The sequence below is a fragment of the Pedobacter sp. GQ55 genome (assembly GCF_059758925.1).
Genome location: NZ_JCAXEI010000010.1, coordinates 57672 through 113000, shown reverse-complemented (window position 1 = coordinate 113000; position 55329 = coordinate 57672). Strand labels below are relative to the sequence as shown.

The 55329-nt window shown below is 37.5% G+C and carries 68 protein-coding genes (2 of these 68 running past the window's edge); 15 read left to right on the top strand and 53 right to left on the bottom strand.

Annotation, left to right across the window (positions count from 1 at the left end):
* A protein-coding gene (locus tag AC6CH7_RS21630) for a glycoside hydrolase family 97 protein (protein WP_498264678.1) crosses the window boundary here: on the bottom strand, positions 1-1799 show its 5' portion. It extends 166 nt beyond the left edge of the window; the window shows 1799 of its 1965 coding nt (coding positions 1-1799); the start codon lies at positions 1797-1799; its stop codon lies beyond the left edge, outside the window.
* A 195-nt stretch (positions 1800-1994) separates the two neighbouring features.
* Here AC6CH7_RS21630 and AC6CH7_RS21625 point away from each other — a divergent pair, with 195 nt between their 5' ends.
* Positions 1995-2432: a DoxX family protein gene (locus tag AC6CH7_RS21625; RefSeq protein ID WP_498264677.1), complete on the top strand. Its 438-nt coding sequence runs from the start codon at positions 1995-1997 to the stop codon at positions 2430-2432.
* 10 nt (positions 2433-2442) lie between these two features.
* Here the strand turns inward: AC6CH7_RS21625 and AC6CH7_RS21620 are convergent, their stop codons facing one another.
* The 3 genes from AC6CH7_RS21620 to AC6CH7_RS21610 form a co-directional block, all read right to left on the bottom strand.
* The gene (locus AC6CH7_RS21620) at positions 2443-2850 is read right to left on the bottom strand and encodes a putative signal transducing protein (RefSeq protein ID WP_498264676.1); all 408 of its coding nucleotides are present in this window, start codon (positions 2848-2850) and stop codon (positions 2443-2445) included.
* 176 nt (positions 2851-3026) lie between these two features.
* A complete protein-coding gene (locus tag AC6CH7_RS21615; protein WP_498264675.1) occupies positions 3027-4370 on the bottom strand; it encodes a GH1 family beta-glucosidase in 1344 nt (447 codons plus the stop codon).
* 36 nt (positions 4371-4406) lie between these two features.
* Entirely contained in the window at positions 4407-6248 is a 1842-nt protein-coding gene (locus tag AC6CH7_RS21610) for a MutS-related protein (RefSeq protein ID WP_498264674.1), read from the bottom strand.
* A gap of 64 nt (positions 6249-6312) precedes the next feature.
* Here AC6CH7_RS21610 and rlmH point away from each other — a divergent pair, with 64 nt between their 5' ends.
* Entirely contained in the window at positions 6313-6786 is a 474-nt protein-coding gene (rlmH, locus tag AC6CH7_RS21605) for a 23S rRNA (pseudouridine(1915)-N(3))-methyltransferase RlmH (RefSeq protein ID WP_048907404.1), read from the top strand.
* Positions 6787-6847: 61 nt separating this feature from the next.
* The gene (locus AC6CH7_RS21600) at positions 6848-6976 is read left to right on the top strand and encodes a hypothetical protein (protein ID WP_262889301.1); all 129 of its coding nucleotides are present in this window, start codon (positions 6848-6850) and stop codon (positions 6974-6976) included.
* A gap of 229 nt (positions 6977-7205) precedes the next feature.
* On the opposite strand, the gene AC6CH7_RS21595 is transcribed toward AC6CH7_RS21600, so the two are convergent.
* Positions 7206-7745: a DUF5606 family protein gene (locus AC6CH7_RS21595; RefSeq protein ID WP_498264673.1), complete on the bottom strand. Its 540-nt coding sequence runs from the start codon at positions 7743-7745 to the stop codon at positions 7206-7208.
* Between the two features lies 1 nt (position 7746).
* Positions 7747-8184 carry a peptidylprolyl isomerase gene (locus tag AC6CH7_RS21590; RefSeq protein WP_498264672.1) on the bottom strand — a complete coding sequence of 146 codons (438 nt, stop codon included), beginning with the start codon at positions 8182-8184 and terminating at the stop codon, positions 7747-7749.
* A gap of 219 nt (positions 8185-8403) precedes the next feature.
* On the opposite strand from AC6CH7_RS21590, the gene AC6CH7_RS21585 reads away from it, so the two are divergent.
* A complete protein-coding gene (locus AC6CH7_RS21585) occupies positions 8404-9585 on the top strand; it encodes an asparagine synthetase B (protein WP_498264743.1) in 1182 nt (393 codons plus the stop codon).
* A gap of 140 nt (positions 9586-9725) precedes the next feature.
* Here the strand turns inward: AC6CH7_RS21585 and AC6CH7_RS21580 are convergent, their stop codons facing one another.
* From AC6CH7_RS21580 to lpxK, 3 genes are read right to left on the bottom strand one after another with little or no spacing between them, the layout of a single operon-like run.
* Complete coding sequence (locus AC6CH7_RS21580) at positions 9726-11741, bottom strand: putative porin (protein WP_498264671.1); 2016 nt, start codon at positions 11739-11741, stop codon at positions 9726-9728.
* Positions 11741-12556, bottom strand: a complete 816-nt coding sequence (locus AC6CH7_RS21575) for a purine-nucleoside phosphorylase (RefSeq protein ID WP_498264670.1) — start codon at positions 12554-12556, stop codon at positions 11741-11743. Before AC6CH7_RS21575 ends, AC6CH7_RS21580 begins: the two co-directional genes overlap by 1 nt.
* Positions 12528-13589, bottom strand: a complete 1062-nt coding sequence (lpxK, locus tag AC6CH7_RS21570; RefSeq protein ID WP_498264669.1) for a tetraacyldisaccharide 4'-kinase — start codon at positions 13587-13589, stop codon at positions 12528-12530. Before lpxK ends, AC6CH7_RS21575 begins: the two co-directional genes overlap by 29 nt.
* A 113-nt stretch (positions 13590-13702) precedes the next feature.
* On the opposite strand from lpxK, the gene pruA reads away from it, so the two are divergent.
* The gene (gene pruA, locus AC6CH7_RS21565; protein ID WP_498264668.1) at positions 13703-15331 is read left to right on the top strand and encodes an L-glutamate gamma-semialdehyde dehydrogenase; all 1629 of its coding nucleotides are present in this window, start codon (positions 13703-13705) and stop codon (positions 15329-15331) included.
* 80 nt (positions 15332-15411) lie between these two features.
* Here pruA and AC6CH7_RS21560 read toward each other — a convergent pair whose 3' ends face one another.
* The 3 genes from AC6CH7_RS21560 to AC6CH7_RS21550 form a co-directional block, all read right to left on the bottom strand.
* Positions 15412-16083 carry a carbonic anhydrase gene (locus tag AC6CH7_RS21560; RefSeq protein WP_498264667.1) on the bottom strand — a complete coding sequence of 224 codons (672 nt, stop codon included), beginning with the start codon at positions 16081-16083 and terminating at the stop codon, positions 15412-15414.
* Positions 16084-16089: 6 nt separating this feature from the next.
* A complete protein-coding gene (locus tag AC6CH7_RS21555; protein ID WP_498264666.1) occupies positions 16090-17694 on the bottom strand; it encodes a SulP family inorganic anion transporter in 1605 nt (534 codons plus the stop codon).
* A 77-nt stretch (positions 17695-17771) separates the two neighbouring features.
* Positions 17772-18110 carry a hypothetical protein gene (locus AC6CH7_RS21550; protein WP_498264665.1) on the bottom strand — a complete coding sequence of 113 codons (339 nt, stop codon included), beginning with the start codon at positions 18108-18110 and terminating at the stop codon, positions 17772-17774.
* A 198-nt stretch (positions 18111-18308) separates the two neighbouring features.
* Here AC6CH7_RS21550 and AC6CH7_RS21545 point away from each other — a divergent pair, with 198 nt between their 5' ends.
* The 7 genes from AC6CH7_RS21545 (at position 18309) to AC6CH7_RS21515 (ending at position 26530) form a co-directional block, all read left to right on the top strand.
* On the top strand, positions 18309-19544 hold the full coding sequence (locus AC6CH7_RS21545; RefSeq protein WP_498264664.1) for a porin: 1236 nt from the start codon (positions 18309-18311) through the stop codon (positions 19542-19544).
* A 24-nt stretch (positions 19545-19568) separates the two neighbouring features.
* The gene (locus AC6CH7_RS21540) at positions 19569-21110 is read left to right on the top strand and encodes an acyl-CoA carboxylase subunit beta (protein ID WP_498264663.1); all 1542 of its coding nucleotides are present in this window, start codon (positions 19569-19571) and stop codon (positions 21108-21110) included.
* Positions 21111-22298 carry an MFS transporter gene (locus AC6CH7_RS21535; RefSeq protein WP_498264662.1) on the top strand — a complete coding sequence of 396 codons (1188 nt, stop codon included), beginning with the start codon at positions 21111-21113 and terminating at the stop codon, positions 22296-22298.
* On the top strand, positions 22279-22698 hold the full coding sequence (locus tag AC6CH7_RS21530; protein WP_498264661.1) for a GNAT family N-acetyltransferase: 420 nt from the start codon (positions 22279-22281) through the stop codon (positions 22696-22698). Before AC6CH7_RS21535 ends, AC6CH7_RS21530 begins: the two co-directional genes overlap by 20 nt.
* A 51-nt stretch (positions 22699-22749) precedes the next feature.
* On the top strand, positions 22750-23865 hold the full coding sequence (locus AC6CH7_RS21525; RefSeq protein WP_498264660.1) for a M42 family metallopeptidase: 1116 nt from the start codon (positions 22750-22752) through the stop codon (positions 23863-23865).
* Positions 23866-23979: 114 nt separating this feature from the next.
* Complete coding sequence (locus AC6CH7_RS21520) at positions 23980-25524, top strand: helicase HerA-like domain-containing protein (protein WP_498264659.1); 1545 nt, start codon at positions 23980-23982, stop codon at positions 25522-25524.
* 103 nt (positions 25525-25627) lie between these two features.
* The gene (locus tag AC6CH7_RS21515; protein ID WP_294874883.1) at positions 25628-26530 is read left to right on the top strand and encodes a nucleotidyltransferase family protein; all 903 of its coding nucleotides are present in this window, start codon (positions 25628-25630) and stop codon (positions 26528-26530) included.
* Between the two features lie 58 nt (positions 26531-26588).
* On the opposite strand, the gene dnaK is transcribed toward AC6CH7_RS21515, so the two are convergent.
* From dnaK to AC6CH7_RS21350, 33 genes are all read right to left on the bottom strand, one after another.
* On the bottom strand, positions 26589-28505 hold the full coding sequence (dnaK, locus tag AC6CH7_RS21510; protein ID WP_498264658.1) for a molecular chaperone DnaK: 1917 nt from the start codon (positions 28503-28505) through the stop codon (positions 26589-26591).
* Positions 28506-28669: 164 nt separating this feature from the next.
* Positions 28670-29860, bottom strand: coding sequence for a class I SAM-dependent methyltransferase (locus tag AC6CH7_RS21505; RefSeq protein WP_498264657.1), 1191 nt, complete (start codon positions 29858-29860; stop codon positions 28670-28672).
* Positions 29861-29951: 91 nt separating this feature from the next.
* On the bottom strand, positions 29952-30494 hold the full coding sequence (rplQ, locus tag AC6CH7_RS21500; protein WP_498264656.1) for a 50S ribosomal protein L17: 543 nt from the start codon (positions 30492-30494) through the stop codon (positions 29952-29954).
* 92 nt (positions 30495-30586) lie between these two features.
* Positions 30587-31579 (bottom strand): DNA-directed RNA polymerase subunit alpha, encoded by a 993-nt coding sequence (locus tag AC6CH7_RS21495; protein ID WP_048907425.1) that lies wholly within the window; start codon positions 31577-31579, stop codon positions 30587-30589.
* A 76-nt stretch (positions 31580-31655) separates the two neighbouring features.
* Positions 31656-32264 (bottom strand): 30S ribosomal protein S4, encoded by a 609-nt coding sequence (gene rpsD / locus AC6CH7_RS21490; protein ID WP_048907704.1) that lies wholly within the window; start codon positions 32262-32264, stop codon positions 31656-31658.
* Positions 32265-32329: 65 nt separating this feature from the next.
* A complete protein-coding gene (gene rpsK / locus AC6CH7_RS21485; protein WP_048907426.1) occupies positions 32330-32719 on the bottom strand; it encodes a 30S ribosomal protein S11 in 390 nt (129 codons plus the stop codon).
* A gap of 22 nt (positions 32720-32741) precedes the next feature.
* Positions 32742-33119, bottom strand: a complete 378-nt coding sequence (gene rpsM, locus AC6CH7_RS21480; protein WP_048907427.1) for a 30S ribosomal protein S13 — start codon at positions 33117-33119, stop codon at positions 32742-32744.
* Positions 33120-33202: 83 nt separating this feature from the next.
* A complete protein-coding gene (gene ykgO / locus AC6CH7_RS21475; protein ID WP_008244551.1) occupies positions 33203-33319 on the bottom strand; it encodes a type B 50S ribosomal protein L36 in 117 nt (38 codons plus the stop codon).
* A gap of 1 nt (position 33320) precedes the next feature.
* Positions 33321-33539, bottom strand: a complete 219-nt coding sequence (gene infA, locus AC6CH7_RS21470; protein ID WP_048907428.1) for a translation initiation factor IF-1 — start codon at positions 33537-33539, stop codon at positions 33321-33323.
* 71 nt (positions 33540-33610) lie between these two features.
* A complete protein-coding gene (map, locus tag AC6CH7_RS21465; RefSeq protein ID WP_172661513.1) occupies positions 33611-34396 on the bottom strand; it encodes a type I methionyl aminopeptidase in 786 nt (261 codons plus the stop codon).
* Between the two features lie 11 nt (positions 34397-34407).
* Positions 34408-35742, bottom strand: coding sequence for a preprotein translocase subunit SecY (secY, locus tag AC6CH7_RS21460; RefSeq protein ID WP_498264655.1), 1335 nt, complete (start codon positions 35740-35742; stop codon positions 34408-34410).
* A 3-nt stretch (positions 35743-35745) separates the two neighbouring features.
* Complete coding sequence (rplO, locus tag AC6CH7_RS21455; RefSeq protein ID WP_048907431.1) at positions 35746-36192, bottom strand: 50S ribosomal protein L15; 447 nt, start codon at positions 36190-36192, stop codon at positions 35746-35748.
* Between the two features lie 111 nt (positions 36193-36303).
* On the bottom strand, positions 36304-36483 hold the full coding sequence (gene rpmD / locus AC6CH7_RS21450; protein WP_048907432.1) for a 50S ribosomal protein L30: 180 nt from the start codon (positions 36481-36483) through the stop codon (positions 36304-36306).
* 4 nt (positions 36484-36487) lie between these two features.
* On the bottom strand, positions 36488-37006 hold the full coding sequence (gene rpsE / locus AC6CH7_RS21445) for a 30S ribosomal protein S5 (RefSeq protein WP_008244566.1): 519 nt from the start codon (positions 37004-37006) through the stop codon (positions 36488-36490).
* A gap of 18 nt (positions 37007-37024) precedes the next feature.
* On the bottom strand, positions 37025-37378 hold the full coding sequence (rplR, locus tag AC6CH7_RS21440; RefSeq protein WP_048907433.1) for a 50S ribosomal protein L18: 354 nt from the start codon (positions 37376-37378) through the stop codon (positions 37025-37027).
* 5 nt (positions 37379-37383) lie between these two features.
* Positions 37384-37941: a 50S ribosomal protein L6 gene (rplF, locus tag AC6CH7_RS21435; protein WP_172661514.1), complete on the bottom strand. Its 558-nt coding sequence runs from the start codon at positions 37939-37941 to the stop codon at positions 37384-37386.
* An 18-nt stretch (positions 37942-37959) separates the two neighbouring features.
* A complete protein-coding gene (gene rpsH / locus AC6CH7_RS21430) occupies positions 37960-38358 on the bottom strand; it encodes a 30S ribosomal protein S8 (RefSeq protein WP_048907435.1) in 399 nt (132 codons plus the stop codon).
* Between the two features lie 111 nt (positions 38359-38469).
* Positions 38470-38739 carry a 30S ribosomal protein S14 gene (gene rpsN / locus AC6CH7_RS21425; RefSeq protein WP_048907436.1) on the bottom strand — a complete coding sequence of 90 codons (270 nt, stop codon included), beginning with the start codon at positions 38737-38739 and terminating at the stop codon, positions 38470-38472.
* Positions 38739-39305 carry a 50S ribosomal protein L5 gene (rplE, locus tag AC6CH7_RS21420; RefSeq protein WP_048907437.1) on the bottom strand — a complete coding sequence of 189 codons (567 nt, stop codon included), beginning with the start codon at positions 39303-39305 and terminating at the stop codon, positions 38739-38741. Before rplE ends, rpsN begins: the two co-directional genes overlap by 1 nt.
* A complete protein-coding gene (gene rplX / locus AC6CH7_RS21415) occupies positions 39305-39643 on the bottom strand; it encodes a 50S ribosomal protein L24 (RefSeq protein ID WP_048907438.1) in 339 nt (112 codons plus the stop codon). The genes rplE and rplX overlap by 1 nt, the downstream gene beginning before the upstream one ends.
* Before the next feature lies 1 nt (position 39644).
* The gene (gene rplN / locus AC6CH7_RS21410; RefSeq protein ID WP_008244575.1) at positions 39645-40013 is read right to left on the bottom strand and encodes a 50S ribosomal protein L14; all 369 of its coding nucleotides are present in this window, start codon (positions 40011-40013) and stop codon (positions 39645-39647) included.
* A gap of 1 nt (position 40014) precedes the next feature.
* Positions 40015-40269, bottom strand: coding sequence for a 30S ribosomal protein S17 (gene rpsQ / locus AC6CH7_RS21405; protein WP_048907439.1), 255 nt, complete (start codon positions 40267-40269; stop codon positions 40015-40017).
* Between the two features lie 13 nt (positions 40270-40282).
* Positions 40283-40492, bottom strand: a complete 210-nt coding sequence (gene rpmC / locus AC6CH7_RS21400) for a 50S ribosomal protein L29 (RefSeq protein WP_048907440.1) — start codon at positions 40490-40492, stop codon at positions 40283-40285.
* A 74-nt stretch (positions 40493-40566) separates the two neighbouring features.
* Positions 40567-40989, bottom strand: a complete 423-nt coding sequence (gene rplP, locus AC6CH7_RS21395) for a 50S ribosomal protein L16 (protein ID WP_008244578.1) — start codon at positions 40987-40989, stop codon at positions 40567-40569.
* Between the two features lie 38 nt (positions 40990-41027).
* Positions 41028-41876, bottom strand: a complete 849-nt coding sequence (rpsC, locus tag AC6CH7_RS21390) for a 30S ribosomal protein S3 (RefSeq protein ID WP_048907442.1) — start codon at positions 41874-41876, stop codon at positions 41028-41030.
* Positions 41877-41881: 5 nt separating this feature from the next.
* Positions 41882-42244, bottom strand: coding sequence for a 50S ribosomal protein L22 (gene rplV / locus AC6CH7_RS21385; protein ID WP_037442604.1), 363 nt, complete (start codon positions 42242-42244; stop codon positions 41882-41884).
* A gap of 7 nt (positions 42245-42251) precedes the next feature.
* Complete coding sequence (gene rpsS / locus AC6CH7_RS21380) at positions 42252-42518, bottom strand: 30S ribosomal protein S19 (RefSeq protein WP_008244581.1); 267 nt, start codon at positions 42516-42518, stop codon at positions 42252-42254.
* Complete coding sequence (gene rplB / locus AC6CH7_RS21375; RefSeq protein WP_048907443.1) at positions 42518-43342, bottom strand: 50S ribosomal protein L2; 825 nt, start codon at positions 43340-43342, stop codon at positions 42518-42520. The genes rpsS and rplB overlap by 1 nt, the downstream gene beginning before the upstream one ends.
* A gap of 23 nt (positions 43343-43365) precedes the next feature.
* Entirely contained in the window at positions 43366-43656 is a 291-nt protein-coding gene (gene rplW, locus AC6CH7_RS21370) for a 50S ribosomal protein L23 (RefSeq protein WP_048907444.1), read from the bottom strand.
* A 1-nt stretch (position 43657) separates the two neighbouring features.
* Positions 43658-44287 carry a 50S ribosomal protein L4 gene (gene rplD / locus AC6CH7_RS21365; RefSeq protein ID WP_048907445.1) on the bottom strand — a complete coding sequence of 210 codons (630 nt, stop codon included), beginning with the start codon at positions 44285-44287 and terminating at the stop codon, positions 43658-43660.
* A 4-nt stretch (positions 44288-44291) separates the two neighbouring features.
* Positions 44292-44909 (bottom strand): 50S ribosomal protein L3, encoded by a 618-nt coding sequence (gene rplC, locus AC6CH7_RS21360; protein ID WP_048907446.1) that lies wholly within the window; start codon positions 44907-44909, stop codon positions 44292-44294.
* A gap of 180 nt (positions 44910-45089) precedes the next feature.
* A complete protein-coding gene (locus tag AC6CH7_RS21355; protein ID WP_172661517.1) occupies positions 45090-45482 on the bottom strand; it encodes a DUF1634 domain-containing protein in 393 nt (130 codons plus the stop codon).
* Entirely contained in the window at positions 45479-46315 is an 837-nt protein-coding gene (locus AC6CH7_RS21350; protein ID WP_498264654.1) for a sulfite exporter TauE/SafE family protein, read from the bottom strand. Before AC6CH7_RS21350 ends, AC6CH7_RS21355 begins: the two co-directional genes overlap by 4 nt.
* A 131-nt stretch (positions 46316-46446) precedes the next feature.
* On the opposite strand from AC6CH7_RS21350, the gene AC6CH7_RS21345 reads away from it, so the two are divergent.
* Positions 46447-47055, top strand: coding sequence for a hypothetical protein (locus AC6CH7_RS21345; protein WP_498264653.1), 609 nt, complete (start codon positions 46447-46449; stop codon positions 47053-47055).
* Between the two features lie 78 nt (positions 47056-47133).
* On the opposite strand, the gene rpsJ is transcribed toward AC6CH7_RS21345, so the two are convergent.
* From rpsJ to AC6CH7_RS21320, 5 genes are all read right to left on the bottom strand, one after another.
* Positions 47134-47439: a 30S ribosomal protein S10 gene (rpsJ, locus tag AC6CH7_RS21340; protein ID WP_008244591.1), complete on the bottom strand. Its 306-nt coding sequence runs from the start codon at positions 47437-47439 to the stop codon at positions 47134-47136.
* 59 nt (positions 47440-47498) lie between these two features.
* Positions 47499-49613, bottom strand: coding sequence for an elongation factor G (fusA, locus tag AC6CH7_RS21335; RefSeq protein WP_498264652.1), 2115 nt, complete (start codon positions 49611-49613; stop codon positions 47499-47501).
* 16 nt (positions 49614-49629) lie between these two features.
* Positions 49630-50097 (bottom strand): 30S ribosomal protein S7, encoded by a 468-nt coding sequence (gene rpsG / locus AC6CH7_RS21330; protein WP_068892457.1) that lies wholly within the window; start codon positions 50095-50097, stop codon positions 49630-49632.
* 16 nt (positions 50098-50113) lie between these two features.
* Positions 50114-50527 (bottom strand): 30S ribosomal protein S12, encoded by a 414-nt coding sequence (gene rpsL, locus AC6CH7_RS21325; protein ID WP_008244597.1) that lies wholly within the window; start codon positions 50525-50527, stop codon positions 50114-50116.
* A gap of 283 nt (positions 50528-50810) precedes the next feature.
* A complete protein-coding gene (locus AC6CH7_RS21320) occupies positions 50811-51032 on the bottom strand; it encodes a VF530 family protein (protein ID WP_048907705.1) in 222 nt (73 codons plus the stop codon).
* Positions 51033-51080: 48 nt separating this feature from the next.
* Here AC6CH7_RS21320 and AC6CH7_RS21315 point away from each other — a divergent pair, with 48 nt between their 5' ends.
* A complete protein-coding gene (locus tag AC6CH7_RS21315) occupies positions 51081-51722 on the top strand; it encodes a DUF8465 domain-containing protein (protein WP_498264651.1) in 642 nt (213 codons plus the stop codon).
* Between the two features lie 97 nt (positions 51723-51819).
* Here the strand turns inward: AC6CH7_RS21315 and AC6CH7_RS21310 are convergent, their stop codons facing one another.
* The 3 genes from AC6CH7_RS21310 to AC6CH7_RS21300 form a co-directional block, all read right to left on the bottom strand.
* Positions 51820-53784: a M1 family metallopeptidase gene (locus AC6CH7_RS21310; protein ID WP_498264650.1), complete on the bottom strand. Its 1965-nt coding sequence runs from the start codon at positions 53782-53784 to the stop codon at positions 51820-51822.
* 75 nt (positions 53785-53859) lie between these two features.
* Positions 53860-54597, bottom strand: coding sequence for a hypothetical protein (locus AC6CH7_RS21305; protein WP_498264649.1), 738 nt, complete (start codon positions 54595-54597; stop codon positions 53860-53862).
* 93 nt (positions 54598-54690) lie between these two features.
* On the bottom strand, positions 54691-55038 hold the full coding sequence (locus tag AC6CH7_RS21300) for a Spx/MgsR family RNA polymerase-binding regulatory protein (protein WP_498264648.1): 348 nt from the start codon (positions 55036-55038) through the stop codon (positions 54691-54693).
* Between the two features lie 148 nt (positions 55039-55186).
* On the opposite strand from AC6CH7_RS21300, the gene AC6CH7_RS21295 reads away from it, so the two are divergent.
* On the top strand, positions 55187-55329 hold the 5' end (the start) of the coding sequence (locus AC6CH7_RS21295) for a sensor histidine kinase (protein WP_498264647.1). 1360 nt of this gene lie beyond the right edge of the window; 143 of the gene's 1503 nt are visible here — the first part of the coding sequence; it begins with the start codon at positions 55187-55189; its stop codon lies off the right edge, out of view.

The window sequence follows — 55329 nt, the reverse complement described above, 5'->3', positions numbered from 1 at the left end:
TCAAAATTTAAAGAAACGGTTCTTTCTTTTTCCTTACCATTGGCTATTGCTCCTACAAACCACTTGTCTTTTTTTCGCTTAGCTACTACAGCAACTTCACCCATTTTAGCCTCTAGAGCTTTCGTTTCATCCCAGGTGGTTGGTACACTTGTGATAAATTCAGTGCAATCCAAGTTCCTGTAATAAAGCGTAGGGTTATCAGCCAGCATCTGTATTCCGCTTTCGAAAACAACAAATAAAGCCAATTGATAAGCGCGCGTACCAATGCTTGCTGCATTTGGCCTATTGGCTCCGTAAACGTCAGGCTGCATGCTTATCATTGCACCAGGAGTATAATCCATAGGCCCAACGGCATTACGCATAAAGGGGAGATATAAACTATTATCCGGATAACATCCACCCATCTGCTCCATTCCCCTAACCCCTTCGTAAGAAATCACGTTTGGATATTTATACTCCAAACCGGCAGGTTTAAATGCACCATGGAAATCGACAAACAATTTATGCTTGGCCGCTTCTTTTGCAACATCCTCATAGTAATTAACAATCCATTGATCACTACGGTCCATAAAATCTATTTTAACCCCTTTTACACCCCATTCCTGGAAGGTCTTAAACAATTCCATATTCTTATGAACAGTTAGCCAGGTTAACCATAATACTACCCCTACGTTCTTCTCTTTACCATAGCGAATCAGCTCATGTACATCAACATCCGGATTTGGAGTGTAAGGATCAGTAGTACTCTTTGCCCAACCCTCATCCATAATAATATATGGTATACCAAATTTAGCGGCAAAGTCTATATAATATTTATAGGTTGCTAGGTTATAACCCGAAACAAAATTCACATCCGGACCGTAAGGCGCAGCATCATTCCACCACTCCCAGCTTGCCTGCCCTGGTTTAACCCAGCTAGGATCTTTTATTACACTTGGCGAAGCTAGTTTTAAAGTCATCGTATTTTCAAGCAGTTGCTTATCGTCAGATGTGACCACAAAGTATCTCCACGGGAAATTACGGGTACCAGAAGTTTTTGCAATATAATCAGCCTCCTTAAGTATCTTTAGACTACGATCGCCATCCTCACCAAATTCAAGCGGGACTTTAGGAAAAGCTGCCGACACACCATTATTCCCGGTTCCCTTAAGAAACAGACAAGGATAGTCTGTCAGATCTGATTCGCTGATCAATATCTTATATTTTTTCTTTGTATCTATAAGTACAGGAAGGGTCGACATTTTATTTTCAGGCTTCCAGTCCTTTGACTGCACCTGCGAGTACAGCTCTTCATAAGCAGTTTTAAATCCGCCAGGCTGTTGCAAATGAAGGGCATATTCGCCCGGAAAGTTGACAGAAAATTCCTCATTCATCACCTCAACACTGTCTTTCTTACTGGTAATAAAGCGATAAGCAATCCCATCATCAAAAGCACGAAACTCTACGGCATAATTACCTTTAAAATTAAATATCAGCGAGTTATAGTTACTTTTTACAGTAGAAAATTTCAAAGAAACATAGGGTTTAATGATTTCAGTACCCTGCCCTTTTTTGCTGCTGGTAAGTTTTGGATTTTGCCCTAAAATCTCATTTCTGAGGCTCATTTGTAGATGGTTATTTTCTAACAACAGATCCGCTCCGGAGGAAATGGAATAATATATTTTGTCGGATATATTAATGGAAACTTTCAATCCCCCATTAGGAGACTTAAGCTCAACACCTTTAGTTTGAGCGTTTAAAACCGCCGATAATCCAAACACGGCTACAATGGTTAGTACGAGTTTATTAATAAAATTCATGAAAATAGTGGTTTATCTATATGGTTGAGTTTTTGCGATTACAATATATTTGGTTCAGTTTTGTAAAATTAAAGGTAATAATTTATATGCTAAAACCATTTACTTAACATATCTTTTCAATTTCACAGCCAATTTTCTTAAAGCGAGGAATACATAATTTTTTTATGTAAATTCATATAACCAAAATTCAAGATTATGAACGTGCTCACAAAAATTCAAAATTGGGGTAATCGTCATCACCCAAAATGGCTCGACTATTTTAGAATACTTTTAGGCTTAGTACTCATTTGGAAAGGTATCGCATTTGCATCAAATCTTCCCGCCTTTACCAATATGATGAAAGATGCTATGTTGGGTGTAGCAGTATCAATTAGCTTACTGGCGCACATAATTATAGTGCTTCACATCATCGGTGGACTCCTCATTGCTGTCGGCTCGCACACACGCTTATTTTGCCTACTCAATTTACCAATACTTATTGTAGCAGTGTTCTTTGTTAATTTGAGAGCAAACATATTTAGCCCATATGCAGAATTCTGGGTTTCTGTGATTGTACTGATCGGCCTGATTTGTTTCTTGATTGAAGGTAATGGAGTGCTATCTGTTGAACGAGATAAAAAGGCAGTGGTTTAATTAATTGAAGCTAAAATTCGTGCTCACAATCAAAGCAATGATGGGTTTTCTTTGCATAAAAAGGATAGATCATTAGCGCGAAGGAAACGATCATAGTTAATAGGTTAAACCTCTTTTTTGTAGCCTGTACATACCCTACGTGATTAGAACCACAGTTAGGACAAATCTCAACGCCCGGCTCGGTCTCTTCCTGAGGTAACTGAATATTTTCATCCTGAAGAATGTCCTTTACCAGAGGGATGTCCTTTTCAAAAATATGAAGCTTAACCCCACCAAGTGCCTGAGTATACAAGGGATTTATGGTAATTGTATTTTCATCTGATAAAAAACATTGAACACCACTATCCATTAATCTTGCTTTCACAATATTGGCCTCAATTGGGTTATAAAAAGTTTCAAATACTATAATCTTATCCATTTAATAGCTTTGGTTATAAATATACTAAAAAGCCTTGAATTGTAACCGTTACAATATCAGGTGAGATTTGTCTGGTGCCAGGGCCTTGACGGGGCCTTGCTAGGGCTAGTTGCCCTGCCAAAGCCCTGTCAAGGCCCTGATAAAGCTCAACCAAATGGAGCGCGGCTCCTGCTAATTTATAAATCGGATGCCAAAAATTGCTGGAACCAGAAACCGGAATCCTTAATGGTTCTGTGCTGAGTTTTAAAGTCTGTATGTACCAAACCAAAACGGGCATTAAAACCCTCGGCCCATTCAAAATTATCCATTAATGTCCAGGCCATGTAGCCTGTAATATTTAACCCTTCATTTTTGGCTTTTAGCAGGGCTGCCAAATAAAGCTGAAAATAAGCTATGCGTTCCGGATCATGAACATGATTGCCCGATACCTTATCATGATAGGCTGCACCATTTTCAGTAATCATTAATTTCTTAATACCCTGATAGGAAGCGAATTGCTTGATGATATTGTAAAAGCTATTGGCATTTATTTCCCATCCCATTGCAGTATGTGGTTTTTTCCTGCTTTTAGCTTTAACTTCCCATGCCTGCAGAACAGGGATAAATGCATTATATTTTATGGTTAAGGGGAAATAATTTTGCAGACCAATAAAATCGAAATCAAAAGTTAGCCGCTTAGTGTGCCGCCATGTAGAATGTTGGATAGAAAATTTCTCCATCAAATCCCAATCTGCTCCCGGATAACCTAAGCCCAACGTAGGTTCAATAAATAACCTGTTCATCAAACAATCAATTCTTTTAGCTGCAGTTATATCGGCGTCGCTTTGCGTATACGGAACAACTTCAGAGCAAGAGAAGCTTGTTCCAATGTTGGCGTTGGGTACTTCGGCTCTTAGTATCCGGCCGCCATCGGCTTGGGCTATGGCAGTATGATGAACGGCAGAAAAGAAATTGGTTAAGCCCGTTTTCCCAGGTGCATGTACGCCTAACATGTATCCCAGCGAAGTAAAGCCGAAAGGTTCATTTAAAACGATCCAGTTCTTAACCTTATGGCCATACTCTTTTGCACATATAGATACAAAGTTATTAAAGGAATCGTTGATGCTATAAGCAGTCCAGCCGCCCTCATCTTCAAGCGCATCGGGTAAATCCCAGTGGTAAAGTGTTACATAAGGAATTAGTCCATTTAGAAGACACTCATCTATCACCTTGTGGTAAAAAAGAATTCCTTCTTTATTTATAGTCCCCTTGCCATAAGGAAGGATTCTGGACCAGGCTATTGAAAATCGAAAAACGGAGAAGCCAAGTGTTTTAACAAGGGCTATATCTTCTTTGTATCTATGGTAAAAATCGCAAGCATGCCTGGGTTCATGCCCCTTTTTTATTTTACCTGATCTTTTAGAAAATGTATCCCAAATAGATGGACCTTTGCCATAGCTATCAGAAGCGCCTTCGATTTGTGTTGCAGCTACAGCCACACCCCATAAAAAATCCTCACCAAAATCAGATGCTTTAATCATACCTGCAGTTATTAAAGGCAATATGGCATTATGGTATTAACTTAATGTTAAGCCTATCTGTTTGAGTAACAGGGCCGCATTAAAAGTTTTGCAAGGACCATGTTTCAACTTGTAATCAAACTCCATTTCATCCTCTGCTATTTGAATATCAAAATGATAGTTCCTTACATTATCGCCATGATCTGCTTCCATTTCTGAGAGTTGTAAATCGTGGGTTGCAAAAAGTGCAGGTGTGCTTTGTGTAATTAATTTTTCTATAAATACCTTAGATCCAAGGTATTTATCCTTACTGTTTGTTCCCCTAAGCATTTCATCAATCAGCACAAATGAATTTACAGAAACATTGATGGCATCAAGTATCATTTTTAGCCTGTTAAGCTCTGCTTTAAAGGTTGAGGTATGATCGTTCAAAGAGTCTTTGATACGCATATAGGAAAGTACTTTAAATATAGAAAGCGACATTTCTTTAGCGCAAACGGGTGCACCTGCAAATGCGAGCACCATGTTAATACCCAAGGTACGCAGAAATGTGCTTTTCCCTGCCATATTTGAACCCGTAACAATATCAACTGTAGGATGGGCATCAAGACTAAAATCGTTTACAACACGTTCTCTTTCGTGAATTAACGGATGCCCTAGTTCAATGCCCTTTAAGTTAAAGTTATCAGCAATTGCTGGGAAGTTCCAGTCAGGCTGGTTGTGGTTAAGAGTGGCAAACGAAATCAACTCTTCGAACTGACTGATTCTATACAGGCCACCTACCAGGTTAGTTGACGACTTTACATACCATTTATTTAAATCGAAGGAGCATTTTAAATCGAGGAGCAAAAACAGGTTTAAAAAAAAGCCTACAAATGGATTGAGCCTGTTGTCAAACGCTTTAATGATGGAGGATAGCTGTTTGATTTGTTTACTTACAGGATCGTTTGTTAGGCTGTCGCTATCATTTCCCTTAAAAAAGTCCTTAATATAGGGGCTCGTCCAGGTAATATCTTCTGTCCACTTTATTGTACCCGAAAAGGCATCTAATAAATTTGATCCTCCTGTAAATCCATAATACACCAGGTTGATGTATTTCAGATTGAAGAAAATGAGTGCCATATTAAATAAGGCTACAAGGCCAAATATTTTCCATACATAGCCACCGAATATTGCGCCAAGTATAAGCACGCCGAAAGTAATAAAAGGCCCTATTTTCACATATAACTGAAGGGCTTTATTTTGAGTGAACTTTAGCTGATTGGGTAGCTGATGCTCCAACTTATCCTTAATAACATCGAGCTGACCGGGTTTGTGGTTTTGTAATTCGGCTCGGAAGTGAAAGGTTTTGTCTATATGTTCAGTCATTTCAGCAATAGCTTCTTGACGCTGCAAAATGACATCCTTTCCATTTGGCCGACGAAGATTTTCTGCAAGGATATTTAAGCCATTATTTGTATTGCAGCGATTGATGTAAGAGAACAAAGTGCCTTGCCCGTAAATGTCCAAATCTGATGAATATGGATGGTATTCGTCGCTATAATTCTCTCCATCACTATATCCATTGGTATTCGAAGTAATATGATTCACTTCATTTTGGTAAACCCACAAAAGTTGTTCGGCATAGGTTAACTCTTGTTGTACTGCAACTTGCCTTTTAACCAAAACCATGAAAAAGATTACCGGAATAACACTTAACACTATTAATACCCACGAAAAACCAATATTTATGATGAGCGCTACTATTATTATTTCGGCAATAAACAAGCCCAAACGGGAGAATGATATTTTATTAAGCTTGCTCTTGAGGCCATCGATCTGACTTTGTTGGCTTGCTACATTATTTCTGTAATCGTTTAAAATGCTATCTTTTGTTCTTATCATTGTATTTTTCTCCATTGAACTATTTTGCTTCGGCCTAGTTTGATAAATATAGGGAATTGATTATTACGCCGCTAATTAGATGAAGATTACACTACTTGTTACAGGAAAAACAGAAGAAAAATATCTTATTGAAGGTATTGAGAAGTATTTAAATCGGCTAAAACACTATATCGGGTTTAATATGATTGTTATTCCTGATGTAAAAAACACTAAGAATTTAAGTGAAGCGCAACAAAAGGCAAAGGAAGCTGAAATGATGTTAAAACACATCAGTAATCCGGATACGGTAATTTTGCTTGACGAGAAAGGAAAAAAATATACTTCGGTATTATTTTCAAATTATTTGAACAAACAGATGATTGGAAGTGTTCAGCATTTGGTATTTGTAATAGGTGGACCTTACGGGTTTGATGAATCTGTTTATAAAAGAGCTAACGGGAGTATGTCGCTTTCTGATATGACTTTCTCTCATCAAATGGTCCGCTTATTTTTTGTAGAGCAGTTATACAGGGCTTTTAGTATATTAAAAGGAGAACCATATCACCATGAATAATCTGTATTAATTTTATGGAAATTTAATCCCGCTCTCATCATTATTTAAAAGGAGATTTATTATGCGCTTACCATCAGAATATAAAAGAAATTATAAGTTTAAAAGCGACAGAGGAAAGGATCGTTTAAGCTATATTATTGCCATAGTTATATCGGCAATAGCGTTTTTACTGATCTGGTATTTGGCTTAAAACAATAAAGGACTTGTTTAATATTGTCATCATCCTGAGACTTAAGTATTAAAAATACAAAGATGTGGCAATGACATCATGCTATAGCTCATTTCGTCTCACGATAGGAGAGTTGACGAAAGCTTTAAACATGACGGCAAATTTTTAAGCAGACTATGTACCATGCAATAAAGAGCCCGATCTACATTAATGTAGATCGGGCTCTTTATATAATATTGTAATTTGCTAACTACACGCCTTTTTTACTGGTCATGCTTGCTTTTTTAGCTGGCTGTGATGTTTTAGCCGGTGCTTTTGCATTTGCTGGTTTTGGCGTAGCTTTTGGCTTTTTATCGATCTTCTCATCAGCCTTTAATGCTTCCTGCTCTGCACTTACTGATGGGGCTTCCTCTGAAAACAAAGGCAACTCTTTTAATAAATGAAACCAGGTGACAATCTTTTTCATATCTGAGGTGTATACTTTTTCCTCATCATGGTCTGGAGCAACTTCTTTAAAGAATACCTTTAAAGCATTTGCGTCTGTTTTTGCATCAGGAACGTTTCCTTTAGCCGCAGCAATGTTAGCCAAAACATCCACAAGCTTCAGATCCTCATCTTCGCCATAAATGGTAATGTCTTCTAATGATGCAAGTTTGGTTGTAGTAATATTGGCTACAATTTTAACTTTTTGAGCATCAAGGCTTTCAAGAACGTATCCGCCTTTATTTTGCCCTACTAGTTTAAATAGCCCCGGTCTCCCAGATACTGCTACTATTCCTCTTAAATTCATATTAATCCTCTATTACTTCTATTCCTAAAATCTTGTCACCCTGTTTAATATCATCAACAATATCGACATTTTCTACTACTTTACCGAATACTGTATGATTTCTATCCAGGTGAGCAGTGTTGTCTCTGCTATGGCAGATAAAAAACTGGGATCCTCCTGTGTTTCTGCCAGCATGTGCCATTGACAAAACACCACGGTCATGATATTGGTTCTCGCCAGAAAGCTCACAATCAATTTTATAACCCGGGCCACCTGCACCAGTTCCGGTAGGATCTCCACCCTGAACCACAAAGTTTGGTATTACTCTGTGAAATATAACCCCATCATAAAATCCCTCGTTAGCTAATTTTTTAAAGTTAGCAACTGTATTTGGTGCATCCTGATCATAAAACTGAACAGTCATGTTCCCTTTCTCTGTTTTAATTATTGCTTTACTCATGTTGTTTTTTGTAAATGCCAAACTTAGATAAAATAGTTTTTATATGCAATTTATACTAAAAGCGTTATATGTACATTATAATTTTATATTGGTATGCAAAAAATATACATTCGTACCCACTGATACAACCACATGATTTTAAGCTTGAAAAAATTTGGCCTTCTGTTTTTTTTACTTGTAGTTACAATAGCTGCTAAGGCATCATCTATTCTTATTTACATGGATGAGGATCAAAAAAACCATTTAAAAGCTTATGGTATAGCGTATTGGGGCATTAAGCAAAAAGCGGATGTTAGCTGGCTCTTAAATTACAGGGGTGGCAGTTTTTTAATTGGCTACAATAAGGCTATTGAGGACGAATGTAAAACCAGGGGGGTTTCTTATCAGATACTTGCTGACGGAAAGGTTACATCTATTTTAAATGAGATTAGCGACCCACAGGTAAATATGGAAATGGTGAAGCTTGAAAAAGCTCCAAAAATAGCAGTTTATTCGCCTAAAAGTAAATTGCCTTGGGATGATGCGGTAACGATGGTGCTTACCTATGCTGAAATTCCTTACGATGTGGTTTATGATGATGATGTTTTAAAAGATAAATTGTCAGCATATGATTGGCTGCACCTGCACCATGAGGATTTTACCGGCCAGTATGGTCGCTTCTGGAGTGCTTTTAGAAATGCGACCTGGTATCGTGAGGATGTTAAAAATCAAGAGGCTACTGCAAAAAGAAATGGTTTTACTAAGGTATCTCAATTGAAGCTGGCTGTAGCTAAACGGATAAAGGAGTTCTGTACTGGAGGTGGATTCCTTTTTGCCATGTGTTCGGGTACTGATAGTTTTGACATTGCATTGAGCGCCGAAGGTGTTGACATTTGCGAAAGTATGTTTGATGGCGATGGAGCCGATCCGCAGGCTCAAAGTAAACTTAATTTTAATAACACTTTTGCTTTTAAGGATTTTAGGCTTGATGAAAACCCCAACAATTACGAATTTTCTGATATAGATGCTACTCAGACCAGAACACTTACACAGGCTAATGATTTTTTTACGCTGTTTGATTTTTCTGCAAAATGGGATCTCGTGCCAACTATGCTCACTCAAAACCATGATAAGGTGATTAAGGGTTTTATGGGTCAAACCACTGCGTTTAAGAAACATTTTGTAAAACCAAGTGTTACGGTTCTTGGTGAAAATAAAGGCGCCGAAGAGGTGCGCTATTTAAACGGCGAGATTGGTAAAGGCCAGTTTACTTTTTATGGTGGACATGATCCGGAAGATTATCAGCATGCTGTTGGCGACCCGCCAACTGACCTAAATCTGCATCCTAATTCGCCGGGTTATAGGTTAATTTTAAACAACGTTTTATTTCCTGCAGCTAAAAAGAAACCACAGAAGACTTAGTAATAACAACTAGGCTCAGCACAGCGCTATCGCCACCTCGTCATCCTGAATTTATTTCAGGATCCGGGATAGAACGTTTGAGGAATCCTGAAATGAATTCAGGATGACGATAGCTTTAAAGACAACAGGTCATCGGTAGTTTAATCGTAGAAATTCCAGCTTACACCAAATTTGAACAATAATCTGTCTGGCATTGGATAGCGGTCAACTGTATAATATCCTTTATAAAGTAAACCCTGGTTTACATAGTCGCATTTCACAAAAAGATTAGCTCTTCTTAAGCTCGCTTTAACCCATACATCTACAATTGGAGTAGTATCAAACGTTACATCTTTACCAACATAGAACTGGCCAGTTGCAGTTGAATACGAATATGCTTTGTATGGCGTGTTGTAGCGGACATCAAAACCAACATTGGTTTTTAACACCTTGAAAAAGGTATGATCCAAATAAAAACTATTGAAGGTATAAACTTCAGGAGTACGTAACTTATCAGGATTATCTGTTTTTTGATAAACAACATAACTCTCCAAATTAAACTTACCAAACCTGAATTTTTTACCTGCAGTTATTTTAAATAGGTTTATGGAAGAACCTAATTGAAGTGGTTCGATTCCGCCCTCATCATTCTGACCAAAATACAGATACTTATCTATTAGATAGTATTGTGCACCTGCATCAAACCCAAATTTTTCATTGATGAAATTAAAGGACAGGTTGATGGTTTTAGTACGATCGAAATTATTTTCCCAACGGTAATGGTTGCCAAAGTAATTGGTATAGGTCTCTTCTGGCGACTTGTTTTGGAAATAGGCACCTAGAACTATACGGCCAACAGATTTACTTAACAGAACGTTACTTTTGGCTTCATATAAAAAATCGCCTACGTTTCGTCCCTGAAAGATTTGTTGTAAATCGACATTAAAATCTATTTTGTTACTTAAACGGTAGCCGGCATTACCCAACAAAGTAACGTTTTGAAAAGTAGCTGAATAATCATAAAACCTGGTGCGGTCTCTGTAAAGCACCATCTGGTTATAATTATAAAAGTCGTGCTTTATACCTACATCAAGCTTTAGTTCATTTTTGATAATTGAACTTCCCTTTGCTCTAAGAAAAAAGCTGTAGATAAATTCATTCTGTATATGGGTATATCTTGTACTATCATTAGTAAAAGTAGTATCGGCCAAACCAATTCCATTTGGAAAAACAGATTCCCTCACACTTGCATCAGTAAAACTCTCATCTTTTTGGAATGCGTAGGAATTTGCATCATACTTTAAAGTATAAGATATCTTGTTTGTAGGGAGTATTTTTTTTGTTATTTCCTGGGCAACACTATCTATCCGTCCTACAAAATAGGTTTGCTTAAGCATAAAGCCAGTTTGCCGCCATATTCGTTTACCAGTTTGCAGCCTAACGGGCTCTGTAAGCTTATCTACAGTATTGTTAGTACCTGTATAAATAGATTCATTAAGAATAGATCCATTTTCCTGAGTTTTAAGGGTATTAAACACTACACTAGCCCACAGATTATACCTTTTGTTTGGCGATTGGTACCAGCTAAAGAGCGCTCCATTCAGGTCGTCTCCCCTTTGCCTTCTGTAATAACCGTTTGCCCCTATCCTATTAAAATTGAGTCCAACATTAAAGTTCGGCTTAATATTCTGAGAGTGTATAACTTTAAAAACCTGCTCCGCTTCGCCTGCACTAACATAATAAAGACTGGTAAACGGTGTTCTTGCCTGGTAATACCTGACATCGTCGTGCGTCATTGCGTAATAATCCAGCGAGTGCATGCCGATGTCAAAACCTATTGTTTTAGAAGGCTCAAAAAGCATTGGTCTGGCTGCCAGGCCTAAGTTACCAACCCCCACTGTTGGTGTTCTTGGTTGTATAAGTATGTTAAAATTCTGGAAGCCTGTTAGTGTTGTATCCAGAGGTATTGTTTGTATACTATCCTTTGTAAGTTTAAGGGTAGTATACCTGATAAATCTTGAGGTGAATATTATTGAATCTCTTCCTTCCTCTTCTTTTTTCCTTAAGGAGTCCATCTCCTTGTTATCATTAACGGTAGTTTTTAAATCCTGCGCGAACAATTGTACACCACCGAAGATGACAAAGCAAAAAACAAGAAAGGCAATGTTTTTATACATTATAAAGTTGAAATTAACTGGCTCAATATTTTTGTCATTTTAGGTTCGGCTATCTTTGCTGTCTCTATTATTTCTTCAAGACTAACCGGTTCAAGTACTTCAGAGAATCCCTCATCCGTTAAAACAGAAATTGCGAATACAGGGATGCTCATGTGGTTGGCTACGATAACCTCTGGCACGGTACTCATCCCTACAGCATCGCCTCCAATAATTCTCAAATAATTATATTCTGCTTTGGTTTCTAAATTGGGTCCCGTTACGGCAATGTAAACGCCTTGATGGCACTTAATGTTGTTGTCGTTAGCAATATTAATTGCTCGCTTTATTAATGCTCTGTTATAGGGCTGGCTCATGTCTGGAAAGCGTGGTCCCATATCCGAATCGTTACTACCACGTAAAGGACTCTCCGGCTGCAAATTGATGTGATCGTTGATCACCATTAAGTCGCCCTTTTTAAAATCCGGATTTAACGACCCCGCAGCATTTGAGACAAATAAGTGAACTATCCCTAAAGCTTTCATTGCCCTGATCGGGAAGGTAATTTGCTGCATAGAATAACCTTCGTAATAATGAAGCCTTCCTTGCATTGCAATTACTCTTTTACCATTGAGCTTTCCGAAGATCAGCTTTCCGGTATGAAATTCGAGTGTTGATATTGGGAAATTAGGAATATTAGAATACATTAACTGATATTCAACTTCAATATCATTAACAAGACCACCAAGGCCAGTTCCTAAAACAATTCCAATTTCCGGAAGGAAATTATCAGTTTTTCGTTTTATATATTCAACGGTTTCGTGTAGTGCTTGAAACATAATCTAAAATCTTTTGATCAAATGTAGCTTTATCTTCTTCTTGTAATGTTATTTTAACGGGCAAATAAAAGACAGGCAAATTTAAAAGTAATTCTTTTAATACATCATCTAATAAACGTTGCGCATCTTTTTCTGTTGTTATTATTATTTTTTCTTCTGAAGAATCGTTCTTAAAGGCATTTACAAGTTGCTGAATATTTTGCACAGTAAAGCGATAATGATCAGGATAGTCATGGTGATCTATACGCAACGTATATGTCTGCAACTGGGTTAACAAAGGCAGAGGGTTAGCTATCCCGGTTAACAAGAATACAGAAGTAGTATTTGAAATTGAGGCTAAAGACCGCTGTTCTTTTGAAATAAGGTTTGTAAGGCTACCATAAGTTAGAAAAGAAAAGGATAGTTTTTCTTTTGCCTCGGCATCAAAGCGTTTTAAGCAAGTGTGCTTTTGATGAGCATCTATCTTTTCAGGCCCTTTTGTAACCAGCAATGCCTGTGCCCGATGATATCCTGCAAAAGGCTCTCTTAAATTTCCGGCAGGAAGCAAAAATTGTGGACTTAGTAGTTTTTGATATTCAAAAAGAAGGATGCTAAAACCGGGTTTTACGCTTCTATGCTGAAAGGCATCGTCCAATATTATAATATCGTGATTGCTTTTTAAAAGATTAATACCGGTTACCCTGTCTTCGCAAACAGCAACAGTAACGTTTGGGAACTTGTTGTAAAACTGCATCGGTTCATCGCCTATCGTTTCGGCATTTGCGCTTGCATCTGCAAGGATGTACCCTTTGGTTTTACGGCCATACCCCCTGCTTAAAATGGCAATACGCTTATCAGACAATAGATTTACGAGGTACTCTGTTACCGGACTTTTACCAGATCCTCCAACAACAAGGTTCCCTACACAAATCACTGATAAGTCAAAATTTGTTTGCTTAAACACACCTGTATCATATAGTTTATTCCTGATGAGAACTACCAAGCCATAGAGGACAGAAAACGGAAGTAATAATAATCTGAGGTATTTAATCATGTGCCGTTTCAAAAATAAGAATTATTCCCTCGCATTTTATCACGTTTATGCAGATTGCCATTTACCTGTGTAATAAATAAAAGTTTACCTTTGTAAAAATAACTTATTATAACATGCTTAAAGGATTTTTTAACGTACCCGCTCCTGTAAATGAGCCCATTTTGGGTTATGCCCCAGGAAGTAAAGAACGTGAACTTTTAAAGGCCGCTTTAGACGATGCCCGTTCCAAAGAAATTGAGATACCGATGTATATTGGTGTTGAGGAAGTGCATACTGAAGTTAAAGGAAAGCTTACCCCTCCACACGATCATCAACATGTATTGGGTAAATATAGTATTGGAAATAAAAACCACGTAAAGCAAGCTATTGATGCTGCTTTGGCAGCTAAAGCTGATTGGGAAAATTTGGCGTGGGAACATCGTGCAGCAATTTTTCTGAAGGCTGCCGATTTAATTGCAGGTCCGTATCGTTATAAATTAAATGCTGCCACTATGCTTGGGCAGTCGAAAAATGCTTACCAGGCTGAAATTGATTCGGCATGTGAGCTGATCGATTTCCTTCGCTTCAATGTTAGCTATATGGCTGAAATCTACAAGCAGCAACCTCCGGTTTCGCCTAAAGGATCATGGAACAGGGTTGAGCAACGCCCTTTAGAAGGCTTTGTGTTTGCTTTAACTCCATTTAATTTTACTGCTATCGCAGGGAATCTTCCTACATCAGCAGCCATGATGGGGAACGTGGTGGTATGGAAACCAGCAGATACTCAAATTTTTGCAGCTAATGTTTTAATGCAAATATTTAGAGAAGCCGGATTACCTGATGGTGTGATCAACCTTGTTTATGTTGATGGACCTGAGGCTGGCGAAGTGATTTTTAGCCACCCTGACTTTGCCGGAATTCACTTTACAGGTTCTACGGCCGTTTTCCAAAACATCTGGAAAACTATTGGTAATAACATTCATAAATTTAAAACCTATCCGCGCATTGTTGGGGAAACCGGTGGTAAGGATTTTATCCTTGTTCATGGTTCTGCAGAACCGGAAATATCTAGTACAGCAATTATTCGCGGTGCTTTTGAATATCAAGGTCAGAAGTGTTCTGCTGCTTCTCGTGTATATGTTTCGAAAACCGTATGGCCTGAGATTAAGGATTTAATGATTCGTGATCTGGCTACTTTTAAAATGGGTGGAACTGAAGATTTTAGTAATTTCATTAATGCAGTTATTGATGAGAAATCTTTCAATAAACTAGCTAAATATATTGATGAAGCCAAGCAAGATAAATCTGTAGAGATTATTGCAGGTGGAAATTACGATAAATCTAAAGGTTACTTTATTGAGCCTACGGTTCTTGTTGTTAAGGATCCAAAGTACACGACAATGTGTGAAGAGCTTTTTGGCCCTGTATTAACAATATATGTTTACGAGGATAGAGATTTTGATAAAGTTCTGGATATTATAGATACTACGTCTATTTATGCCTTAACAGGTGCTGTTATTGCCCAGGATCGTTATGCGATAGAAAAGGCTACTCAGCGTTTAAGAAACGCTGCCGGCAATTTCTATATTAATGATAAATGTACCGGTGCTGTTGTTGGACAGCAGCCTTTTGGCGGTGCCAGAGGATCGGGTACAAATGATAAAGCCGGATCAATGATTAACCTGTTGCGCTGGGTTTCTCCACGTACCATTAAGGAAACTTTTGATCCACCAAAGGATTATCGCTACCCTTTTTTAGGATAGATACCGATAAAAAACTCCCGGCGATGAACCGGGAGTTTTTATTTACTAAAATAAGCCTACTGCTTTGCTTAATGGAGCAGTTATTTTTCTGTCTTCATTTTAAATACTGGCGAAATATCTGCAGCACTCGAAGCACTTACTTTTAAATCGGTGATTAAACCTGTTTTTAAACTGTAAACCCAGGCATGCACACCAAGTTCCTGACCCGATGCCCATGCATTTTGTACAATCGAAGTACTCATTACATTTGCAGCTCCCTCTATGGCATTCAGTTCCACTAGACGGTCAGATCTCTTTTGTGGATCTTTAATAGTCGACATTTCACGCTCGTGTATACGAATCACATCTTTAATATTCCTTAACCAATTGTCAATCAATCCAACTTGTGTATCACCAAGTGCAGCATTTACACCACCACATCCGTAATGTCCACACACAATAATATGTTTTACCTTAAGCACATTTACCGAATAATCCAATACACTAAGCATATTCATGTCTGTGTGCGTAACTACATTTGCAATATTCCTGTGTACAAAGATATCACCTGGGTTGGTATTGGTAATCTGATTTGCAGGGACACGGCTATCTGAACATCCGATCCATAATACAGGAGGTGTCTGACCAGCTGATAACCGGTCAAAAAAAGTTGGGTCTTCTGATAATGTAGCAGCTACCCATTCTTTATTTCCTTCTAATAATCCTTCGTATGTTATTTGTTTTGAATCTTGTTTTTCTAATTTCGCGCACATAATAATTTAATTATTAATTTCTTCAATGACTTTATTGTTCAATTTTGGCACGGTATATTGCTCTTTAATATTTTCTAAAATTACAATAATACCTTTGGTATAAGCATTGTGCTTATAATTAAAAATGGTTTCCAATACATCGGGATCTATGTACCGTGAATTGGATCCATCAATGATCACGTTAGTTTCTTTAGGTATTTTATTTAATACCACCTGAATGGCGGCCTTGTTTAAGAAAGATACCTCTTCGGCCAGTTTTATTCTCAAGTTCTTTTTATTACCCTCTTCCTGTATTTTGTAGAAGTATGGATTACGCATATTGGTACGCAATAAATAGAATATCGAGAACAGCATACCTATTGCAACGCCTTTTAACAAATCTGTTAACAAAACAGCTACAATAGTAATTACAAACGGAACAAACTGATCCCAGCCTTTGTGGAACATATGTTTAAAAAGCTCTATACGTGCTAATTTATAACCTGTTACCAATAGAATTGCTGCCAGACATGCCAAAGGAATCATATTTATGATACCTGGTATAAAAAGCAGAGATAAAAGTAACCATCCACCATGAAAAATAGCTGACATCTTTGTTCTTCCACCTGCATTGACATTTGCAGAGCTTCTTACAATTACCGATGTTAAAGGCAATCCGCCTAACAAACCACTAACCATGTTTCCTGTACCCTGGGCCATTAATTCTCTATTTGTCGGCGACACCCGCTTAATTGGATCTATCTTATCTACCGCTTCGATACTTAGCAGCGTTTCAAGACTTGCAACTACCGCAATTGTAGCCGCAACAACCCAGACTTTTCCATTTAATATCTGCGAAAAATCCGGTGCAGTAAACAAACCGGTAAATTCCGACCAGCTGTTCACAACAGGAATCTCTACCATTTGCTTTGCTGCCAATGCATAATTCCCGCCCTGAAAAGCAATTGTAAGCACAACTCCTATCACTACTACCACCAACGGAGCCGGGACAACACTTAATTTTTTAAATTTAGGCCAAAAAACCAAAATCAAAATTGACAATACGCTAATTACAATAGCAGCCAGGCTAAAATGATCCAATGCCCCACTAATGGCCGAAAATGTGTTTTCATTATCTTTCTGGAAAAAACTTTCATCGCCAAAAAAATCTGAATCTACACCGAGCGCATGAGGAAGCTGTTTAAGTATCAGCGTTAATCCGATTGCTGCAAGCATTCCTTCAATTACACTTGAGGGAAAGTAATTGCCAATAGTTCCTCCTTTTAGCAATCCAAGTATTATCTGCATTGCACCTGCCAAAACTACTGCAAGTAAAAAGATCTGATAACCGCCCAGTTGACCGATAGCCCCCAGAACGATTGCGGTTAACCCGGCCGCTGGCCCACTCACACTTAATTGTGATCCGCTTAAGCTGGCAACTACAATTCCACCAACTATACCCGTTATAATACCTGCGAACAGGGGGGCGCCAGAAGCCAAAGCGATCCCTAGACATAGGGGGAGGGCAACAAGAAATACCACAATACTGGATGGCAAATCACGCTTCAGGTTCTTTTTTAATATATATTTCTTCACTTCCAATCTTGAAAAGATTGAGTTTCCACTTTGCATAAAACTATGTTTTAATCTTTTAAACTAATTTTTAAAAATTGCATACCGCTCCCTTTTGGGTGGTAACATATCATAAATTAGCTCAGGTTAGGAGGCGGTGTGGGTACAGACGGATGGAATGGATCGAAATACCGTTTGAAATTATCTATAAAGCTATTCTTTATACCGTAAAGATGTAGGACAGATGACCATACATAGTCGTGCTGAAAGTCTATCTTATAATCAAAGAGTTTTACTTTTGCCTTACCCGGATCTCCATCACTGCTATGTTCAGCTTCGATTTGCATGATTACAGAAATCATGATGTTCTTATCAATATGACTAAAAAATACAGGCGCACCGGAAATTACCATCTTCGCTGAGAAGATACTTAAGAAGGTAATAACTATTAATACACGGTATTTTCTTAGAAACATTTGTTTTTATTCTTTCACCTAACTCGCCAAAAATAGCTCCAAACATTGCTTATTTACAAATTATCATGTAAAAAAAATGTAATTTAGTTGTTGCTTTATCATGTTTTGGACTTCTATTTTTAAAAAATCTGGACCCATTTTAAAGAAAAATGCTTCATTTACCGTAAATTAGGCGATCAAAATTCTTTTTACTCATTCATGAAAAAAACACTGTTAAGCCTGATATTTCTTTATCCGGTTGCCCTTTTTGCCCAAAGTAATAATGCTCCCTCGACTTATGACCCTCATGAAATTGCGATAACAGGCTACCTGCAAACACAATTTCAAAAAGCGCAATCTGGTGGCATTTCCTCCTTTTCGGGTGGGGATTTCTCAAAAAATTCTGACAGTCGTTTCATGATTCGCAGGGGTAGATTGAAAATTGACAGGGCTGACAAGTATTCGAGCATTGTTTTCCAAATAGACGCTACACAAAATGGCATTCAGTTAATGGACGCTTTTATACAATTGCATCAACCTGATTCAAAGGAACTGTTATTAACTGCCGGCTTGTTTAACCGCCCCTTTGGTCACTCTATTGTTTACTCCTCGGGATATAGAGATTTTCCTGAAAGAGCGAGAGTTTTCCAAACGTTGATGCCCAGGGAGCGTGATATTGGCGCCATGGTTACTTATCAGCCCAGTAAAATATTTAATTTTCTAACAGCAGAGTTAGCTGTAATAAATGGAAGCGGATACAATGCCAGAGATTATGACTCAAGAAAAGATATCATAGGCAACCTTGGTTTTAAATTCGACAGTCTGGCAAATAAAAAACTTCATATAGGCTTTGGCGGATCTATCTACGAAGGTTGGGTGCGTAACGATACTGAAAATTATTACTCTGCTACAGCATCGGGATTTCAAAAAAACACAAGTCCTGACAATGTTGGGTATTTTGGTAAACGCGAATATTATGGAGGTAACTTACAGCTTCAATACGACAATGCTTTTGGCAGAACTATATTTAAAGCTGAATATCTTCAAGGCACACAGCCTGGCGTATCTGCTACTGCCAGTGTACTTGGACCTGTAGCTAGCATGAGTTTCTCGGCTCAACCTGCCACAGATTTATACTTGCGTCAGTTTTCTGGCTATTACTTGTGGTTAACCCAACAAATTGCAAAAAGTAAATTTACTGCATTGGTATCTTATGATGTGTACGATCCAAACAGAGAAATAAGTGAATCGGAGATTGGCATTGCTGGCAATAATACTACAGCTGGTGATATTAAATTTAGCACCCTTGGTTATGGCCTGACCTATCTAATAAATTCAAGATTTAAACTTACATTGTACAACGAGCACGTTGTTAACGATGCGACTAAGTTGCCAGACTATACGGCCGACTTAAAAGATGATGTGTTTACTACCAGATTACAGTATCGCTGGTAAATATTAAAATTATTAGTGTTTAAAATGAAGAATAAAATAGATGTACTTCAGGACAAAATAAAAAAAGCGAATGAAGGTGGTGGTGCAGCGAGAATTCAAAGTCAGCATAAAAAAGGCAAACTAACTGCCAGAGAGCGAATCCATTTTTTATTAGATGAAAATTCCTTTGAGGAAATTGGCATGATGGTAACCCATAGAAGTGTCGATTTTGGAATGGAACGTGAAAAATATTTAGGAGATGGTGTTGTAACGGGCTATGGAAACATAAATGGCAGGCTCGTTTATGTGTTTTCACAGGATTTTACCATTTTTGGAGGTTCTCTTTCTGAAACACATGCCGAAAAGATCTGCAAAATAATGGACATGGCCATGAAAAATGGGGCGCCCCTGATTGGCTTAAATGATAGTGGTGGCGCAAGGATACAAGAAGGTGTGGTTTCATTGGGCGGTTATGCCGATATATTTTATAGAAATGTTCAGGCATCAGGGGTTATCCCTCAACTTTCAGCAATAATGGGACCTTGTGCAGGGGGCGCAGTTTATTCGCCTGCTATTACAGACTTTATTTTAATGGTAGAGAATACCTCGTACATGTTTGTTACAGGGCCAAATGTTGTTAAAACCGTAACTCACGAAGAGGTAAGCTCTGAGGAACTTGGTGGTGCATCTACTCATGCTACAAAATCGGGTGTAACTCATTTTGCCTGTTCAAATGAATTAGATGCTATCAACCATGTTAAGAGGTTACTGAGTTACATGCCTCAGAATTGTGAGGAGATCCCGTTGCAATTGCCCTATACTTTAACTGATGAAAGTCGTTTATCTCTTAATGGCATTATGCCCGAGAATTCGAATCAGCCTTATGATGTAAGGTCAGTAATAAGCGAAGTGGCCGATATGGACAGTTTTCTTGAGGTACATAAAGATTATGCAGAAAATATTGTGGTTGGATTTATCCGTTTGGCAGGAAGAAGTATAGGTATTGTTGCTAATCAGCCGGCTTACCTTGCTGGGGTATTGGACAATCATGCTTCAACAAAGGCCGCCAGATTTGTACGCTTTTGCGACTGCTTTAACATACCATTGCTTGTTTTTGAGGACGTTCCAGGTTTTCTGCCTGGTACAGATCAGGAATGGAATGGAATTATTACCAATGGCGCTAAATTATTATATGCTTTTAGTGAAGCAACTGTACCTCGTATTACTGTAATTACAAGAAAAGCCTACGGTGGTGCATATGATGTCATGAACTCAAAACATATTGGAGCCGACTTAAACTATGCATGGCCTACTGCTGAAATTGCAGTTATGGGTGCAAAAGGTGCTGCTGAAATAATTTTCAAGAAGGAAATTACCAGTGCAGAGCATCCTGAAGAAAAATGGCTGGAGAAAGAAAAGCTCTATTCAGATATTTTTGCTAATCCTTACAGAGCCGCAGAACGTGGCTTTGTAGATGAGGTTATAGAACCTGCCCAAACCAGATCTAAACTAATAAAGGCTTTTAAAATGTTAGAGAACAAAGTTGTAAACAGCCCTCGTAAAAAACACGGAAACATCCCTTTATAAATGAAACTTAGTCGTACTGATGTGCTATTGATGGCCTTTTGTACAGGGCTTATCGTAGCGAATATTTATTACTGCCAACCTCTGGTGATTTTAATCGCTAAAGAGTTTGGATTAACAGAGAGCCATGCCGGTAAAATTACATACCTCACACAGGCTGGCTATGCCCTTGGACTATTTCTATTGGTTCCTTTGGGTGATATGTTTGAAAGGAAAAAACAAATACTTTTAATAACATGTCTTGCTATCGGGGCATTGCTGTTGGCAGCTTTTGCCCACTCCTTCTTATTATTGGAAATTGCTTGTGTATTAATTGGCGCAAGCTCCATTATTCCTCAGCTTGTTTTACCAATGGCAGCAAATCTTAGTTCAGACGAAGATCGTGGTCCTACAGTAGGTATAATTATGAGTGGCTTACTTGTTGGCATCCTTGCATCAAGAGCAGTCAGTGGAAGTATAGGATTTTTATGGGGATGGAGAACAGTTTATTTTATGGCCGCTGGCATATGTTTCCTTTTATTACTGCTTATGGCCAGGCGCTTTCCTCAAAGTAGGCCGTCATTTAAAGGGACTTATAATGAGTTAATGTCCTCAATGTGGCATTACATAAAAACTGAACGCGTACTGCGCGAAGCTTCTATTATAAACTTTCTGGCTTTCTCTATACTTAGCGCGTTCTGGACAACTATGGTATTATTCCTTGCCAATCCCCCGTTTAATCTTCAAACGTTGCAGATAGGTCTTTTCGGCATTGCTGGTGCAGCAGGAGCTTTAGCCGCGCCATTAGTTGGTAAGTTTAGTGGCGGCCAAAACCCTCGCAAGAATCTGTTGGTCGGGCTAATTCTGCAATTACTTAGCATTGCTGCCTTTTACTTTACCGGCAGCCACCTTTATTTATTTGTAGCTGGTATTATTTTAATAGATATTGGTCAGCAAGCTATTCATGTAACCAATCAGACCAGGATCTATGCTATACTACCGGAAGCTCGTAATCGTTTAAACACTGTGTTCATGTCTGTAAGCTTTGTTGGAGCATCTTTTGGTTCCGCCTTAGGTTTATGGCTCTGGGACCAGGGTAAGTGGCCATTATTCTGCTGGGGATGCGGTGCGGTTATTGTTCTAAACATCTGCATATACAAGTTTTATAGTGGTAAAATAAAGAATAACATCGATGCAGGAAATTCAAATTGAACAAATCAGACCTGATTTAACCTGGAGGATAAGACATGAAGTTATGTACCCAGACTTACCCCTTGATGCTATAAAATTGCCTAATGATAATGATGGAATCCATTTTGGACTGTTTGCAAATAACCAATTAACATCTGTAGTTTCTTTATTCAATTCAGGCAATATTTATCAATTCAGAAAATTCGCAACAATCGTGGAGTCGCAGGGGAAAGGATATGGATCATTATTATTGGATCATATAATTAACTATGTTAAAACTTTTGGGGCTACTAAACTATGGTGCAATGCGCGCGTTTCGGCCATTCCTTTTTACAACCAATTCAGCTTTGTGCAAACAGACAAATTTTCTACCAGCAACGGTATCGACTTTGTCATTATGGAGTTAGAACTCAATAATTAACTTGGTGCTTAGGCAGTAGTTTCTATATTTGTTTAGAATAAAAAATATACAATGACAAAGAAAAAAGAAGATAAAAAGAAACACGTAAGTGTAGTAAATAAAAAATCGCTTCAATTTTTTGAAAAATATATCAATAACCCATCTCCAACAGGTTTCGAATACCCTGGTCAAAAATTATGGCTAGATTATTTAAAACCATATATAGATGAAAGTTTCATCGATAATTACGGAACTGCAGTTGGAGTGATTAACCCTAAAGCAGATTTCAAAGTAGTTATTGAAGCTCATGCCGATGAGATTTCCTGGTTTGTGAATTATATTACTCCAGACGGCTTAATTTATGTAATCCGTAACGGGGGATCAGATCATCAGATAGCTCCTTCTAAGCGCGTAAATATCCATACCGACAACGGCTTGATTAAAGCCGTATTTGGATGGCCCGCTATTCATACCCGTAGCGGTGGTGAAAAAGAGGAGGCTCCGGCATTAAAAAACATCTTCCTTGATTGTGGATGTACATCTAAAGAAGAAGTTGAAAAACTTGGTATTCATGTAGGTTGCGTAATTACCTATGAAGATGAGTTTATGGTATTAAACGACCGCTATTATGTTGGCCGTGCACTGGATAACAGAGCTGGTGGCTTTATGATTGCGGAGGTTGCCAGATTGCTTCAGGAAAATAAAAAGAAATTACCTTTTGGGCTTTACATTGTAAACTCAGTACAAGAAGAAATTGGATTAAGAGGAGCTGAAATGATCGCTCACAGAATTAAACCTAACGTGGCTATAGTTACTGATGTTACTCATGATACCACTACCCCAATGATCAATAAAATCACGCAAGGAGATTTGGCTTGCGGTAAAGGTCCGGTAGTTTCTTACGCCCCTGCTGTTCAAACAAATTTAAACAAATTGCTTATTGAAACTGCTGAGAAGAATGATATCCCTTTCCAACGTCAGGCATCATCCCGCTCAACTGGTACAGATACTGATGCTTTCGCCTATTCTAACGGAGGGGTTCCATCTGCATTAATTTCTTTACCCTTAAGATATATGCATACCACAGTTGAAATGATTCATAAAGAAGATGTTGACAATGTGATCAACCTCATTTATCATTCTTTATTGAACATTAAAAAAGATCACGATTTTACTTATAAGAAGTAATTCTGAATAACTTATTTTTAAGAGGGTGTCACATCACACAGTCATGATACACCCTCTTTTCTTTTGTTTGTAATTCGGGTGCTTTTCTTACTTTTATAAAAACTATCTTTTCCCATGAGTGATCAATCTGCAAAATTTACAGAAAAAATTAAGGCCTCTTATACCCCGAGTGGTTCGTACATATATCTTGGAGCAGGGATTCTGGATGGACAAGTAATCGCTGAAGCCGAAGTTAACTTGTCTTTAAAAATGATGAATAGGCATGGCCTTGTAGCAGGAGCAACAGGCACAGGAAAAACCCGCACATTGCAATTGCTATCAGAACAATTGTCTGACGCAGGTGTACCGGTGTTTATGCTTGATGTAAAAGGCGATTTATCGGGTCTTAATCAGCCAGGGCCAATCAATCCAAAAATAGAAGAAAGAGCGGGTCAACTTGGTAAGCCTTTTAACCCTTCTGGATTCCCTGTCGAGATTTTTTCCTTATCTGGCAAATTAGGCGCGCAAATGCGAGCTACTGTTCTTGAATTTGGGCCTACTCTGCTGTCTAAAATCCTTGATCTAAATGATACACAGGCAGGCGTTTTAGCTGTGATCTTTAAATATGCTGACGATAGCAAACTACCAATCATTGACCTTAATGATCTTAAAAAATTAGTTTCGTACCTGGCCGAAGGGCAGGGTGCTGAAGAGATTAAAAGTTCCTACGGTAAAATATCTACTGCAACCTCAGGAACAATATTAAGAAAGATAGTTACCATTGAGCAGCAGGGACTGAGTGCAATGTTTGGCGAACGCTCATTTGACATCGAAGATCTTTTTACCAAAACCGACGGAAAAGGAGTAATCAGCTTACTCAATATTTCGGATGTGCAAAATCAGCCTGTTCTTTACTCTACTTACCTGTTAAGTTTACTTGCAGAAATTTTTTATAGCATGCCTGAAGTCGGGGATTTAGATAAACCTAAGTTGGTTTTCTTTTTTGATGAAGCGCATTTATTATTTAAAAATTCTTCAAAAGCTTTTCTGGAACAGATAGAAACTATTATCAGATTGATCAGATCAAAAGGTATAGGTGTATTTTTCTGTACTCAAGCTCCTAGTGATGTCCCTGAAAGTGTGTTATCCCAATTAGGAAATCGTGTTCAGCACGCTTTGAGAGCATTTACACCAAATGATGTTGATGCGCTTAAAAAGACAGTAAATACTTATCCAAGATCCGACTTCTATGAGATCGATAAAATGTTGACTTCACTGGGAACCGGGCAGGCTTTAATAACAGTGTTGAACGAAAAAGGTATCCCTACAGAAGTGGCAGCAACCATGCTTACACCACCAAGGGCAATCATGGGACCACTCAGCGCGGCAGACTATAATAATGTTGTCCAATCAAGTGAGCTTACAGCCAAATACCAGGAATCAATTGATCCTGAGAGCGCCTATGAAATTTTGACTAAACGTGTAAATGAGAAACTAACCGAGGAAGAAGAAACAAAACAAGAAGAGGCTCCTAAAAAAGGTGAGAAGAGTTTAGTTGAACAGGTAATGGGTGCAACTATAACCAGACAGATAGGAAAAGAAATAGTGCGGGGATTATTTGGTATGCTTATAGGGAAAAAACCTCGCAGCAGTGGCGGAAAGGGAATATTTGGATTTTAACTACCTCAATATCCATGCGATACATTGAGAAACGTTATCAGACTAATGAAAAAACTATCTCACTTTTTACATTGAATATGAATTGAATCATTATTTTCGCTGCATGAAAAAACCTACCTTATTAATATTAGCAGCTGGTATGGCAAGTCGCTATGGCAGTATGAAACAGATTGATGGCTTTGGCCCCAATGGAGAAACAATTATTGATTATTCTATATACGATGCAATTAAAGCTGGATTCGGCAAAGTAGTCTTCATCATCAAAGAAGAATTTGTCGAAAACTTTAAAGCCATATTTGAACCTAAACTAAATGGTAAAATTGAAACTGATTATGTGTTCCAAAATTTCGATTTGAAACAATTTGGCATAGAAGAAGAAATTTACCGTGAAAAACCATGGGGAACTGCCCATGCTATTCTATCTGGCAGAAATGCCATTAAAGAGCCTTTTTGCGTAATCAATGCCGATGACTATTATGGCTATGATGCGTTTAAAAAGATGGTAGACTTTTTAAACAATGAGGCAACTGACAGCAACTATTCTATTGTTGGTTATCAAATTGGGAAAACGCTATCTGATTTTGGATCTGTATCTCGTGGGGTTTGCAAAACCAATGAGGCCGGATTCCTTGAAGAGATTACTGAGCGTACCCAGGTTTATAAAAAAGATGGCGGAATTGTATATGAAGAAAATGGATCTGAATATCCATTAGAATATAACACTCCGGTTTCGATGAACTTTTGGGGCTTTACTCCGGCTGTCTTTAAATTAACTGAAGACTTATTTAGAGTATTTGCTTTAGAAAATAAAGACAAGCCAAAAGCTGAGTTCTTTATCCCTTTGATTGGCGAAAACCTTGTAAAAAGTGGTGCAGCCTCTTTCAAAGTTATACCTACAGATAGCCAGTGGTTTGGAGTAACTTATAAAGAAGATAAACCTTTTGTACAGGAATGTATAGATCAGCTAGTAAAAGACGGGACTTATCCTGAGAACCTTTGGAACTAGTTAAACAATAAAAAAGCCCCTTGGTAAATTACCAAGGGGCTTTTTTATTGTTTAAAGACTATTTTTTATCGTCTTTAACTTCTTCAAAATCAACATCAGTAACGTTATCGCCACCATCAGCTGACTGAGCGCCATCTTGAGCTTGAGCACCACCTTCAGGTTGTGCCCCGTCTTGTCCTGATTTATACATCTCTTCTGAAGCTGCATTCCATGCATTTTGCAATTCTGCTTGTGCTGTGTCAATATCAGCAAAGTTTCTGGCAGCATGTGCATCTTTAAGTTTTTTCAAACCTTCTTCAATAGGAGCTTTTTTATCAGCAGATAGTTTTTCTCCGAATTCTTTTAATTGTTTCTCAGTTGAGAAAATTAAAGCATCAGCACCGTTGATTTTTTCTGCTTCTTCTTTAGCAGTTTTATCAGCTTCTGCATTTTTCTCAGCTTCATCTTTCATTCTTTTGATCTCTTCGTCAGTTAAACCTGAAGACGCTTCGATGCGAATCTTTTGCTCTTTACCAGTTGCTTTATCTTTAGCACTTACATGCAAGATACCATTTGCATCAATATCAAATGCTACTTCAACCTGAGGAACTCCACGAGGTGCTGGTGGAATACCGTCTAATATAAAACGACCAATAGTACGGTTTTGAGCTGCCATAGGACGCTCTCCTTGTAAAATATGGATCTCTACCGAAGGTTGATTATCAGCTGCTGTAGAGAAAGTTTCTGCTTTTTTAGAAGGTATGGTTGTGTTAGCTTCAATTAATTTAGTCATTACACCACCCATTGTTTCGATACCTAGAGAAAGAGGTGTTACATCTAATAACAATACATCTTTAACTTCTCCGGTTAAAACACCACCTTGGATTGCAGCACCAATAGCTACTACCTCATCAGGGTTTACACCTTTAGATGGCTCTTTACCAAAGAAAGCTTTTACTGCTTCCTGGATAGCCGGAATACGTGTAGAACCACCAACTAATATAATTTCATCAATATCACTTGTTTTTAAACCTGCATTTTTCAAAGCTGATTTACAAGGATCAATTGTACGTTTAATTAAATCGCCAGCTAATTGCTCAAATTTGGCACGGGTTAATGTTCTTACCAAGTGCTTAGGTCCTGTTGCATCAGCAGTGATGTAAGGCAAGTTGATCTCAGTTGAAGTTGTGCTTGAAAGCTCAATTTTAGCTTTTTCAGCAGCTTCTTTAAGACGTTGTAACGCCATTGGATCCTGGTGAAGATCCATGCCGTTTTCATTTTTAAATTCAACAGCTAACCATTCGATAATGATATGATCAAAGTCATCACCACCCAGGTGAGTATCACCATCAGTTGATTTTACTTCAAATACACCATCACCTAATTCTAATACAGAAACGTCATGAGTACCACCACCGCAGTCAAACACAACAATTTTCATATCCTTGTGTGCTTTATCTAATCCATAAGCTAAAGCAGCCGCAGTTGGCTCATTAATAATACGTTTAACGGTTAAACCTGCAATTTCCCCAGCTTCTTTGGTTGCCTGACGTTGAGCGTCATTAAAATAAGCAGGAACAGTAATAACTGCTTCAGTTACTTCGTGACCTAAGAAATCTTCTGCAGTTTTTTTCATTTTCTGCAAAATCATTGCAGAAATTTCTTGTGGTGTATATTTACGGTCGTCAATTTCAACCCTTGGAGTATTGTTATCACCTTTAACTACCTTATAAGGTACACGTGATGATTCTTTAGAAACTTCAGCAAAGCTGCTTCCCATAAAGCGCTTTATTGATGATATTGTTTTTGTTGGGTTAGTAATTGCCTGACGCTTTGCCGGCTCACCTACTTTACGTTCTCCATTTTCTGCAAAAGCAACAATGGAAGGTGTAGTACGTTTACCCTCGCTGTTGGCTATAACTACAGGTTCGTTACCTTCCATTACGGCTACGCAAGAGTTTGTTGTTCCTAAGTCTATACCAATAATTTTTGACATGCTATTTTATCTATGTTTATGTTTATGAAATCTTATTATTTACATCTGTTCAACAAGCAATGTGCCAATAGGGTTTTGGCAGAAAAAATAGTTTTTCTGTAAGATTTTCAATATAAAATTGTCCGAATTACATCATAAAAATGTGACAGTATGACAGAACAATGCTACATTTCGTCTTCTAAGAGTCTTTCCAAATGATGATAACCAATTCCAAAATAACTCTTAGCCTGTTGTATCTGAGCAAGTATTTCGGTTTTTCTACTCTTAGCGATCTCTCCTTTTATACCAACTACCAAAATATTCTTTGGAGTATGAACATCCGAAATGAATTCGAATATTTTAGTTTTATAACCAAAATACTCAAGTACCAGTGCCCTAATCCCGTCAGTTATCATTTCAGCCTGACGTTCCATAAATATTCCATATTTGGTTAAAAAAGAAATATCGTTTTTAGCTTTGCCTTTTTCCATTTCTCTTCTGATCTGCTTATGGCAGCAAGGTGCAACAACAATTAATTCTGCATTAGCCTTTATTCCTTTATAAATTGCATCGTCAGTAGCCGTATCACAAGCGTGTAGGGCAATTAACAAATCAATTGAATCAGTATTATAATTATCGATGCTGCCTTCTACAAACTGCAATTGATTAAAGTTCGATTTTCCAGCAATGCTATTGCACAACTGGACCATGTCTTCTCTAAATTCAACCCCTACCATGTGTACATTTTGATTAAGTACGTTATGTAAATAATCATAAAGGGCAAAAGTAAGGTAACCCTTCCCCGACCCCATGTCCACAACATTTCGGACCTTAGTATTTGGCAGTTCTTTAATCAAAGAACTTAAAATTTCAATATACTGATTAATCTGTCTGTACTTATCCTGAGAATTTTTAAACACATTCCCCTCCTGATCAGTAACCTTTAGCTCTTGTAAATAAGTTTTTCCGGCTGGCTTTATAATTCTTTTCTTCTCTTTATCATGGGCCAAACTTGGTTTAATAGTAGAAGCATTTTGTCTTTCCCTTAAAGAAATGGTTTCCTTTTTCCCATGCTCTATAATTACTTCTTTATTAGTAGTGAAAAGTGTACAAATTCTAAAATCATTGCTGATCAAATTCTTAATTAAATCAGTCCCATCCTGTATGTTTAAATTCTTAAATATATCCCGGGTTTTATAACGATAATTAAAAGAAAGCATCTCAACCCTCTTAATCTTTACTCTTCGAACATAGATATTCTTAAGCTCTTTTTCATTCCCCTGGTAATTTCCTAAAGACGCTTTTAGAAATAGATTTAAAGAAATACTTTCTGATAATTGATCCAGAAATTGTTGGATACTAAGTTGGTTCGACATGAAATATTATTACAATACAAAGATAGGTTTTGAAAAGCAAAAAAAAAGTCGATTCAAATTGAACCGACTCTTATATTTTGATTAGGGAATATTATTCTCCTTTATCTTCTTTTGTTTCTTCAGCAGCTGGTGCTTCTTCTACAACCTCTTCGGTCTTAACTTCTTCAGCTTTAACTTCTTCTGTTTTTGCTGCAGGAGCATCAGATTTTTTAGCTTTGCTTCTACCACGACGAGTAGTTTTCTTTTCAGCTGAATCCGCTTCTTTACCGTAAACTTCGTTGTAATCAACTAATTCGATTAATGCCATTTCAGCATTATCACCTAGACGATTGTTTAACTTAATGATCCTGGTGTAACCACCTGGACGGCTAGCAACTTTAGCTGCAACATCACGGAACAATTCAGTAACAGTTTCTTTATCTTGTAAGTAACCAAAAACAATACGACGAGAGTGCGTAGTATCAGTTTTTGATTTAGTGATAAGAGGCTCAACATACATACGCAAAGCTTTTGCTTTTGCTAAAGTTGTAGAGATTCTCTTATGTTTAATTAACGATGAAGCCATGTTAGCCAACATCGCCTTACGATGTGAATCTGTTCTTCCTAAGTGATTTACTTTTTTACCGTGTCTCATTTTTAAATTTATTCAGTGTATACCGTCTCTATGAAATTAATCTGAGGGAATTATACACTATTAACAATATTATAATTTATGCTTGTAGCTTATTATTCCTCGTCCAATTTGAACTTAGACAAGTTCATTCCAAAAGATAAACTTTTAGATTTAACAAGCTCTTGTATCTCTGTTAAAGATTTTTTACCGAAGTTCCTGAATTTTAACATATCAGCAACATCATAAGAAACCAAATCAGCTAAAGTACGAATATCAGCAGCTTTTAAGCAATTTAATGCACGAACTGATAAATCTAAATCAACTAATTCAGTTTTTAAGATCTTACGCATATGCAAGATTTCCTCATCAACTTCTTTAGTTTCTTCTTTAGCTTGAGATTCTAATACTAAATTCTCATCAGAAAACAACATGAAGTGCTGGATTAAGATCTTAGCAGCTTCTTTTAGTGCCTCTTCAGGATGGATAGATCCATCAGTAGAGATATCTAATATTAATTTTTCGTAATCTGTCTTTTGTTCAACACGATAGTTTTCAATCGTATATTTTACATTTTTCATTGGAGTGAAAATCGAATCTATCGCTATAACTCCAACTACAGCATCATTAATTTTGTTCTCTTCCGCTGGTACATAACCACGTCCTTTATTAATGGTCAATTCCACCTCTAAAGTAACAGATTTCTCCATGTTACAGATAACGAAATCTGGATTAAGAACCTCGAAGTTATTAGAGAATTTAGTAATGTCTCCTGCAGCAAATTGCTCTTGGCCATTTACTACAATAAAAACCTTCTCAGAATCGCCTGAATCACCAACTTTTTTAAAACGCACTTGTTTTAAATTAAGGATAATTTCAGTCAAATCCTCTACAACACCTTTCATTGTAGAAAACTCATGAGATACGCCAGAAAAACGAATACTTGTAATGGCATAACCTTCTAAAGAAGAAAGTAATATTCTTCTTAAGGCATTACCAATTGTTACACCGAAACCGGGCTCTAAAGGACGAAATTCAAATATACCATCGAAATCAGTTGATTTCTGCATGATTACCTTATCGGGTTTCTGAAATGCTAAAATTGCCATTTATAATGTTTTTAGATCGTTATTAAAATTATGCAACGTAAAAAATTAATTGCCCGTAGGCAATTAATTAAATATATTACTTAGAGTATAACTCTACTATAAGGTTTTCTTTGATGTTTTCTGGTATCTCATCACGATTAGGATAAGCTAAAAATTTACCAGTTAACTCATTCGCATTCCAGTCTAACCAATTGAATTTATTGATTACTCTTCCTGCTACAGAATTAGTGATTGCTTCTAATGTTTTTGATTTCTCGCGAACTGCAACAACATCTCCGGCTTTTAATTGATATGAAGGGATATTTACTACTTCACCGTTAACTGTTACGTGTTTATGGCTAACTAACTGACGAGCAGCTGAACGTGTAGTAGCAATACCTAACCTGTATACTGTATTATCCAAACGAGCCTCTAATAATTGCAATAAGTTATCACCTGTAATTCCTTCGCGAGAAGACGCTTTGGTAAACAAGTTACGGAACTGACGCTCCAATACACCATAAGTGTATTTAACTTTTTGCTTTTCCATTAATTGAACTGCGTATTCAGATTGTTTTCCTCTTCTTTTTGAGGCACCGTGCTGCCCAGGAGGATAATTTTTTCTATCTAATACTTTATCAGGGCCGAAAATTGGCTCTCTGAATTTACGCGCGATTTTGGACTTTGGTCCTGTATATCTTGCCATTGCTTTTTGTTTTAAAGTATCATGCAACCTGAAGCTGCAGACTCTTAGCTTTAAAAATTAATAAATTAAACTCTTCTCTTCTTAGGAGGACGACATCCATTGTGTGGAAGCGGCGTAATATCCTTGATAGAGGTTACTTCGATACCTGAAACTTGCAATGTTCTAATTGCAGACTCACGACCTGAACCTGGACCTTTAACAAAAACTTCCACTTTACGTAGACCTAAATCAAATGCTACTTTACCGCAATCAGATGCAGCTTGACCTGCTGCATATGGAGTGTTCTTTTTAGAACCCTTGAATCCCATTTTACCTGCAGAAGACCATGAAATAGTTTGACCGTTGTTATTTGTTAGGGTAACAATGATATTGTTAAAAGTAGCATTGATGTGCGCCTGACCAACAGGCTCAATAACAACAATACGCTTTTTGGTAACTTTTTTACTCTTAGCCATAATTATTATTCAGTACTAATTTTTATTTAGTAGCTTTTTTCTTGTTCGCAACTGTTTTTCTCTTGCCTTTACGTGTACGAGAGTTGTTTTTAGTACGCTGACCACGCACAGGTAAACCTTTTCTGTGACGTAAACCACGGTAACAACCAATGTCCATTAAACGTTTGATGTTTAATTGAACCTCTGAACGTAAAGCTCCTTCAACTTTTACGCCGTCGTTTATAATGGTACGGATTGCTGATAATTCATCATCAGACCAGTCCTGTACTTTTTTGCTTAAATCGATACCTGCCTCAGTTAATATACGTTGTGCAGTTGATCTACCTATTCCGAAGATATAAGTTAATCCAATTTCGCCTCTTTTGTTTCTTGGTAAATCAATACCTGATATCCTTGCCATATTTGTACTAAATGTTTGATTATTTGATTAAACGACAGATTGAGTAACCTGTACATTCAATCCAATCATACTTCAATAATTTCTTAACCTTGACGTTGCTTAAACTTAGGGTTTTTCTTGTTTATAACGTAAAGTTTACCTTTACGACGAATAACCTTGCAATCAGCACTACGTTTTTTAATTGATGACCTAACTTTCATTTTATTTATATCTATAAGTAATCCTGCCCTTTGATAAATCGTAAGGCGACATCTCTAATTTTACTTTATCTCCGGGTAAAATTTTGATGTAGTGCATCCTCATCTTCCCCGAAATATGAGCTATTATCTCATGTCCATTCTCTAGTTCAACTCTGAACATGGCATTCGATAATGCTTCTTTTATTACACCGTCTTGTTCAATTGAGGCTTGTTTAGCCATATAATATTGATTTTTACTTAATTAGCTGCTATTAAACAGGGTTGCAAAATTAAATAAAAAATTTTAATTATTTACTTTTTTTCTATTAAAACTTCTTCAATTAAAGAAAAGGTTGATAAAACATCTGCTTTTCCCTTTTTTACAGCCACTGTATGTTCAAAATGTGCAGAAGGTCTATTGTCATTACTGGTTACTGTCCAGCCATCAGACCAAAACTTCACTCCGGCTGTGCCGGCATTTATCATTGGTTCTATTGCTATAACCATCCCCTCTTCCAGCTTAATCCCACTACCACGTTTACCGTAGTTAGGAACCTCTGGCTTTTCATGCAATTTAACCCCTACTCCGTGCCCTACCAGCTCTCTCACTACCCCAAAACCATTCTTCTCTGCTAGGTCCTGAACAGCGAAACCAATATCTCCAATTCTGGAACCTACAACTGCCTTTTCTACAGCCAGTCGTAAACACTCCTGAGTTACTTCAACCAACTTCTTCTTCTCTGCACTTACTTCTCCAATTGAAAATGTATATGCCGAATCACCAAAGTAATTGTTCTTAATAACCCCGCAATCGACTGAGATAAGATCACCTTCCTGAATCACATAATCGCTTGGAAAGCCATGAACAACTTGTTCATTGGGTGAAATACAAAGCGAATACGGAAAGCCGTTATAATTCAAAAAAGCAGGTATTGCGCCATGATCCTTAATAAAAGTCTCAGCCAGCTGATCTAACTTTTTGGTTGTAACACCTGGCTGAATAACTTTTGCTACTTCAGCTAGTGTTTTTGACACCAGCAAAGAGCTTTCTCTTATTAATTCTATCTCCTCAAGGGATTTATAATAGATCTTAGACATTCTTTCTCCTACTATATCACTGCATTGCTTCCGCTAGCAGCAGGAATTCCTGTTCTCCCAGTAACGCGACCTGTCTTCATTAATCCATCATAATGACGCATTAACAAATAACTTTCGATCTGTTGCAATGTATCCAAAACTACACCTACAAGAATTAACAAAGAAGTACCACCATAGAAATGAGCGAACTCCGATTTAATTCCAAACTTAACAGCAACTGAAGGAAGAATAGCGATGATAGCTAAAAAGACAGCACCTGGAAAGGTAATCTTTGAAATCACATCGTCTATAAAAGATGAAGTAGACAATCCAGGTTTAATACCAGGAATGAATCCACCGTTCTTTTTCATGTCGTCCGACATCTGAGTAGGATTAACTGTAATAGCGGTATAGAAAAACGTAAATGCGATAATTAAAAAAGCAAATGTTAAACTATATGCTAATGAAGTATAATCACTAAACTGAATTAGCCATGTATTTTGTAGTGAAGGAAAAAATTGCGTTAAAGTTGCCGGAATAAACATTAATGCCTGAGCAAAAATAATTGGCATTACTCCTGCAGCATTCACCTTTAATGGTATGTACTGTCTTACACCACCAAATTGTCTGTTACCAACAATTCTTTTGGCGTATTGAACCGGTACCTTACGTACACCCTGTACAATCATAATAGTGAACATAACCACTGCAAAAAGCGCAACTATCTCAATAACCAAAGCGATAAGTCCACCATCACCTACAAATCTAGAGCTAATCTCTTGTTGTAAAGCAATAGGTAAACGAGCGATAATACCAACCATAATGATTAGTGAAATGCCATTACCGATGCCTTTATCAGTAATTTTCTCTCCTAACCACATTACAAATAATGTACCTGCGGCCAATACAAACGTAGCCAGAACAAAGAATAATGTATGATTAATGATAATTGCCTCCGGCGGAACCTGAGTTTTTACATAACCAACTGCTTGTACAGCTGTAATAGCAACAGTTAGATAGCGTGTAATTTGATTCAGTTTATTTCTTCCACTTTCACCTTCCTTTTGCATTTTCTGAAACGAAGGTACAGCAATACCTAATAGCTGAACTACAATTGATGCAGAAATATAAGGCATAACTCCCAAAGCAAGAATAGATACTCTGGAGAATGATCCCCCAGCGAACATATCCAAAAGGCCTAGAAGGCCAGACTTCTCATTATCGCCTAAAAGAGTCGCATCAACACCTGGCAGGACCACATGAGATACAAATCTATATACCAAAAGAATCATGAGCGTAAATACTATACGCTCTTTTAATTCTTGAATTTTCCAAATATTACTTAAAGTAGTAAACAGCTTCTTCATTAATTACAATTTTTCGATTGAGCCTCCAACAGCCTCAATAGCTTTTTGTGCAGTAGCAGAAAAAGCATGTGCTTTAACTTCTAATTTAGATTTAACCTCACCACGACCTAATACTTTTACCAGATCATTTTTTGAAGCCAATCCGTGTTCTTGCAAGATAGCAAAATCAATGCTTGTTAAGTTAAACTTCTCAGCCAAACCTTGCAAAACATCTAAGTTTACACCTACATATTCAACACGGTTAATTGGTTTGAAACCTACCTTAGGCACACGACGTTGTAACGGCATTTGACCACCTTCAAATCCAATCTTAGTTGAATGTCCTGAACGTGATCCAGCACCTTTATGTCCGCGTGTCGAAGTACCACCACGACCAGAACCAGTACCACGACCTATCCTCTTACTATTTTTAGTAGAACCTGCTGCAGGTTTTAAATTACTTAAGTTCATTTTTAAAACTTATTGTGTTGCCCTTCGCTTTCACTAATCAGGGACAACGGTTAAACAATATACAAAGGTTGCAAATGTAGTCATATAACTCACATTTGCAACCTTAAATAATTATATACTCTCGATAGCTATTAAGTGATTAACTTTTCTTACCATTCCAATAATGGCAGCAGTTGCTTCAACTTCTACGCTTTGGTTCATTTTAGTTAAACCTAAAGCTTGCATCGTTCTTTTTTGGCGTTCGCTTCTATCGATAATGCTTTTTACCTGGGTTATTTTGATCTTCGCCATAATATTATCCGTTAAAAACTTTATTTAAATCTACACCACGTTGCTGAGCTACAGTATAAGCATCACGCATCTTAGTTAAAGCATCAACAGTTGCTTTTACCACGTTATGTGGATTAGATGAACCTTTTGATTTTGCCAATACGTTATGTACTCCGGCACTCTCTAATACAGCACGCATTGCACCACCAGCAATTACTCCGGTACCTACTGCAGCTGGTTTGATTAAAACAAAACCACCTGAGAATTTACCAATTTGCTCGTGAGGAACAGTACCATTTAGCAAAGGAACTTTTACCAAGTTCTTTTTAGCATCATCGATGCCTTTTGCAATTGCTTCTGTTACCTCTTTAGCTTTACCCAATCCGTAACCTACGATTCCGTTTTCATCTCCAACAACTACGATTGCTGAGAAGCTGAAAGTACGACCACCTTTGGTTACTTTGGCTACACGCTGTATGCTAACTAAACGATCTTTCAATTCGATTTCGCTAGTCTTAACTCTTTTTATATTGATAGTTGACATTCTTATCCTATTTTCAGATTAAAATACTAAACCAGCTTCGCGAGCACCTTCTGCCAACGATTTTATACGTCCGTGGTATAAGTAGCCGTTTCTATCGAAAACAACTTCTTTAACACCAGCTGCGATTGCTTTTTCTGCAACTAATTTACCTACAGCTACAGATTGCTCCGATTTGTTTCCAGTACCTGAAAAATCTTTAGATAAAGATGAAGCTGATACAATTGTACTACCGGTTACGTCGTTAATGATTTGAGCATAAATTCCTTTATTGCTTCTATAAACCGATAAACGTGGACGGCTTTCAGAACCTGTTAATCTTTTTCTGATTCCTTTTTTTATACGATCTCTACGAGATAATTTTTTCCCTGCCATGATGATTATTTTTTAGAAGCTGATTTACCTGCTTTTCTTCTTAACACTTCTCCTACAAACTTGATACCTTTACCTTTGTATGGCTCTGGTGCACGTAACGAACGGATTTTCGCTGCTACTTGTCCTATCAGTTGTTTATCAATACTTTCCAAAATAATTTTCGGAGTCTGACCTTTTTCTGAAGTTGTCGTTACCTTAATTTCTTCCGGTAATTGGAATACATAGTGGTGAGAATAACCTAAAACAAGATCCAAAGTATTTCCTTGGTTAGTAGCACGGTAACCCACACCTACTAATTCTTGTTGAATTTTATAACCTTCTGTTACACCAACAACCATATTGTTTAACAAAGAACGATACAAACCGTGTAACGCTTTGTGTCTTTTTTGTTCTGAGGGACGTTGTACAGTTAATACACCATCTTCCTGACTTACTGTGATATCTGAATCTACTGCTTGAGTTAATTCACCTTTAGGGCCTTTAACAGATACTACATTATCTTTAGATACAGTAATTGTAACACCTGAAGGGATACTAATTGGGGCTTTTCCTATTCTTGACATTTTGCTATCCTCCTTTAATTAATAAACGTGACACAAAACTTCGCCACCAATGTTTAGTTTAGCAGCTTCTTTATCAGTCATAACACCCTTAGATGTAGATAAGATCGCGATACCTAAACCGTTTAATACTCTTGGCATATTCTCTACGCCAGCATATTGCCTTAAACCTGGTTTACTGATACGTACTAATGTACGGATTGCAGGTATTTTCGTAATAGCGTTATATTTTAAAGCTATCTTGATTGTACCTTGAGCAGTAGTATCCTCAAATTTGTAATTGGCAATGTAACCTTTATCAAAAAGTACTTTAGTAATTTCCTTTTTAAGGTTTGATGCAGGAATCTCTACAATTCTGTGATTTGCCTTGATGGCATTTCTTACCCTTGTAAGATAATCTGCTATTGGATCTGTATTCATTTTTTATATAGTTGTGATAGTGGTTTCCTTCCTGACCTATTCGGGACGACCTGCCATCGGTTAATATTTATTTTCTACTCAAGGAAAAACCTTAAGTACAAAGAAGCTGTATTACCAGCTTGCTTTTCTAACTCCAGGTATTTTACCTGCTAAAGCCATATCACGGAAAAGTACCCTTGATATACCGAAAGTACGCATATAACCACGAGGACGTCCAGTTAATTTACAACGATTGTGTAAACGTACAGCAGATGAGTTTTTTGGTAACTTATCTAATCCTTCATAATCACCAGCAGCTTTAAGTTCAGCACGTTTGTCTGCATACTTAGCTACTAATTTCTGGCGCTTAACTTCGCGAGCTTTTACTCCTTCTTTTGCCATTATAGATTTGTATTTTGATTTTTAAACGGTAATCCAAATTGTTTTAAAAGTTCCAATGCTTCAACATCAGTAGTAGCAGTAGTTACAAAAGTAATGTCCATACCTAAAATCTTGCTGATTTTGTCGATGTTGATCTCTGGGAAGATGATTTGCTCGGTAATACCTAATGTATAGTTACCTTTTCCATCAAAACCTTTATCATTGATACCTTTGAAATCACGGATACGCGGCAAAGCTACGGAAATTAAACGATCTAAAAACTCATACATGTTATTATCACGCAAAGTAACACGTACACCAACCGGCATACCTTTACGCAATTTAAAGTTTGAGATATCTTTTTTAGATTTTGCTCCAACTGCCTGCTGACCAGAAATAGTACTCATCTCTAAAATAGAGCTGTCCATTATTTTCTTATCAGTTACAGAGAAACGCCCAACACCTTGGTTAATAGCGATTTTCTCTAACTTAGGAACTTGCATAACGCTTTTATAATTGAACTTATCTTTAAGTGCAGTTACAATTTCCTCTTTATATTTACTTTTTAATCTTGGTACGTAAGCCATTATTTGATCTCCTCTCCTGATTTTTTACTAACCCTAACTAATTTCCCATCAGCATTAAGCTTTCTGCCAACGCGTGTTATATCACCTGATTTAGGATCTATTAACGCAACGTTAGAAATATGAAGAGCAGCTTCTTTTTTAATGATACCACCATTTGGGGTAGCAGCATTTGGTTTTGTATGTTTTGATACAAGGTTAACACCTTCTACAAGGATTCTGCTTTTAGTAATTAATACTGAAAGAACTTTCCCTTGTTGGCCTTTTGAATCGCCAGCTATAACCTTTACTAAATCTCCTTTACGGATTTTTACTTTTGGTGTAGTTACTTTATTTTTCATTTTATAATACCTCCGGTGCTAATGATACAATTTTCATGAATTGTTTTTCACGCAGTTCTCTTGCTACCGGGCCAAAAATACGTGTACCACGCGGCTCATCTTGTGCATTTAATAATACTGCTGCATTGTCGTCGAAACGGATGTAAGAACCATCTTTACGTCTGATCTCTTTCTTTGTTCTTACAACAACTGCTTTAGAAACGGTTCCTTTCTTGATGTTTCCAGAAGGCAATGCACTTTTAACGGTAACAACGATTTTGTCACCAATAGAAGCATATCTTTTTCCAGTACCACCAAGGACACGGATAACCAATACTTCTTTTGCGCCGCTATTGTCGGCTACGTTTAATCTTGATTCCTGTTGTACCATGTTATTTAGCCCTTTCTAAAATTTCCACTAATCTCCAGTTCTTGTTTTTACTCAGCGGACGAGTCTCCATGATCAGTACTGTATCACCAATACCGCAATCGTTTTTCTCGTCATGAGCCATAAATTTGGTAGTTTTCTTAACAAACTTACCATAGATCGGGTGTTTCACTTTACGCTCTACCGCTACAACAATAGATTTATCCATCTTGTTGCTTACCACTAACCCGGTTCTTGTTTTTCTTAATTGTCTTTCCATTTCGACTCTAAAGTTATTTAGTTTCAGTAGCTGACTGAGCTTTACGCTTAGTCACTTCAGTATTTAATCGGGCGATATCTCTTCTTACCTTTTTAATGCGGGTAGGATTCTCTATAGCCGAAATTGTATGCGCAAATTTTAACTTTACTAAGTTTTCCTTTTCTTCTGCAATCCTGACTACTAGTTCTTCTTGTGAAAGCCCTGTGATTTCTGAGTTCTTCATTTTATTAATTTTTATGTTGTGGGCCTAGCGGTTGTAATAACAAGTTACTTACAACATTCAACCCATAACTTTTCTTATGCCTCTACGTAATCTCTACGTACTACAAATTTTGTTTGGATCGGTAATTTTTGAGCTGCCAATCTCATAGCTTCTTTAGCAATTTCTAAAGGAACTCCTTCGGCTTCAAAAATAATACGTCCTGGTCTAACTACGGCTACCCAGTATTCTGGAGCACCCTTACCTTTACCCATACGTACTTCGGCTGGTTTCTTAGTTACCGGTTTGTCCGGGAATATTCTAATCCAAACCTGACCTTCACGTTTCATGAAACGAGTCACGGCAATACGGGCTGCCTCTATCTGACGACTGGTAATCCATGTCGACTCTAAAGATTTAATCCCGAAAGATCCGAATGACAATTCAGCACCACGAGTTGCTAAACCTTTCATTCTGCCCTTTTGCATCTTTCTGAACTTCGTTCTTTTTGGCTGTAACATTTTATTCTAATATTATCGTTAAACGATCTGTTAACTAATTATTTACGAGGACCTCTATTCTGAGTATTTCCGCCTCTATTATCTCTTCCTGCACCAGGACCGCCTTGACCAGGACCTCTTCCGCCACGACCTTTGTCGTTTCTTCTGTCGCCACCGCCACGGTTATCTCTGTCTCTACCACCACCTGCAAAAGCACCTTCTGGTCTTCCACCTTTGCCTGGAGCATTGCTCGTAGCACCGATGTTTGGAGAAAGATCACGTTTACCGTAAACTTCACCTTTACAGATCCATACTTTAACACCTATTTTACCATAAGTAGTCAAAGCTTCCGCTAATGCATAGTCAATGTCCGCACGGAAAGTATGCAAAGGAATTCTTCCTTCTTTATACTGTTCGCTACGAGCCATCTCAGCACCACCTAAACGACCAGAGGTCATAATTTTGATACCTTCAGCGCCCATACGCATTGTTGATGCGATAGTAGATTTCATTGCTCTACGGAATGAAATCCTTGCCTCTAATTGTTTTGCAACACCTTCTGCTACTAATTGTGCATCAAGCTCAGGACGTTTAATTTCAAAGATGTTGATCTGAATTTCCTTTTTAGTCAATTTTTTCAACTCTTCTTTGATCTTGTCAACTTCCTGTCCTGCTTTACCTATCACAATCCCCGGACGAGCTGTATGGATAGTAACAGTGATACGTTTTAACGTACGCTCTATTACTACTTTAGCTACACCGCCTTTTGCGATACGTGCTGAAAGGTATTTTCTTATTTTTTCGTCCTCAACTAATTTATCAGCATAGTTGTTGCCACCGAACCAGTTAGAATCCCAACCTTTGATGATTCCTAACCTGTTACCTATTGGATGTGCTTTTTGTCCCATTTCTGTTAATTAGTTTGAGTTTCAACGTTTTTACTATCTACTATCAAAGTTACGTGGTTTGAACGTTTACGTATTCTGTAACCGCGTCCTTGAGGTGCTGGTCTTAATCTTTTTAACTGACGACCACCGCCTACCATTATCGTTTTCACGTATAATTGGTTTTCTTCAGGGCGAGAACCTTCATTTTTAGTTTCCCAGTTTTTGATAGCTGATAATAATAGTTTCTCAACTCTTATTGCTGCTTCCTTATTGGTAAACTTTAAAATATGTAAAGCTTTCTCAACACGCTCACCTCTGATAAGATCTACAACCAAACGCATTTTACGTGGTGAGGTTGGACAATTGTTTAATTTCGCTACTGCTTCCATCTCTTAATTATTTTTTCTTTTCAGAGTGACCCCTAAATGTTCTGGTTGGAGCAAACTCTCCCAGCTTATGACCAACCATGTTTTCTGTTACGTATACCGGTATAAATTTATTACCGTTGTGTACTGCAAATGTATGACCCACAAAATCTGGTGAAATCATTGATCTGCGTGACCAAGTTTTAATTACAGACTTCTTGCCTGAATCATTCATAGATACTACTTTCTTCTCTACGTTATGGTCAATATAAGGTCCTTTTTTTATCGAACGAGCCATTATTTCTTCCTTTTCTCTATGATGAAACGATTTGAGTATTTTTTAAGTGTACGGGTTTTGAAGCCTTTAGCATACATACCGTTCCTTGAGCGAGGCTGACCTCCTGATGAGCGACCCTCACCACCACCCATAGGGTGATCGACTGGATTCATCGCTACTGGACGTGTTCTTGGACGACGTCCCAACCAGCGGCTGCGACCTGCTTTACCTAATACCTCATTTGCATGATCTGAATTGGAAACTGCTCCTATTGTAGCCAAACATGCCGTCAAGATTAATCTTGTCTCGCCTGAAGGCATTTTCAATGTAGCATATTTACCATCACGAGCTGCTAATTGTGCATAAGCACCTGCACTACGTGCTAACTGTGCTCCACGGCCTGGGTGAATCTCTACATTGTGCACAATAGATCCCAAAGGAATATTGGCCAATTTAAGAGTATTTCCTACCTCTGGAGTAGCTGTTTCTCCCGAAACTACTGTTTGTCCTACTTGCAACCCTTCAGGTGCAATAATGTAACGCTTCTCGCCGTCTGCATAATGTAATAATGCAATACGTGCGGTACGGTTAGGATCGTATTCAACAGTAGCTACTGTTGCAGGAATATCAAATTTCTCACGTTTAAAGTCAATCAAACGATAAGATTTTTTGTGACCACCACCCATGTAGCGCATAGTCATCTTTCCTGTATTGTTACGTCCTCCCGATTTCTTAGAAGATACAACCAATGATTTTTCGGGCTTGGTTGCTGTAATCTCCGTAAAACTGGCACCAACTCTAAAGCGGGTTCCCGGAGTAACTGGTTTAAATTTTCTTAAGCCCATAGTTATAAATAATTCAATTCTTATTAAATATTCGCGTAATAATCTATTGTTTCACCTGCTTTCAAGGTTACAATAGCTTTTTTATATTTCGGGGTACGACCACTAACTAATCCACCTTTAGTATTTCTAGATTTAACTTTACCATTTACTACCATAGTATTGATAGCTAAAATGTTAACGCCATACATCTTTTCAATAACTTGCTTAATTTGCAATTTATTGGCTTTATGATCTACCTGAAAAGTAAAGCGGTTAGATTTTTCTGTTAATGCCGAAGCTTTTTCTGTTAATATTGGTTTTCTTAAAAGTTCCATATTACTTGGCAAATGCCTCCTCCAATGTTTTAAGAGATTCAGTAGTCAACAAAAGCTTACCACAATTTAATACATCATAAGTATTCAATTGATCTGCAGTAATTACTTTAGCTTTCTGAATGTTTCTGCTTGATAAATAGATATTGTTATTTTGCGAAGGTAAAACCAACAATGTCTTTTCGCCAGCTAAATTTAATGCGCTAACTAAATTCAAGTAGTTTTTAGTTTTGATTGAATCAAAAGTGAAACCTTCCAAAACCACAACACTTTGATCTTGTGCTTTGTATGATAATGCAGACTTACGAGCCAACACTTTCAGTTTCTTATTCAATTTAAAACTATAATCGCGTGGCTGAGGGCCAAATACACGACCACCACCATTAAACAGTGGAGATTTAATACTTCCGGCACGAGCACCACCAGTACCTTTTTGTTTATATAATTTACGGGTTGAACCGGCAATCTCATTACGTTGTTTAGACTTGTGAGTACCTTGACGTTGATTAGCCAAATACTGTTTAACGTCTAAATAAATTGCGTGGTCAACAGGCGTTATGCCAAATACCGACTCAGGAAGCTGCACCTTGGCACCTGTCTCTTTTCCTGAAATGTTTAATACTTTAACTTCCATCTGCTTACTTATCTAAGATTACGTAAGAACCCTTAGCTCCTGGTACGGAACCACTAACTACAACTAGATTTTGATCAGCATAAACTTTCAAAACTTGTAAGTTCTGAACTTTTACTCTGTCTCCACCCATTCTTCCCGCCATACGCATGCCTTTAAATACACGTGAAGGATAAGAAGCAGCACCTAATGACCCTGGCGCACGCATTCTGTTATGCTGTCCGTGAGTTTGACCACCAACACCACCGAAACCATGGCGTTTAACAACACCTTGGAAACCTTTACCTTTTGATGTACCAACTACATCCACAAAATCTCCTTCGTTAAAGATGTTTACCGTTACAGTATCACCTAAATTTAACGATTCCTCAAATGGCTCAAATTCAACCAATTTACGTTTTGGAGTGGTGTTTGCTTTCGCAAAGTGCCCTTTTAGAGGCTGAGTGGTGTTTTTTTCTTTAGCTTCGTCGAAACTCAACTGAACTGAAACGTAACCGTCTTTTTCTTCGGTCTTTACCTGTGTAACTACACAAGGCCCAGCTTCGATCACCGTACAAGGAATATTCTTTCCTTCGGCGTCGAAAATGCTGGTCATTCCTACTTTTTTTCCAATAATACCTGACATTTTCTATTTTAATTTAACACCCATCGAAGCAGTAGGGCTTCGTTCAAGGTGGATACACATCCCTATTAAGGGAGGGCAAAAATAAGAAAGAAATCTTAATTTTCAAATAGTTAGCTCATTATTTTTTCAAATAAATGCAAAAAAATAATTACATGGGGTAACGTGCGATTAAAACAACATTTACCCAACCAACTTATTACTTAAACTAAATAGAATTACACATAAAACGAATGCTCCAATCAAAACGTATAAATAATCACGCTCAATTAAGAAGCTAAAAATCGAAAAAACAACCCGCATGATTGGTGTAAATATCAGCAAGAGAACACCAAATTGAATAATAGCACTCCCTTTTAAATGTCCCAATCCGATAAAAATATCAGAGACTGTAGAGAAGCCGGCTTTAACAGAATCAAAATGGCTGTAGTTTACCATTTCAGAATGATTAAAGGCAAGGTATACCAAACCCCCTATAAAAACCACTGTCATAGAAGCAATTACACCAACCCTAAGTAATGTTCCAAGGATAATCTGAATATCCCGGTCTGCAAAGAAATTCTTCTCTTTACTCATAATCTACCTGTTAATCCATTATAAATCATTTGCAGCGCTAAAAATGCCACAACAACAGCAAAGATAATTTTAAGCTTATCCGTTTTAGTTCTTACCAAAATTTTCGAGCCAACCGTTGCCCCTGTTAAAACACCTAGCGCTACAGGCATCGCAATTCCCGGGTCAATCTGTCCTCTATGCAAATATACGATAGCACTGGCAGCCGCAGTAACCCCCATCATGAAATTACTTGTTGTTGTAGATACCTTAAAAGGGATACGCATTATATTATCCATTGCAATAACCTTTAACGCTCCTGACCCAATTCCAAGCAATCCGGAAATTATACCTGCAACAAACATCATCAAAAAACCACCAATCACATTGTGTACTGCATAATTTTGCATACCGTTTTCTGTTGGGTAGGTGCCGTTCAATTTTAAGAAAACAGCTAATCTGCCCGAAGTATCATTATCAGAGTGATCAATCTTTTTCCTTATCATCATTGCGGCCGAGAACAACAGAATAACCCCAAAAATTATTGCAATATAACTGGGGTTAATATATACTGTAACAACTGCACCTATAATTGCGCTTATTGTAGTGGCAATTTCTAAGAACATCCCAATTCGAATATTGGTGATCCCCTCTTTTACATAAGCAGCAGCAGAACCTGATGAGGTAGCTATAACCGAAATGATTGAAGCTCCTATTGCATAATGAATATCAACTCCCAATACCAGGGTCAATAGTGGAATGATAATCACCCCTCCGCCCAAGCCAGTAAGAGACCCAACTAATCCCGCTACGAAAGCTCCCAGCAAGACAATAATTGTAAATAGTAATACCGACATTGCTGCAAATATACTATCTCCTAACAAAACACAATAAAATTAAAATATGAATGTTAAATTAGGGGTGAATCACTTGTAAAACCTCAAACTGAATAAAACAACTACCAATATTTAAAAACAAAACACCATCAATGAGAAAAATCTTACTACCAATCATCACTATCCTATTAATTAATTTTGCCGCTCAAGCGCAGTTAAAAGCAGATACAAGTAAAATTGATCCTTCTTTAAGGGGGCAGTTCCAGCTTCTGTTGTCAAAATCTAAAACCTTAAATGGATATAAACTAGTAAATCCATCCAGGTTATCTGTATTCTGGCAAAATGTGAGGGATAGTTTAAATACAGATCGCAAGCAACTAGTGGTAACAAGGAAAAAAATCGAGGATCAAGGAAAAGAGATTTCAGAGCTAAAAAAGCAAATTTCTGGCACAGAATCATCACTTGCCAATTCCAATGCTAAATTAAATGAGATCAGCTTTCTCGGAATAGGTTTTACCAAATCAAACTATAACCTTATTGTATGGGGCCTAATAATTGCCTTAGGTGCAGCCCTGGCTATCATCATCTTAAGATCAGCAAAGCATATCCATGAAGCCAAATACAGAAGCACGTTATATGAAGAGATATCACAAGAATACCAAAACTATAAAGTTAAGGCTAATGATAAAGAGAAGAAGCTGGCCAGGGAACTACAGGATGAGCGTAATAAGCTAGATGAGCTTAAGAATCGTGGCAAATAAACAGTTTGCTACAATACAAACAAAAAAGCCCTTGAAAATTAATTTTCAAGGGCTTTTTTGTTAACAGTTAAAGTATAGTTATACTTTAATTTCTACTTCAACACCGCTAGGTAATTCAAGTTTCATTAAAGCATCAACCGTTTTAGAGTTAGAGCTATAAATGTCTAACAAACGTTTGTATGCGCATAATTGAAACTGCTCACGTGCTTTTTTGTTCACGTGTGGTGAACGCAAAACTGTGAATATTTTCTTTTCTGTAGGCAACGGAATCGGTCCGCTAACCACTGCGCCCGTAGGTTTAACAGTTTTTACGATTTTCTCAGCAGATTTATCTACCAAGTTGTAATCGTAAGATTTCAATTTAATTCTAATTCTTTGGCTCATGATATTTATTTAATTAAGGCACCGGTTAGAGCTATTAATAACCGGTTGCCAATTTATTTTTATTCTGCAGATTTAACTCTGCCTTTTGATTTAGCAATTACTTCGTCCTGAACATTTTTAGGTGCTGGTTCGTAGTGATCAAACTCCATTGTAGAGGTTGCACGACCAGAAGTAATGGTACGTAACTGAGTTACATAACCGAACATCTCTGAAAGAGGAACTGTTGCTTTAATTACCTGAGCACCAGCTCTTGTATCCATACCCAAAAGCTGACCACGACGACGGTTCATGTCACCAATTACATCTCCCATGTTTTCTTCAGGAGTAAGGATCTCGATTTTCATGATTGGCTCCATCAATACCGGGTTACATTTAGGTAATGCTTCACGATATGCCATTTTAGCTGCAAGTTCAAAAGATAAAGCATCTGAATCGACTGCGTGGAACGAACCATCAATTAAGCGAACTTTCATGTCCGGTAGTGGGTAACCAGCCAATACTCCATTAGCCATAGATGCTGCAAAGCCTTTTTCAACAGAAGGAATAAACTCACGTGGAATTGAACCACCTGAAATTTCATTTACAAATTGTAATCCTCCTTTTTCCCAATCCGCGTCAATCGGTGAAATAACTACCTGAATGTCCGCGAATTTACCACGACCACCTGATTGTTTTTTATATGTTTCACGATGCTGAACTGTCCCATTAATTGCTTCTTTGTAGGCAACTTGTGGTGCTCCTTGATTAACCTCAACTTTGAACTCACGTTTTAAACGATCGATCAAAATATCTAAGTGAAGCTCACCCATACCAGAGATTACAGTCTGACCAGTTTCCAAGTCAGTTTGAACTCTAAATGTAGGATCCTCTTCTGCTAATTTAGATAAACCCATACCTAGTTTGTCGATATCAGCTTGAGTTTTAGGCTCAATTGCCAGACCGATAACCGGTTCAGGGAAGTTCATAGACTCCAGAATAATTGGATGTTTCTCATCACAAAGTGTATCACCCGTTTTGATATCCTTAAATCCTACCACCGCAGCAATATCACCAGCCCCTACATTAGGAATTGGGTTTTGCTTGTTTGCATGCATTTGGAAGATACGTGAAATACGCTCTTTGTTCTCAGAACGTGCATTATAGATATATGAACCAGCTTCCAAATTACCTGAATATACTCTAATAAAGCATAAACGACCTACAAAAGGATCTGTTGCAATTTTAAATGCTAAAGCTGCAAAAGGTTCTTTTTCGTCAGGTTTACGTAACACTTCTTCTCCAGTATCTGGATTAGTACCAATTATACCTTCTTGATCCATTGGTGAAGGCAATAATTCCATCACATAATCAAGCATAGTTTGTACACCTTTATTTTTGAAAGATGAACCACAAACCATAGGTACAATTTTAGCATCCAATACAGCTTTACGTAAAGCATCTAAAACTTCACGCTCAGTAATGGTTTCAGGAGCTTCAAAGAATTTCTCCATTAAAGACTCATCATATTCAGCAACAGATTCCAATAATTTCTCTCTCCACTCAGCAACCTCATCCAACATATCTTCAGGAATTGGAACTTCAGTAAAGGTCATTCCTTTATCATGCTCATTCCAAACAATACCTCTGTTGTTAATTAAATCAACTACACCAGTAAAGCTATCTTCAGCACCAATTGGCAATTGTAAAGGAACAGCATTGCTACCAAGCATATCTTTCACTTGTTTAACAACTTTTAAGAAATCTGCTCCAGAACGGTCCATTTTGTTAACAAAACCGATACGTGCAACATTATAGTTGTTAGCCAAACGCCAGTTGGTTTCAGATTGTGGCTCAACACCATCAACTGCCGAAAACAAGAACACCAATCCATCTAATACACGCAAAGAGCGGTTTACCTCTACGGTAAAATCTACGTGTCCTGGTGTATCAATAATATTAATGTGATAATTCTGACCTCTATATTTCCATCCTACTGTTGTAGCAGCTGAAGTAATGGTAATACCGCGTTCCTGCTCTTGTGCCATCCAGTCCATTGTTGCAGCACCTTCGTGTACTTCGCCAATTTTATGACTAACACCAGCATAATAAAGGATACGCTCTGTTGTTGTAGTTTTACCTGCATCAATGTGAGCTGCGATCCCGATATTTCTTGTAAATCTTAAATCTCTTGACATTTTATAATTTCAATTATTAGAAACGGAAATGTGAGAACGCTTTGTTAGCCTCAGCCATTTTATGCGTATCTTCTTTCTTTTTCACTGCTGCACCTTCACCTTTAGCTGCTGAAACAATTTCACCTGCTAATTTTTCTTTCATGGTTTTTTCACCACGTTTACGAGCGTAAGAAATTAACCATTTCATGCCTAAAGCAATCTTACGGTCTGGTCTTACTTCTGTAGGTACCTGAAAGTTAGCACCACCAACACGGCGTGACTTAACCTCTACTGCAGGCATTACATTTGCTAAAGCACGTTTCCATACTTCTAAACCGCTCTCACCAGCTTTTTTCTCAGCTAATTCAACAGCATCATAAAAAATATCATATGCGATAGATTTTTTTCCATCGTACATCATATTATTTACAAATCTCGTCACCTGAACATCGTTAAATTTTGGATCAGGAAGGATAATTCTCTTTTTTGGTTTTGACTTTCTCATTTTTCTTTCCTCCTAATTATTTCTTTTTACCTTTTGTTGGTGCCGCTGCTACTTGTCCTGGCTTAGGACGTTTAGTACCATATTTTGAACGACGTTGGTTACGGCCAGCAACTCCTGAAGTATCTAATGCTCCACGGATGATGTGATAACGTACACCTGGTAAATCTTTAACACGTCCACCACGTATCAATACGATTGAGTGCTCCTGTAAATTGTGACCTTCTCCAGGGATGTAAGCATTAACCTCTTTACCATTGGTTAAACGTACACGTGCAACTTTACGCATTGCTGAGTTTGGTTTTTTAGGGGTAGTGGTATATACACGTGTACATACACCTCTTCGCTGTGGACAGCTGTCCAACGCCGGAGACTTACTCTTGAACTCCAGTGCTACTCTACCTTTTCTAACTAATTGTTGAATGGTTGGCATTGTTCTTTTTTGTTTTTCTTATTTTATGTTTAAAAACTTTACCCCTCAATAAGGGACTGCAAAGGTAAGACAATACATTTTATAAATCAAGGGGTTAACACAAAATTATTCAAACCATAAGATTCATAGAATAAATAATAAAGATTCAATACAGCGTATCCGGGTTTGGGATCAAAGCAGATTAAGGATTGGTGGGGGATCCCTTTGGAAAACAGATACTTTTTTCCGAAGCATTCTCAAACAAACCTCGAAGCAGCGCCGAACCTGTCTTAAAGCAATCGTGTTAATGAAAAGTGTTCAAGTATAATTTCTCCACTTTTTTCCTCGCCCAGTCAGTCTTACGTAAAAACTTAAGGCTTGAATTCATAGTGGGATTATTATTAAAACAGGCAATTTTAACCAGAAGGCCCAATTCTTCCCAGCCATAGTGCCATACAAGTTGTTTTAGAATAAACTCGAGTGTTTTTCCGTGCAATGGATTATTTTTCTGCTCATCTATGGCCATGCCACAAAAATAATAAGAATAACTAAATTTGAACACAAATAAAAATATATGAATTTCAAACTAGGAGACTTTGTTCGTTTTGTTGACGAGAATTTAGAAGGGTACATTACCAGAATTATCGACAAAGATACTATCGGCGTTACCGATGCCAATGATTTTGAGATACCGGTTTTGGCATCTAAAGTAACATTAGTACATGGTGAAATTATAGACAATGACGTTGTTACCAACCGTCCTACCCCTGTTATACCTCAGACAGAGTTTATTAAAGATGGTGTATTTCTTGCCATTGCAACAGATCAGCATAGTAATTCTGTTGCACACTTTCATATCGTGAATGAAACGTCTTTCCAATTACTTGTTAGTTTAACTACTGAAAAAGGTGGAAATTTTAAAGGTGAATTTGCAAGCATTTCGGCTCCTCATTCAGCTAAAAAGATCTACTCAGATCAACTTGCTGATATACAGATCTGGCCTAAGTTTAATATTGAAGTTTTGTTTCATACAACAGCTAATGTTGAACCTAAACCTCCTATTACTATAAATAGAAGCATAAAAGGCAAGGATCTTTCTGTTGCTAAAGAAGACATTAGTTTGCTAAAACAAAAAGGATGGTTGATCCGCCTCGATGAACCTGAACCTTTAATTGATGCTCAAAAGCTGAAAGAAAGCTTTTTCAAAAGCCATTAACTAAAATTAGCTACGTTATGTTAGAGTAACCGACATCTTCTTTGATTAATCAAAGAAGATGTCGGTTACTCTAAAAACAACCCGTTATTATTATTTACTAGTTTTTCTTCCATTTATTGTTGTCGTTATTCACATCAGGCAACAGATTCTCCGGATCTAAAATAACCGACACCACCTCCTCAGTTGTAGGGTAAGGTACAGTCCATAAATTATTCCGCATCCAAACATCTACCGGGATTTTTACATGATCAGTTTTACCATTTTTGGTTTTAATCTCCAAAATAATCGGCATTGGCATTTTTTCCAAATTGGCCACAACTATGTTATAACCCCGGGCTTCATCCCTGTTAGATTCTGTTACACTAACAATGGCCTGATCCATCTTCCAGTTTTCAAGAAACCACCCTCTCCAGAACCACGAAAGGTCTTCACCTGCACCATTTTCGATAGAACGGAAAAAATCATCGGGCATTGGATGCTTAAAGGCCCAATGATCTATATATTGTCTAAAAGCATAATCAAAGCGATCTGCACCTAGTATTACGTTTCTCAATATATTCAATCCCTGAGCAGGTTTATAGTATAGATTTTCACCAATATTGCGTTCCTTCATAGCATCCGGGCTCAGCATTATATATTCTACCTCTGGATTTTGGAGCTTGCCGGCAACTTTGTGCATATCATCAGGGGCTTTTTTATACTCTCCATTATTAAATGCAGCTGATGATATTCCATTAATAAAAGTATTAAAGCCTTCGTCCATCCAGCCATATTTACGTTCATTACTGCCTACAATCATAGGAAACCAGGTATGTCCAAATTCATGGTCTATAACTCCCCAGGCGCTTCCTTTTTTAGCTTTCCAGCCGCAAAAAACAATCCCTGGATATTCCATCCCACCAACATTACTAGCAATGTTTACGGCCATAGAATATGGGTATTCAAACCATTTATCGGAATAATGCTCTATTGACGTTTTAACATACTCAACCGCTCTACCATAACCATCACTCCCATTACTTTCAACCGGATGGGCGGAAACAGCTAATGATTTCTTGCCACTAGGTAAATTGATGCGTGCAGCATCCAAAATAAATGCTTTTGATGATCCCCAGGCAACATCCCTGGCATTTTTAATTTTAAATTTCCAGGTGAGTTTATCTTTAGCAGGACGTGATTTTGGATCCTTAACTTCAGATTCAGATCTAATCGAGATTGTTTTATCACTAGCTTTCGCTTCATTCCATCGTTGTAATTGTACTGGCGTAAAAACCTCTTGTGGGTTCAACAACTCACCAGATCCCATAACAATATGATTTGCAGGAACGGTTACCGCAAAATCAAAATCGCCATACTCGCAATAGAACTCCCCTGCTCCCCAATAAGGTAAGGTATTCCAACCTAGGACATCATCATACACACACATACGGGGGAACCACTGTGCTATCGAGAATATTTCGCCATTCTTAGTTGCTAAATGTCCCATACGATCAGACCCATTAATAGGAATGATGAAGGAGAAATTCATTTTTATTGTAACTACATCTCCTGCAGCGGCCATTGGTTCGGCTAGTCTTATCTGCATACGGGTATCCTCTATCAAAGAGGTAAACTTAACTTCTTTCTCCTTTTGTAATACAGTTAAACCTTCTATTTTATATCCGCCGTTTAACTTCTCGCCCCTGGCTCCATATCTGCTTCCGGCAGCAATAAGTGCATTTCCTCTAGAATCTGGTGCAAATAGGTTTTGGTCTACCTGTAGCCATAAATAAGGTAATTTATCAGGACTATTATTTTTATAGGTAATGGTAACCGTACCAGTTATTTTATTATTTGTTTCATCAAGATCTGCAGTAATAGAATAATCAGCATGATTCTGCCAGTATTTTGGTCCCGGATAACCACTTGCTGATCTGTATTCGTTTCCATTTTTAGTATAAAAAAGCGGACTGAATGCAGCATGTGCATCGTAGTTGCCAGCATTTGGATCTGTTTGCTGCGCCACGGTAGTCAAAGCAAATGCGCACAACAATACCACTAGTATGGTTGACTTGTAAAACATATAAAAGTTTAAGTTTAAAGATTTCGAAATAAAGGTATAAAATACAACCTATCCCCAGGTAATGTAACGACTTTATTAGTTTTTCTTTAACCTTGGTACCTGAGGCGGTTTTCTTTGAGAAGGGGGTAATTTTAACCACTTATGGTAGGCCTGCACAGTATAATATTTGTAGTCAAATGGTCTGTTGCTTTGCACTGTTGCAACAGGTGGCCTATACATGGTCATAAAATCTTTTAATTCCTGGCCCTTTAATTTAACCAAGTCCGAAACATAAGCCTCGGTAAAAACACTTTTTATCTCATTTTCGTATTCATCTTTCTCTTCCAGATCCTTTATTTTGGCTTGCTTCTCTTTATACTTACCATACCCCAGATTCAACTTAAGCCCACCTGCTTTTGAAACATTAGGTTTACCTTTATAATCATCGGCCTCAACCCGTTTAAATTCTTTAGCCTCGGGGTCCGGGGCCAAAATTGTGGGGTTTATTTTTGCACTCAAAATCTTTACTTCCTTTAAACTGGTCGAACTTCCCGGTAGGAATATTGTTTTTGGAGAAAGGTTTGTAAGATAAAGCGTGTCTTTATGGTAACCACTTAAAGAGAACTCTAATACATCCCCAATCTTGGCTACAAGCGAAAAATTACCTGAAGCTTTTGTTTTTGTACTTTGATTGTTGTTGAAATTTTTAACATTTACCTCCTGAAGCGGCAAAGTCTTTATCTCAAAATCATAAACAGTTCCCGAGACAACATCTTGCGCCCAAAGTGATAGAGGACCCACTAAAATCAATGCAAACAAAAGTTTCTTAAGCATATTCAAATATAACGCTGTTTAAGTGTCACGTTAACTATTTAACAAATATTAACAGCAAAATGTTCCTGCTTTAAGATGAATTCTTTCGAAATACTATTTTAAAGCGTTTTGGTAATTTTCTTCACTAAAGCTAATTAGAATGGGTTTTCCATCAACTTCTATTATTGGCCGTTTAATTGCGCTGGTATAATTCATTAGAACCTTAATAGCGCTTTCTTTGCTATTTACCTCTTGTTGTTCCTCAGTACTCAGTTTTTTCCAGGTAGTGCCTTTTTTGTTCAATACATTTTCCCAACCAAATGTATCACACCATGTATTTAATTTTCCAGCACTAATCCCCTTTTTTTTAAAGTCATGAAACACGGGTTTAAATCCATTTTCAGCTAACCAGGTCATGGCTTTTTTAACAGTATTGCAATTTGGTATTCCGTATACGATCATAATGGCAAACTTAAAAAAAAGAATTCAAATCATAATTCGTCACATTTTTTAAAGGTTTCATCACATTTTAAATTTTGCAACCCTTAGTCGTTGTACTATTGCATCAACAAAACGTATTGAAAATCAAAAAAATATTAATCAGCAACAAATGAAATTATCAGAATTAACGAAGGTTGAATTTTGGATAGCTACGAGTCTTTATGGATTTGCCATCCTTTTACTAGTTTCAAATTCAGGAGACAGCACTCCAAGTCACCTTGAATATCTGGCCAAGGGTGCCAACATGCAATA

What these genes read in the sequence shown, in the direction of transcription:
- rplD (WP_048907445.1), bottom strand. Translation starts at nt 44,287, where the DNA reads ATGGAAGTTAAAGTATTAAACATTTCAGGAAAAGAGACAGGTGCCAAG.
- rpsS (WP_008244581.1), bottom strand. Translation starts at nt 42,518, where the DNA reads ATGGCTCGTTCGATAAAAAAAGGACCTTATATTGACCATAACGTAGAG.
- rpmD (WP_048907432.1), bottom strand. Translation starts at nt 36,483, where the DNA reads ATGGCGAAGATCAAAATAACCCAGGTAAAAAGCATTATCGATAGAAGC.
- AC6CH7_RS21495 (WP_048907425.1), bottom strand. Translation starts at nt 31,579, where the DNA reads ATGGCAATTTTAGCATTTCAGAAACCCGATAAGGTAATCATGCAGAAA.
- rpmC (WP_048907440.1), bottom strand. Translation starts at nt 40,492, where the DNA reads ATGAAGAACTCAGAAATCACAGGGCTTTCACAAGAAGAACTAGTAGTC.
- rplQ (WP_498264656.1), bottom strand. Translation starts at nt 30,494, where the DNA reads ATGAGACACGGTAAAAAAGTAAATCACTTAGGAAGAACAGATTCACAT.
- AC6CH7_RS21545 (WP_498264664.1), top strand. Translation starts at nt 18,309, where the DNA reads ATGAAAAAAACACTGTTAAGCCTGATATTTCTTTATCCGGTTGCCCTT.
- AC6CH7_RS21555 (WP_498264666.1), bottom strand. Translation starts at nt 17,694, where the DNA reads ATGCAAAGTGGAAACTCAATCTTTTCAAGATTGGAAGTGAAGAAATAT.
- rpsN (WP_048907436.1), bottom strand. Translation starts at nt 38,739, where the DNA reads ATGGCAAAAGAAGGAGTAAAAGCTCGCGAAGTTAAGCGCCAGAAATTA.
- AC6CH7_RS21620 (WP_498264676.1), bottom strand. Translation starts at nt 2,850, where the DNA reads ATGGATAAGATTATAGTATTTGAAACTTTTTATAACCCAATTGAGGCC.
- AC6CH7_RS21530 (WP_498264661.1), top strand. Translation starts at nt 22,279, where the DNA reads ATGCAGGAAATTCAAATTGAACAAATCAGACCTGATTTAACCTGGAGG.
- AC6CH7_RS21505 (WP_498264657.1), bottom strand. Translation starts at nt 29,860, where the DNA reads ATGTCGAACCAACTTAGTATCCAACAATTTCTGGATCAATTATCAGAA.
- AC6CH7_RS21580 (WP_498264671.1), bottom strand. Translation starts at nt 11,741, where the DNA reads ATGTATAAAAACATTGCCTTTCTTGTTTTTTGCTTTGTCATCTTCGGT.
- AC6CH7_RS21615 (WP_498264675.1), bottom strand. Translation starts at nt 4,370, where the DNA reads ATGATTAAAGCATCTGATTTTGGTGAGGATTTTTTATGGGGTGTGGCT.
- rplC (WP_048907446.1), bottom strand. Translation starts at nt 44,909, where the DNA reads ATGTCAGGTATTATTGGAAAAAAAGTAGGAATGACCAGCATTTTCGAC.
- rpsK (WP_048907426.1), bottom strand. Translation starts at nt 32,719, where the DNA reads ATGGCTAAGAGTAAAAAAGTTACCAAAAAGCGTATTGTTGTTATTGAG.
- map (WP_172661513.1), bottom strand. Translation starts at nt 34,396, where the DNA reads ATGTCTAAGATCTATTATAAATCCCTTGAGGAGATAGAATTAATAAGA.
- AC6CH7_RS21315 (WP_498264651.1), top strand. Translation starts at nt 51,081, where the DNA reads ATGAATTTCAAACTAGGAGACTTTGTTCGTTTTGTTGACGAGAATTTA.
- rplF (WP_172661514.1), bottom strand. Translation starts at nt 37,941, where the DNA reads ATGTCAAGAATAGGAAAAGCCCCAATTAGTATCCCTTCAGGTGTTACA.
- AC6CH7_RS21590 (WP_498264672.1), bottom strand. Translation starts at nt 8,184, where the DNA reads ATGAGTAAAGCAATAATTAAAACAGAGAAAGGGAACATGACTGTTCAG.
- ykgO (WP_008244551.1), bottom strand. Translation starts at nt 33,319, where the DNA reads ATGAAAGTTAGGTCATCAATTAAAAAACGTAGTGCTGATTGCAAGGTT.
- AC6CH7_RS21585 (WP_498264743.1), top strand. Translation starts at nt 8,404, where the DNA reads ATGGATGAGGATCAAAAAAACCATTTAAAAGCTTATGGTATAGCGTAT.
- rplN (WP_008244575.1), bottom strand. Translation starts at nt 40,013, where the DNA reads ATGGTACAACAGGAATCAAGATTAAACGTAGCCGACAATAGCGGCGCA.
- AC6CH7_RS21515 (WP_294874883.1), top strand. Translation starts at nt 25,628, where the DNA reads ATGAAAAAACCTACCTTATTAATATTAGCAGCTGGTATGGCAAGTCGC.
- AC6CH7_RS21535 (WP_498264662.1), top strand. Translation starts at nt 21,111, where the DNA reads ATGAAACTTAGTCGTACTGATGTGCTATTGATGGCCTTTTGTACAGGG.
- rpsH (WP_048907435.1), bottom strand. Translation starts at nt 38,358, where the DNA reads ATGAATACAGATCCAATAGCAGATTATCTTACAAGGGTAAGAAATGCC.
- AC6CH7_RS21540 (WP_498264663.1), top strand. Translation starts at nt 19,569, where the DNA reads ATGAAGAATAAAATAGATGTACTTCAGGACAAAATAAAAAAAGCGAAT.
- AC6CH7_RS21350 (WP_498264654.1), bottom strand. Translation starts at nt 46,315, where the DNA reads ATGTCGGTATTACTATTTACAATTATTGTCTTGCTGGGAGCTTTCGTA.
- AC6CH7_RS21525 (WP_498264660.1), top strand. Translation starts at nt 22,750, where the DNA reads ATGACAAAGAAAAAAGAAGATAAAAAGAAACACGTAAGTGTAGTAAAT.
- rpsE (WP_008244566.1), bottom strand. Translation starts at nt 37,006, where the DNA reads ATGTCAACTATCAATATAAAAAGAGTTAAGACTAGCGAAATCGAATTG.
- AC6CH7_RS21310 (WP_498264650.1), bottom strand. Translation starts at nt 53,784, where the DNA reads ATGTTTTACAAGTCAACCATACTAGTGGTATTGTTGTGCGCATTTGCT.
- lpxK (WP_498264669.1), bottom strand. Translation starts at nt 13,589, where the DNA reads ATGATTAAATACCTCAGATTATTATTACTTCCGTTTTCTGTCCTCTAT.
- rplR (WP_048907433.1), bottom strand. Translation starts at nt 37,378, where the DNA reads ATGGCAGGGAAAAAATTATCTCGTAGAGATCGTATAAAAAAAGGAATC.
- rpsQ (WP_048907439.1), bottom strand. Translation starts at nt 40,269, where the DNA reads ATGGAAAGACAATTAAGAAAAACAAGAACCGGGTTAGTGGTAAGCAAC.
- rplX (WP_048907438.1), bottom strand. Translation starts at nt 39,643, where the DNA reads ATGAAAAATAAAGTAACTACACCAAAAGTAAAAATCCGTAAAGGAGAT.
- rlmH (WP_048907404.1), top strand. Translation starts at nt 6,313, where the DNA reads ATGAAGATTACACTACTTGTTACAGGAAAAACAGAAGAAAAATATCTT.
- AC6CH7_RS21355 (WP_172661517.1), bottom strand. Translation starts at nt 45,482, where the DNA reads ATGAGTAAAGAGAAGAATTTCTTTGCAGACCGGGATATTCAGATTATC.
- rpsD (WP_048907704.1), bottom strand. Translation starts at nt 32,264, where the DNA reads ATGGCAAGATATACAGGACCAAAGTCCAAAATCGCGCGTAAATTCAGA.
- AC6CH7_RS21600 (WP_262889301.1), top strand. Translation starts at nt 6,848, where the DNA reads ATGCGCTTACCATCAGAATATAAAAGAAATTATAAGTTTAAAAGCGAC.
- AC6CH7_RS21305 (WP_498264649.1), bottom strand. Translation starts at nt 54,597, where the DNA reads ATGCTTAAGAAACTTTTGTTTGCATTGATTTTAGTGGGTCCTCTATCA.
- rplO (WP_048907431.1), bottom strand. Translation starts at nt 36,192, where the DNA reads ATGAACTTAAGTAATTTAAAACCTGCAGCAGGTTCTACTAAAAATAGT.
- rpsL (WP_008244597.1), bottom strand. Translation starts at nt 50,527, where the DNA reads ATGCCAACCATTCAACAATTAGTTAGAAAAGGTAGAGTAGCACTGGAG.
- rplW (WP_048907444.1), bottom strand. Translation starts at nt 43,656, where the DNA reads ATGGAACTTTTAAGAAAACCAATATTAACAGAAAAAGCTTCGGCATTA.
- AC6CH7_RS21300 (WP_498264648.1), bottom strand. Translation starts at nt 55,038, where the DNA reads ATGATCGTATACGGAATACCAAATTGCAATACTGTTAAAAAAGCCATG.
- rplB (WP_048907443.1), bottom strand. Translation starts at nt 43,342, where the DNA reads ATGGGCTTAAGAAAATTTAAACCAGTTACTCCGGGAACCCGCTTTAGA.
- rpsG (WP_068892457.1), bottom strand. Translation starts at nt 50,097, where the DNA reads ATGAGAAAGTCAAAACCAAAAAAGAGAATTATCCTTCCTGATCCAAAA.
- secY (WP_498264655.1), bottom strand. Translation starts at nt 35,742, where the DNA reads ATGAAGAAGCTGTTTACTACTTTAAGTAATATTTGGAAAATTCAAGAA.
- AC6CH7_RS21320 (WP_048907705.1), bottom strand. Translation starts at nt 51,032, where the DNA reads ATGGCCATAGATGAGCAGAAAAATAATCCATTGCACGGAAAAACACTC.
- AC6CH7_RS21625 (WP_498264677.1), top strand. Translation starts at nt 1,995, where the DNA reads ATGAACGTGCTCACAAAAATTCAAAATTGGGGTAATCGTCATCACCCA.
- AC6CH7_RS21575 (WP_498264670.1), bottom strand. Translation starts at nt 12,556, where the DNA reads ATGTTTCAAGCACTACACGAAACCGTTGAATATATAAAACGAAAAACT.
- AC6CH7_RS21560 (WP_498264667.1), bottom strand. Translation starts at nt 16,083, where the DNA reads ATGTGCGCGAAATTAGAAAAACAAGATTCAAAACAAATAACATACGAA.
- dnaK (WP_498264658.1), bottom strand. Translation starts at nt 28,505, where the DNA reads ATGTCAAAAATTATTGGTATAGACTTAGGAACAACAAACTCTTGCGTA.
- rplP (WP_008244578.1), bottom strand. Translation starts at nt 40,989, where the DNA reads ATGTTACAGCCAAAAAGAACGAAGTTCAGAAAGATGCAAAAGGGCAGA.
- pruA (WP_498264668.1), top strand. Translation starts at nt 13,703, where the DNA reads ATGCTTAAAGGATTTTTTAACGTACCCGCTCCTGTAAATGAGCCCATT.
- AC6CH7_RS21345 (WP_498264653.1), top strand. Translation starts at nt 46,447, where the DNA reads ATGAGAAAAATCTTACTACCAATCATCACTATCCTATTAATTAATTTT.
- AC6CH7_RS21610 (WP_498264674.1), bottom strand. Translation starts at nt 6,248, where the DNA reads ATGGAGAAAAATACAATGATAAGAACAAAAGATAGCATTTTAAACGAT.
- fusA (WP_498264652.1), bottom strand. Translation starts at nt 49,613, where the DNA reads ATGTCAAGAGATTTAAGATTTACAAGAAATATCGGGATCGCAGCTCAC.
- rplV (WP_037442604.1), bottom strand. Translation starts at nt 42,244, where the DNA reads ATGGAAGCAGTAGCGAAATTAAACAATTGTCCAACCTCACCACGTAAA.
- rpsJ (WP_008244591.1), bottom strand. Translation starts at nt 47,439, where the DNA reads ATGAGCCAAAGAATTAGAATTAAATTGAAATCTTACGATTACAACTTG.
- AC6CH7_RS21520 (WP_498264659.1), top strand. Translation starts at nt 23,980, where the DNA reads ATGAGTGATCAATCTGCAAAATTTACAGAAAAAATTAAGGCCTCTTAT.
- rplE (WP_048907437.1), bottom strand. Translation starts at nt 39,305, where the DNA reads ATGGCTTACGTACCAAGATTAAAAAGTAAATATAAAGAGGAAATTGTA.
- AC6CH7_RS21550 (WP_498264665.1), bottom strand. Translation starts at nt 18,110, where the DNA reads ATGTTTCTAAGAAAATACCGTGTATTAATAGTTATTACCTTCTTAAGT.
- AC6CH7_RS21595 (WP_498264673.1), bottom strand. Translation starts at nt 7,745, where the DNA reads ATGAATTTAAGAGGAATAGTAGCAGTATCTGGGAGACCGGGGCTATTT.
- rpsM (WP_048907427.1), bottom strand. Translation starts at nt 33,119, where the DNA reads ATGGCAAGGATATCAGGTATTGATTTACCAAGAAACAAAAGAGGCGAA.
- rpsC (WP_048907442.1), bottom strand. Translation starts at nt 41,876, where the DNA reads ATGGGACAAAAAGCACATCCAATAGGTAACAGGTTAGGAATCATCAAA.
- infA (WP_048907428.1), bottom strand. Translation starts at nt 33,539, where the DNA reads ATGGCTAAACAAGCCTCAATTGAACAAGACGGTGTAATAAAAGAAGCA.